Origin of the sequence: Empedobacter sedimenti (assembly GCF_030005555.1) — a bacterium.
Taxonomy (GTDB): domain Bacteria; phylum Bacteroidota; class Bacteroidia; order Flavobacteriales; family Weeksellaceae; genus Empedobacter; species Empedobacter sedimenti.
Genome location: NZ_JASCQG010000011.1, coordinates 115,344 through 158,895, shown reverse-complemented (window position 1 = coordinate 158,895; position 43,552 = coordinate 115,344). Strand labels below are relative to the sequence as shown.

The window sequence follows — 43,552 nt, the reverse complement described above, 5'->3', positions numbered from 1 at the left end:
AGAGCGGGAAACGAGACTCGAACTCGCAACATTCAGCTTGGAAGGCTGACGCTCTACCAATTGAGCTATTCCCGCGTTTGTGAGTGCAAATATAGACCACCTTTTTTAAATACAAAACTTTTACTTGATAATTTTTTAATGTTTTTTTGACACGAATAGCTAAGTTTCTCAACTTAAAAAAATTAACACAAAATAAAATTTTAAACTTTATTTATTCAAACATGAAATCAATTCAGAAATTAATCTAAAATCAGTGAGTTTTTCCAAATTTCAGTCAATCTATCTATAGAAAATTGTGCATTTGCTGGACTTGTACTTGGTAAAGAAATATAAATTATAGTTGATTTTTGTTCAAAATAACGTTTAAAAAGTTGTTCTGCTTTCTTTCCATTAAAAATTATTTGACGAATTGAAGGATTTTTTTGGAGCATTTCTTCTATTTTATTTGGAACAACATCTTTCATATCGACATCCATGCTTCCTTTTCTCATTGCCGAATAAGCAACATCCCAAAGTGCTATATGATTATTCTTAATCAAGTTTTCCCTTACTTGATAATCATTAGAAAATTCTTCATCTAAAATTGTAAACATTATTTTCCAAAAACGATTTCTTGGATGACCATAATATTGATTCATTTCTAAGGACAAATCACCAGGCAAAGAGCCAAGAATTAAAATCCTTGGCTCTTGTGCTATAATGGGTGAAAATGATTGTTTAATCATTTATTATTTACTTTCTTGCATATAAACTTCTTCGTAAGGCTGAATTAAAACCCAACCGCTACCCGAAAATTTCATTTGAAACTCTTCGCCACTTCCTCGTCCTAAAAGACTTTTGAACGAAACGTTTGATTTAAGCTCTGGAGATAGATTACCAGACCACGCAACAGTTGCATTAGGATCTGTAAATACTGGGTTTTCTGGCGTTACCAACAATGTCAATGGATCGCCGTGTGTAGAAATTGCTACCATTCCAGAACCTGATAACTTCACTTGAAATAATCCGCCAGCCATCATTCCTGCAATACTTTTCAGCATCGTAATATCACTTTTTAATGACTGATCGTGTGCCAAAACATCATTTCCGTTTACACAAATCGCTTCATTATTCATTTGCAAAATCTGAACTTTCTTTCCTGAATCCGCAACATACAAACGTCCAGAACCTTCGGCTTTCATTAATTTTGCACCTTCGCCAGACAACGTTTTCTTTAGAAATTTACCTAATCCACCCGAAAGCATTCCTTCGCGTTCAAAATTGATATTTCCCGTATAAGCCACCATGCTACCAGCTTTTGTCCAAACAGCTTGGTTTTTCAAATTAATTTCTAACATTTGAGGTTTTTCTAACTCAAAATAATCATGTTCAGCATCATTTTGCTTAGTTTTTTCGATAAACTGACTGATTGTATATTCACTCATCTTTTAGGTTTTTAAAGTTGTTTTAAAGATAAACTTTTTTGCATAAAAAAAGTGTTACATAATCGTAACACTTTAAAATTTATATTAATTAATCTTTTATATAATTTGTTCAGAAACCTCCTCCCACTCTAGCATTTTATTATCCAAATCATTTTTTAGTTTTGTATAATCGTCTAATTCTTTTTGTGTTTGAGAACCTGAATGCAACTTATTTTCTAAATCAGAAATCTTTGTTTCGAAATCAGAAATCTCTGATTCTATACGAGATAATTTATTTTTTAAACGTTTCTGCTCTTTCTCTTCCTCAAAAGATAAAACTCTTTTCGCTTGTTCAATTTTAACTTCAATTGGTTTTTCTTCTTTTGGTGCAGCTAAATTAACTTTCTCAACATCACGGAAACTTCCCGCTTTAATCTGCGCTAAATAATCGTCAATACCTGAAAGATATTCTTTTACTTGACCATTACGGAAATCGAAAACTTTGTCTACTAAACCTTCTAAAAATTCACGGTCGTGAGAAACTAAAATCAAAGTTCCTGTATATTTTTGTAAAGCTTTTTTCAACAATTCTTTTGATACAATATCCAAGTGATTGGTCGGCTCATCCATGATTAATACATTGAACGGACGCAATAATAATTTACATAAAGCCAAACGATTACGCTCTCCTCCCGAAAGAACCGAAACTTTCTTCTCCGAAGCTTCACCACCAAACATAAAAGCTCCTAAATAATCGCGAACATGTTTACGCGTTTCTTCTGTTGCAGAATTTTCTGCTTCTTCTAAAACCGTTAATTTATCATTTAAAACATGTGCTTGATTTTGAGCAAAATATCCGATTTCTACATTATGCCCGTGTTTTATTTTCCCAGAATGTTCTTGTTCATTGATAATCGCACGCGATAATGTCGTTTTTCCTTGACCATTTTGACCAACAAATGCTACTTTTTCACCACGATTTACATAAAACGAAACGTGATCAAAAACTTGGTGATCGCCAAAAGCAACTCCTACATCATCTAACTCGAAAATAATTTTACCAGGCTGAATTGCATCCACAAAACGGATATTCATCTTCGTTACATCATCATTTTCGATTTCGATGCGTTCTATTTTATCTAATTTTTTGATTAATGATTGCGCCATCGAAGCTTTGTTGGCTTTTGCACGGAATTTAGAAATCAAATCTTCCGTGTGCTTAATCATTTGCTCCTGATTTTTCTGTGCTTGTTCTAATTTCTCACGACGATCTTCACGCAATTCCAAATAACGCGTATAATTCGCCTTAAAATCTGATATATGACGATTCGCAATTTCGATGGTACGATTGGTTACATTATCCAAAAATTGACGGTCGTGCGAAACTAACACAACAGCACCTGGATAATCTTTTAAGAAATCTTCTAACCAAACAATCGAATCGATATCCAAGTGATTGGTAGGCTCATCTAAAAGCATTACATCATGTTTTTGCAACAATAGTTTAGCCAATTCAATTCGCATTCTCCAACCTCCCGAAAATTCTTCTGTTGGACGGTGAAAATCTGAATTTTTAAATCCTAACCCCATTAAGATTTGCTCTATTTCAGCATCTTTTGTATAACCTCCTAAAAGACCAAAACGCTCTGTAAAATGCGAAATATCTTCTATTAATTTTCCATATTCGTCTGATTCGTAATCCGTTCTTTCAGCTAACTCTTTGTTTACAAAATCAATACGATTCTGAATCTCAACTAATTGCTCAAAAGCCGAATCCGCTTCTTGCCAAACTGTTCTTCCTTGTACAAAATCAATATCTTGCGATAAATATCCGATTGTAACGTCACCTTCGTAAACAACTTCACCTTCTGAAGATTGCTGACTTTTGGCTAAAATTTTAAGCAAAGTAGATTTTCCTGCTCCATTTTTCCCTACCAAACCAACACGGTTTCCTTTGTTGATGCGGAACGAAACGTTTTCGAATAAATATCTACCCGCAAAATAAACTCCTAAATTTTGTACTAATAACATTTTGCAAAAATACAATGTTTTTTGTTAGATGAAAACTTAACACTTTAAGGTTTTGTAAGATAACTGAAAAAAGTAAAAATAAATTCTAATAATGATGTATATTTAACTAAAAATAAAGAAGTTATTATGAAAAAATATATTGCATTATTCTCTTTAGTTATGATTGCGACGTTATCATTTTCTCAAAATTACACTTTAAAAATTGATTCTTTGAATAGTAAACAAACAACTAATTTTAATCAATTTAATCGTTTTGTTTATAAAACAAGTCTTGAAAAAGATTTAAAACTAATTCCTTCTAACAGAAAAATAGATATAAATAATCCAAATTTTGGAAAAGTGAATTATGATATTTCTAACCCAAATAAATCGACTGATTTACCAAACTTTTTCATTCATGGCGTTTCTAACTTAATTGCGAGTTTACTGAAATAAATTAATTATTAACCTTGATTTTGTAACTCAAAAAATACAACGCAAAACTAATTAAAATCGAAAAAGTTGCTGGCACAAAATAAGCCAATGCAAGATTTTTGGTTGCAATAAAATTAATTGGAAGATTGATTAACCTGAATTGAAAAATTAAAAAACATAATACCACTATTGATACAGCTATTTTCCAATCGTAATTGCGTTTATGGTTGATAACAGAACATAAAACATACGCTAAGACAATACCAACAAAACTCAAAATTGTTTTCATTGTAGCTAAATTTTTCAGTTTTTGGCTGATTCCGAATTCATCACTTTTTCTGACCAAAAAAGCAAAATTATCTTTTCCCATTGAATGAATTAATTCAATCAAATCTAATTCAGCCAAAACGTAAAATTGTTGAATTCCTAAAAATAACAAAACGCTTGCTACGAGCTGAATCGCGAATATTTTTATATTAAAATTTTTCATTCAAAATTGGTTTAAAATCGATCATAGAAACGTGCAATATCTGCTTCTTTATCGATTGGTTGATTATTCTCTAAAAATTCGTACAAATCATCTACCATCACAGGCGCCAACATTGTTCCACGCGTTCCCATTCCATTTAGACAAATCAATTGTTGATGCGTTGGATGCGCTCCAATAATCGGACGACGATCGACTACCGTTGGACGAATAGAAGCATGTTGTTCTACAACTTCAAAATCATCTTTGAAAAAATTCTGAACACCTTCAACCAAATACTTTTTAGCTTCTTCAGTGTTTTCATAATTCACATGATCGCGATCGTAAGTTGCGCCTACAAAATATTGATTATTTTCTAAAGGCATCAAAAATTCTTTTCCTTTAACAACAGCTTCTGGTAAATTAGCTTCAGTTTTTATTTTCAACACTTCGCCTTTTACTCCAATTACAGGTAAATTTTTGAAATAAGGATTACTCAAAATATTATAACCTTCGGCAAAAATTACTTTCGTTGCTTCGACATTTTTATAGCTCGTTTGATTATCTGCTAATTTTAATTCTGCGAAATCAAAAGTTTCATCTAAAAAAGAATCATTTTCGACCAAATAATCTTTAAAATCAGTCAAAAGATTCGTCAAATCTACACGACCTGTATGCAAAACCTCGCCAGATCCAATAGGAGAATTAATCGAAGAAAAAACATTCAATTGTTCTGTATCAGTTGCTAAATAATCAATCAAATCTGGATGAGTTGTCGCTTTTTTCAACCATGTTTTTTTCTCTTGTTCGTCATTAAAAATTCTAAAAACTGGAAAATTGTAGATATATTTTTTGTTTAATAATTCTTCAAATTCACCAAAAACTTCACGCAAACGATTAATTTGATGCGTTGCATTCCAAACAATTGAAAAACGTTTTAGCACAACTGGATTAAAAATTCCTGCAGCAATCGCTGAAGCTTTATGAAAATGATCATCAATAACGACAAAAGATTTCTTTTCTTGTAATAATTTCATTGCCATACAACTCCCTGCTACACCTTGACCAACGATTATATAATCTATTTTTTTCAACTTCAAAATTTGATACAAAGGTAATTAATGTTTCGGTTTTCGTTATCTTTATGAAACAAAATCAATCTTATGCAACTTCTCTTTTCAATACTTTCTTGCCTACTGATTATTTCAGTTTTAATTCCATTCATTAAACATACACATTGGAGTATTCGTGTTTTTGACTATCCCCGATTTCAGAAACTTATTTTAATTATTGCAACTAGTATTTTATTCATTTTTACACCTAAAACCTCGCTTACAATTGGTTTGTTTATTGGTTTAATACTCGCTTCTATTTATCTACTTTGGGTTATTTTACCATATTCACCATTTGGAAAAAAAATGATTGAACAAGTATCCTTAAAACCAAATGAAAAACCTTTGGATTTACTAGTTTATAATGTTTTACAAGACAATACGAAGTACCAAAACTTGGTTGAGTTAATTAAGAAAAAAAATCCTGACATTGTTTTTTTATTGGAAACGAACAAAGAATGGATGGAACAAATAAAAAGTGCTACAGATAATTTTGAGTACAAAATTGAAGTTCCTTTAGAAAACACATATGGCTTATTGTTTTATTCTAAATTACCTATAAAATACCAAGAGATTAATTATTTAATCAGTACCGAAATTCCTTCTATCATTGCTGATATCGAATATAATAATCAAATTGTGCGATTGTATGGTTTACATCCAACACCACCTGTTCCGCAAGAAAATGAAGAAAGCACAGAACGTGATGCGGAAATTTTGATGATTGGTAAACAAGCAAAAGAATACGGAAAGTCGTGTATTGTTTTTGGTGATTTGAATGACGTTGCTTGGAGCAGGACAACTCGTTTGTTCTTAAAGACATCGCAAATGTTAGATCCTCGTCGTGGTCGTGGAATGTATAGTACTTTTCATGCGCATCACTGGTTTTTACGTTGGCCATTGGATCATTATTTTTTAAGCTCTCAATTTAGATTAGTAGAAATGAAAAGGGAACCCAATATTGGATCTGATCATTTTCCGATTAGTATAAAGTTAGTCCTAAGAAGTGATGATGCTTCGGGAGAAATGAAATTAGATGCTGAAGAAAAAATTGAAGTAGAAGAAAAAATTGAAGAAGGAATTGAAAAAGGTGATGCGAATTAGATTTTAGATTTTAGATTTTAGATTTTAGATTTTAGATTTTAGATTTTAGATTTTAGATTTTAGATTTTAGATTTTAGATTTTAGATTTTAGATTTTAGATTTTAGAAAGTTAAATTCTTATAAATACATAAACAAAAAAAATCCAGTCAATTGACTGGATTTTTTGTATTGTCTTATGATTAGTAATTCCACATATCAGCTTCTGACTGAATGATAGAGTTTCTAATTTTGTGATGTTCTTCTAACTGACCTTTTGAATCATTTGGAATATAATCCTCGATCATCTTCGTACCATACATTGTCTGCGCTTTGTAAATAACAGAACTAAATCTGCGAGCATTTAACATCTCATCATACGTAATAGCAGAATTAGAATTACTTGGATTAAATACTGTTGCATTAACTAAAACGTTACGAGCATCTGGATACCAAATCCAGAATAAATCTACAAATGTTCCGTCAGCAAACTCAGTTCCTAAAGATTGCGCATCAGGTCCCATAATTGCCAATCCTAATAAACGATATTTCAACTCTCCTAAACGACGATCAATGTACCAAAGACCTTTCGTTTTAAGCATTTTGATATCTGCAGATTTAACTTTGTAATTAAAGATAGCTGCTTCATCAGGTTTCTCTCCAGCAGCAACCATATCGTAATAATATTGTTGCGTATCTTTTTTCTCATTACGAGCCATAATCTGTTCAAAACTCATTTTCGTCTGAAAATATTCGTCATCATAGACTTCTTTAATCTTTTTACTACGAACTCCTTCAACTAATACATCGTATAAAGATTTTGAACTTTGAACTAATTCATCACCTGCTAAATAATAAGGCTGATTAAGACGTTCATTCAAATCAATTACTTCCCATACAACTTTCGACCATAAAACATCTTTATCTTCGATAAAACCATATTTCATAGGATCTTGAGCCGTACTGATTGTATCTCCAGCTTCATCAACTCTTGTTTTATTTTCGCGCTCTTTTCTTAACTGTTCCGGAGAAACAGCGTTAAGAACATTTTGCGCCATTGTAAGAGTTGAGAAAAAACTCATTAAACCAAACAAAAGATACTTCATATTTTAAATTTTTACTTTTTAAATTATTGTACTTGAATCGCGATAGATGATGCTTCTCCAGTTGCTCCTGAATTAGTACGATACTTAATATCGAATACACCAATGATATCACCTTTTTTCGCTTTAGATATTGCTCCAGCTGCTCCAGACATTTTACTTCCAGAAACACGAACTGTTGCTTGACCAGGTACACGTACATTAAATGACGTTACTTCTCCAGATACTGGGAATAAGAAATCTGGCCAATCTACACGAATTGTTTGAGCTGCAATTCCATTATCTGGAATAGCTGGACTCGTTTTACCTAAAATTACACCACGAGCTGGTGGAACTGGTTTTACGCGGAATGTTTCGCGAACTGATAATGTTTTACCTGAACTTGCTCTTGCAGATGCAGTAAACACAACTTCGCTTCCTCCTCCTGCTGTATAATTCCATTTATTTGCTCCTGCTCCAGAAACTGATCCCGAAGAAGCATTTAAACTAACTGGTCCGTTTGCTCCATTAATCGTTGCCGAAATTGGATTAGATACTCCACGGTAAACTACACGTAAATTATCTGCAACAATAGATCCTCCTGTTGGATCTTTTTCAATGATCTCAGCAGCTTTTTTATCCAAAGTTTGTGCCACAACTTGGTAAGTTGACGGTGCAATATTTACTGTTTTCGTTTGTCCGTTTGATACATAAGTAATACTACCTGTTAATTGGTGCATACCTACTGATGATGTATTCAATTTGATTGAAGCTTTACCATCAACAACAGAAGCAGAACCAACACTTGTAGAAACAGAACCTTTGATTGAATTATCGTAAGCTCCTAAAACTACATTAAGTACAGCTTCGTCACCAACTTTCACAACACCTGGTGATAAGAATAAACCTTGGAAAGCATCCAACTCAATTTTTTCTTCTAATTTACCAGATAATAATGCTCTTACTAAGTTACCTTCTTCTGTACGCGCATCCATTTGCATTTTAGATAAATTCGTTAACGATGCAACCATTGGTTGATCATAGAATTTCTCTTGCATCCAGCTTTGATTTTTCGATTTTGGAGTTGTTCCAAAGAATTCGTTGATACGAGCTTCAGCATTTTTAGCATCTGGGCTTTGTTTTGCAAAAGTCATTAAGAAATTTCTGAAACCATCAATTTTACTTGTAAACTCTTGCGCTTTATCATTTCCTTGATCACCACCTTTTCCTTTAAAAAATAAAGAAACAACTGGCTCAGTATTAGATAATGCATTGTAGTCTGTATCTTCTGATCCAGAAACAAAATCAGCACCAGCTAATTCTTTTTTCAATCCATCAATATAAGCAACAAAATCATTTGTTTGCTTTTTAACTTCTGCAGCATCTGCTTGAGTTTTTGCATAAGTTGGATCATCCTTCGCTTTAAGATCAATTTGACCATAGAAGGTATCGTTATTTGTTTTTGTTAAAGTCGTTGTCGACTCTAGCGATGTATTTATCGTTTCGAAAGATCTCAATACCTCACGATCCACGTTCAAAGCCATCATTGCAATGAACACGAGATACATCAGGTTGATCATCTTCTGACGTCCGGTTAGTCTACCACCTCCTGCCATAATAATTTATAGAATTAATGAATAATTAGTTTAATTTATCGGTTGCAATGATTAGTTATTTTTCATTGCAGAAAGCATACCTCCGTATACTTTGTTTAATGCATTAATGTTAGCAGAAAGTTCTTGCATTTCTTTCAAGAATTGCTCTGAACTACCTGAAGATTTTTGCATTTCTTCGATAAATTGTTTATTTAATTCTACTTGTTTTTGGCTATTTACGATTTGCTCAGCATATACAGCGTTTAATTGACTGATGTTTGTAGATGCTTTTGCTATTTCGTTACTATATTGTTCTGTAGAAGCTACAGCAGTTGTTGTTGTATTTAATTCGTTAACAGCTGAACCAAATTTATCTAAAGAACCACGTAATCTTTCGAAAACCTCTTTGTCTAATTTAGCATCTGCTAAAACTTTGTCTAATTCGGCAGTTAAATTGTTTCCTGCAGTTGCAACAGCAGCAGTTTTTCTTTGAACTGGTTCTCCACTTAATAATTCTGGGTACGCTTTTTCCCATTCATAACTTCCTTCTGGTTTGTCGAAGAATGCTGAGTATAAGAAAACGAATGCCTCAGCTACTAAACCAATTGTTAAGATTAAGTTAGCCGAAATCGGTCCTAAATTAGTGTGCGTAATTTTACATAATGCCCCGATAATTACTACTGCGGCAAAGAAATTATACAAAAAATTTGTAAGACGTTCTTGTTTTGAAGCTTGTACTGCCATATGAGTGCTTTTTAATTTATTGTTTTAAATAGTTTATTTGGTTTTTCTAAAATTTACTTTTGATCCTTCTGGGAAAGATTGTACTGTACGGAATCCGATGAAACTTCTTGCCGAATCTTTGTTTTCCCAGTCACGAGATGATACCATTAATAAGTATCCTACATCTTTCCAAGATCCTCCGCGTACACTTCTGTTTGTTTCTCCAGACATTGTAATTGATGGATTTAAAGAAGATGACATTGTGTAAGATGATCTGTTGTATGGAGAACTTGTCCATTCAGCAACATTTCCTGCCATATCGTATAATCCGTATCCGTTAGCTTTAAACGTTTTTACTGGAGCAGTATACATATAACCTGTTTTCTTACCATCGTTGATTTCTAAATAATCACCACGTTTTGGTTTGAAGTTCGCTAAATAACAACCTCTATCATCTGTTAAATAAGGTCCTCCCCATGGATAAGGTGCATTTTCTAAACCTCCTTTAGCCGCATATTCCCACTCAATTTCTGTTGGTAAACGGTAGCTAATTACTTTAACTTGACTTCCTCTTTTCTTTTTACTTGCTAATGCTGTATTGTGGTATCTAGTACGGAAATCACAAAACGCTGTCGCTTGATTCCAATTAACACCAACAACAGGGTAATCTGCATAAGCTTTGTGCCAGAAATAATCTTGATGCATAGGATCGTTGTAAGAATAATTAAAATCTCTTACCCAAACTGTTGTATCTGGATAAATATTTAAATTAAATTCTTTACGAAAATCTACACGAAAAGTACCACGTTTCTTAGCAGCAGCTGTTTGGTCAACTGTTACATAAGAGTAGTTTAATTTACGTGTGTCAATACGTCTTTCTCCATTCATACGCTCTTCTGGTGGGTAATACATACCTTCCATCACTTCTGCGTAATCAACATCTGGATACTTATATTTATCCCACTCTAAACGTTGTTTCCAGTTTAACTTTTTACTATCTAAAGACTGTCCGTCTCTTCCTGTATTACTATTTTTAATGTACTCATCATATGGAGTTCCTTGTCCGTTTTGTGAACCAGAAACGAATGCATAATCTCCTATACCTCCAGCTCCGTTATTAGGATTCAAAGGATCAAAACCTAATGATTCTGCTTTATTAGCTAAAGCAGTACGAGCGATAGAATCTTTTACATAATTCACAAAAATCTGGTATTCAGAGTTTGTGATTTCTGTATCGTCCATATAGAAACCTGTAACAGTTACTGTTTTTACAGGAGCATCATTTGTTTTTGTAAAATCGTAATCGGTTTGTCCTAAAACAAACGATCCACTTGGAATCGGAACCATTCCTTTTGGACGAACTGGCGTCCAGGCTGAAGATGCTTTCGAAACTATCTGTCCATCATTTCTATCACTACTCCCTCTGTTTTTCAACATTTTACATGAAGATAAAGAAAGAGATAGCAACAATGCACTTACCAAAATTCTATTCATTCTGTTATAGATTTATTTTTTATACAGGTTTTATACTTTAGTTTTCAACTAATAAGCCTACAAATTAAGGCAATTTATTAATTGGTTTTTTAATTGTTTATTCTTTTTTTAATAAAATTTTTTAAAATATTTCCACCATCTATTCGGTATTTCACCATCAAGCGCTTGCTGATAATCTTTTTCCGAACACGAAATTATTTCTATTTTTCGCTCATTATCAATGGTATTATCTACTTCGATCCACCATTGATTGGTGTAAACATTTCTATAAAAAATATAATTATTCCCTTCTGTAGGAACAAAAATTTTATCAAAATATTGTGTATCGTCAAAACTTTTTATTTCTGGACGATGATTTTTTCCATCTATAAAGTACCAAATCATCTGTGCTACAAGAAGATGATCTAACTTTTTATAACTTTCGATATAATCACAAACGTAAAGCGATGTCAATTTATTGCTAAATCCTAAATATCTAGTCAACGCACAAATTTCACGAGAAGTAAATCCATTTGGCGTCATATTTTTAGATGAAGAAAAATCTGATCCTTGAATAGACGAAAGGTTGATCAAAGCCGCATTTGCGTCTCTTGAAAAAGGTTCAATTTCTTTAACAGACTCCGCTATAACTCCCAAGCGAACAGATTCAAAATTTAATTGATTGATTAAATCTAGTTTTTCTTGAGCGACAAAATAAGTCTGAAAACCGATATTAGTATAATCTAGCAAATTAAAAGGCTCGTTCGAAATAATTTTTGTCAAATAATTTCCATCCGTTGTTTGCTCTTCGTCTTTACCTAATCGTAATTTATGATCTACAGACAAATAATATACTTTACTCACTACCTCATCATAAGCACGATATTGTTGATAACCCAAACTTGGCGAACCTCCTAGAATTACCACAATATAACCATCACGAATCAATCCGTTTGTAACTTCTCTAAAAACCGATTCTGTTTCGTGTTTGTCATCATAATAATGAATATCACCAAAATCATACAAATCCAAAGTCCAATCCCCCATTTGTAACTCGTACAACTGTGTTCTGATTAAACTAAATTCTGCATCTTCAATCAAATCTTTTTGTTTTGATCGTGATTCTGTAACTCCTATAATGGCAATTTTATCAGTTGCATTCTCTTCAATTTCTAAAATATTTTCTTGAAATTTTAGTGATGCACCTAACGAAAAAGAATTACAAGATCTTGCAAAATCTTGTAATTCTTCAGAAACGGGTGTTAAAAAGTCTTTGTACATTACTTTTTAGTCGTTGTTTTTTTAGTCGTTATTTTCTTTGCAGTTGTTTTTTTAGCAGGAGCTTTCTTCGCTGCAGTTTTCTTAACTGGCTTAGCTGCTTCTATCAATTTTTCAACTTCTGCTAAAGTTAATGCTTCTGGATTCGTTTCTTTTGATAATTCAACTTTTATTTTCCCTTGAATTAAATTGAAACGTCCCCAACGAGCTTTTTCTAAACGAATTTCTTGTTCTGGCCATTCGCGCACAACACGTTCAGATTCTTTACGTTTTTTATCTTCAATTAACTCGATGATATCTGCTTGTGATAAATGATCGAAATCGTATTTTTTAGGAACATTGATAAACCATTCACTCCACTTGATAAATGGTCCGAAACGTCCTTTTCCTTTTGTTACATCGTGTCCTTCGTATTGAGCAATCGGCGCATCAGCTTTTAACTTTTCTTCGATTAACTCTACTGCACGATCAAATGATAAATCCATTGGATCTTCCTCTTTCGGAATCGAAATATATTTATCATCAAATTTTACATAAGGTCCGAAGCGTCCAATATTCACCTCCACTTCGTGCGCTTTATACTCGCCTAAAGTTTTTGGTAATTCGAACAATTTCATTGCTTCCTCTAAGGTAATACTGTGAATTGATTGATGCTTTTGAAGACTTGCAAAACGTGGTTTCTCCTCATCTTCTGCTTCTCCAATCTGAATCATTGGTCCAAAACGACCAATACGTGCATGTACTTTTTTACCTGATATAGGATCAATTCCCAATTCGCGTTCACCAGTTGCACGATCAGCATTTTCCTGAACATCTTCTACAGTATGATGAAACTTCGTATAAAAATCATCAATCATATTTGTCCAATTGATTTTACCTTCCGCAATCTCATCAAAACTTGTTTCAACGCGAGCTGTAAAATCATAATCCATCACATTTGTAAAATAATCAACCAAGAAATCGTTTACAACGATACCAATATCTGTTGGCATTAATTTGCGGCGATCAGCTCCAAAAATTTCTTTTAGTTCTGCTTTTTTAATTTGATTATCAACTAACGTTAAGGTATTATATTTTCGTTCTTGACCATCTAATTCACCAACTTCTACATAACCTCTGTTTTGGATTGTAGAGATTGTTGGCGCATAAGTAGACGGACGACCAATTCCTAACTCTTCTAATTTTTTCACCAAAGAAGCTTCTGTATAACGTGCTGCCGCTCTAGAAAAACGTTCAGTCCCGTTTATCTCATCTGCTTTTAACTGCTCATTAACTTTCACACTTGGCAATAAAACTTTATCATCGTCAACATCTTCGTCATCATGCGATTCTTGATATACTTTTAAGAAACCATCAAAGACAATCACTTCTCCTTTCGCTTGAAAAATAAACTTGTTTTTGTTGTTATCAATATCAATGATAGTTCGCTCTAATTCTGCATTTGACATTTGAGAAGCAACTGTACGTTTCCAAATTAATTCGTACAATTTTCGCATTGAATCGTCTGCATTAATCGAATGATTTTCGAAATGCGTTGGACGAATTGCTTCGTGGGCTTCTTGCGCAGATGAATTTTTATTTTTGTACTTTCTTATCTCAACGTATTTATTCCCGTAAGCAGATTCAATCTCAGATTTAACGGCTGCTAATGCGTCATCAGACAAATTCACACTATCCGTTCTCATATACGTGATATGTCCAGATTCGTACAATTGTTGTGCGACACGCATTGTTCTCGATACGGAGAAACCTAATTTGCGAGACGCTTCTTGTTGTAAAGTTGACGTTGTAAATGGTGCAGAAGGTGTACGTTTAGCAGGTTTCTTTTGTAAATCATTTACTTTAAACTCTGCTCCAATACAAGTTTCTAAGAAATCTTCAGCTTCTTTTAAAGTCGAAAACTCTTTTGTCAAACCAGCTTTTAATGTTCTTCCTTCGTTCGTTTCAAAAATTGCAATGAATTTATATGATGAAACTGGAACAAAGTTTTGAATTTCTTTTTCACGTTCAACAATTAATCGAACAGAAACTGATTGAACACGACCAGCTGAAAGTCCTGGTTTAATTTTTTTCCATAAAATTGGTGACATTTCGAAACCAACTAAACGGTCTAAAACGCGACGTGCTTGTTGCGCATCAACCAAATTAATATCTATTTGACGAGGATTTTCTACGGCACGTTGAATTGCTTTTTTTGTAATCTCATTAAAAACGATACGTTTTGTATCTTTTTTCTTTAGATCTAATACATTATATAAATGCCAAGAAATCGCCTCACCTTCGCGGTCCTCATCGGATGCTAACCAAATTGTTTCTGCTTTTGAAGACAATTTCTTTAACTTACTAACAACCTCTTTTTTATCTGGTGTAACTTCGTAAATTGGTTTGAAATGATTCTCAATTTCAATACCCATTCCCTTTTTTGGTAAATCGACTACGTGACCAAAACTTGACTCCACGATAAAGTCATCACCTAAAAACCCTTGAATGGTTTTTGCTTTTGCTGGGGACTCAACAATTACGAGATTCTTCGACATTTTATTTTCTTAAAATTTTCTGCAAAATTAATAACAAAAAAATGAAGCAGCCAAAAATGATTTTCAACTGCTTCATAAATTTCTTTATTTCATGTAAGGATTATCCTTGTAAATATCTGTTCCGATTTGGTCTATTTCTGTTTGTTGATTATCAAAACCAATAACTTCTTTGTATAAACAATACAATGCAATATAAACTAATGGTATTGCAACAATCAATCCAACGATACAAGCTAAAAATCCCAAAACAATTACGCAAAATGTTAATAATCCGAAGACAAAAATACTTCCAAAATTTTTGAAAGAGACACTAATACTTGAAGTAATAGCTTCTCCTACGGTTGCCTTTGCAAACAACACAAACGGGACTGATAAAACAGTTGCTAATTGAAATACTATACCAGGAATAAAACATAAAACGAATCCTATACTTGCTACTATTTGAATTACTAAATAAGTCAAAAATATATTCATGAAATTTCCATTAGAATAATGTTCAAAAATATCATTCATTCCTACTGTTTCACTTTTTTCAAATTTACGAGCCATTGTCACAATACTAAATAATATTGGAGCAGCCATTGCATAAACTACAATACTCACTAAATTAGATACAAAAAACAATGGTGCTGTAAAAGTTTCGATATAATAATCTTCTAAATCATTCACATCAGAAATAGCCACTTCAGCTGGAGCATAAATAAGTTGCGAAACAAAAGACATAATCAAAACAACTACACCATACAATAACAACGCTACAATAGAATAAGCTGCTATACCCGAAAATATTTCCCAAGCACGACTAAACAAGGCACCAATTTCAATTTTAAAACCTTGTTGTTTAATTTCTTCTACACGTTGTTTTACATAATTATCCATAGTTTTTTATTTTTAGATTTCTTCAAATCTACAAAATGTTAATAAAATGCAAAAGAAAAATTTACTGCCAATATGTCACATAGATTTATTATTTTTGCACGATAAAATATCCATTTTAGAATGCATACAGAAGAAAAAAATATAGATGAAGCAAGACAAGGAGAGGCTTTGATGACTGCTCCTACTCGTAATGCAACAAAGAAATTATTCTTAGAAAGTTACGGATGTCAAATGAATTTCTCGGATAGTGAAATTGTTGCATCTATTCTAAATAACGAAGGTTACCAAACCACTCAAAAAGTTGACGAAGCAGATTTAATTCTTTTAAATACTTGTTCTATTCGTGAAAAAGCTGAACAAACAGTTCGTAAACGCTTAGGAACATTAAACGCGATCAAAAAACAAAATCCAAGTCTTAAAATTGGTGTTTTAGGTTGTATGGCGGAACGTTTGAAACATAAGTTTCTTGAAGAAGAACATTTAGTTGATATCGTTGTTGGACCAGATGCTTACCGCGATTTACCAAACTTAATCAACGATGTAGAAGATGGTCGAGATGCTGTTAATGTACAATTATCAAAAGAAGAAACGTATGCCGAAATTTCTCCTGTTCGTTTAGGTGGAAATGGCGTTACAGCTTTCGTTACGATTACTCGTGGTTGCGATAACATGTGTACATTCTGTGTTGTACCTTTTACACGTGGTCGTGAGCGTTCTCGTGATCCACATTCTATCTTGAATGAATGTAAAGAATTAGCAGAATCTGGTTATAAAGAAATTACACTTTTAGGTCAAAATGTCGATTCATATTTATGGTATGGTGGAGGACCAAAAAAAGATTTCAAAAATGCAACTGATATTCAGAAAGCAACTGCTGTAGATTTTGCGCAATTATTAGACATGGTTGCTACGCAATTTCCTAATATTCGTTTACGTTTCTCAACTTCTAATCCACAAGATATGGAAGAAGGCGTTTTAGAAATGATGGCGAAACACAAAAATATTTGTAAATACATTCACTTACCTGTTCAATCGGGTTCTACGACTGTTTTAGAACGTATGAATCGTCAACATACTCGTGAAGAATATTTCGAATTAATTGATAAAATTCGTCGTATCGTTCCAGATTGTGCTTTATCTCACGATATGATTGCAGGTTTCTGCGGTGAAACAGAAGAAGAACACAAAGACACGCTATCATTAATGGAATATGTGAAATATGATTTCGGTTATATGTTCGCTTATTCAGAACGTCCTGGAACACCAGCGCACAAAAAAATGCCAGACGATGTTTTACCAGAAGATAAAAAACGTCGTTTACAAGAAATCATCGAAATGCAACAAAAACATTCTGCAGATCGTATGAATAGTTATGTTGGTAAAACTCATGAAGTTTTGATTGAAGGAAACTCTAAACGTGACGAAAATTTCTGGTACGGACGTAATACACAAAATGCAGTTTTAGTTTTCCCTAAAGTGGAAGGAACTAAAGTTGGTGATTTTGTAAACGTAAAAGCAAATAGCTGTACAACGGCTACTTTGATTGGTGAAATGGTAGAAGGATAATTTATCCTTTTTTTCAACAATCAATCTATCAATTGTATACTAAAAATAAAATTCGTCAATTCGAGTGATTTTTATGAATGAAATGATTAAAAATTGTATCGAGAATAGAATTTTAATAGTTTAAAACCTTTTTCTCGATACAAAATTATAAAGAATTTCACTCGAAATGACGGTTTTAATAAGACAATAATTGAAATTTGATAGATCATTTTTCGAAAACCTAAAAAATTAAAAAATGGATTCTTTACAAACTATCAAACAACGTTTTGGAATCATTGGAAATAATGTAGCCTTGAATCGTGCTTTAGAAAAGGCGATTCAGGTTGCACCTACCGACATTTCTGTTCTTGTTATTGGAGAAAGTGGTGTTGGTAAAGAATTTATTCCGAAAATTATTCACAATCAATCGGCGCGCAAACACAACAATTATATTGCGGTAAACTGTGGTGCAATTCCAGAAGGAACTATAGATTCTGAATTATTTGGACACGAAAAAGGTGCTTTTACAGGCGCAACACAAACACGTAAAGGTTATTTTGAAGTAGCCGATGGTGGAACAATTTTTCTAGACGAAGTTGGTGAATTACCTTTATCAACACAAGTTCGTTTGTTGCGTATTCTCGAATCTGGCGAATTTATGAAAGTAGGTTCTTCTGAGCTTCAAAAAACAAATGTACGTGTTGTAGCAGCAACTAACGTTAAATTGATGGAAGCTGTAGAAAAAGGACAGTTTCGTGAAGATTTATATTATCGATTAAACACAATTCAAATTGATATTCCACCTTTGCGCGAACGTAAAGAAGATATTAATTTATTGTTCAGAAAATTTGCTTCAGATTTTGCAAATAAATATAGAATGCCTCATATAGAGCTTTCGCCAGATGCTCAAAATTACATTGCAAATTATCCTTGGCCTGGAAATGTACGCCAACTAAGAAATTTTGCAGAGCAAGTTTCGGTTGTGGAAAAAGACCGCGTGATTTCGTTAGAAAAAATCATGGAATTGTTACCTAATAATTCGACGATGTTAACGATTACAAAAAAATCAAAAGACGGAAGTTCTTCAGATTTTATGGAACGTGAATTATTGTTCAAGGTTTTATTGGATATGAAAAAAGATTTGAACGATTTACGTGCGTTAACTTTAGATTTGATCAAACACAAAGATGTTGATGATTTTAATGGAAATACACAAGAATTAATTCAGCGTGTTTATCAAGAACAAGAATCTCCAAAAGAAGATTTTATCCAAAATCAATATAATTTGGTTCCGGCAAATTCTAATCCTATTGCTCCGATTACTCCAAGTTATCAACAACCGCAATACGATTATTCGAACGATGTATATGACGTAAGTCCAATCGAAGAGCCAGAATCGCTTTCTTTACAAGATAATGAAAAGGAAATGATTAAATTGGCGTTAGAAAAACATCGTGGAAAACGTAAAATGGCAGCAGACGAATTAGGAATTTCTGAGCGTACATTGTACCGAAAAATTAAACAATATCATTTGTAACATGAAACGAATCTTATTTATTACACTTTCTATTGTAACCTTGTTTTCGTTATCAGGTTGCGGAATGAAATATACTCTTTCGGGAGCTGCTATTCAACCAGAATGGAACACAATTTATGTTGCAACATTCCCTAATTATGCACCTCAACAAAATCCGACTTTAAGCCAAGATTTAACAATTGCTATTCAAGATATTTTCAGAAATAGAACGAAACTGAAGTTAAATTCAAACGAAAACTCAGATTTAATTATCGAAGGTGAAATTACTGGATACGACGTAGTACCACAAGCAATTCAGTCAGATGATATTGCTGCAGAAAACCGTTTAACAATTTATGTAAAAGTGCGTTACATCAATAACAAAGATGAAACAAAAAGTTATGAACGTACATTTTCTGCCTTCCAATCTTTTAATGGAAATGCAATGTTAAGCGCTGTAGAATCTAGTATTGTCCCTAAAATTATCGAAGATATTCGTGACCAAGTTTTTGCATCAATCGCAATGGATTGGTAAAAAATTAAACTTATATTTGAACGATGACGAGAATTGAGTATTTAGTAGCACATCCGTACGAAGTTGAAAAATCGGATATTCCACTTCTTAAAAAAGAGGTTGAAAAATATCCGTATTTCTACACTTTGCGTGCATTGTTACTTTATGGTTTGAAAAAAGAAAATCATCCTTCGTTTGAGGATTATTTGAACAAAACGTCTATACATAGCAGTAATCGTGCAGATTTGTATCATTACATCAATTCTGATAAACTTCCGGAACCTGAAAGTTTGATTGAAGAACCTCAGCCAGAAATTGAAACTATTGAGCAAGTAAATACAGAGGAAATTATAGCCAATGATTTTTCTGATGAAACGGTTTTAGAAGATATACAAACTGAAGAAAATTTAGTAGCAATAGAAACAAATTCATTAGATTCTGAAATCAATATAGAGCAAATCATTCCGCAAGAAACAGAAAAAGAAGCTGTTTCTACCGAAGAAACTATTGAAATCAACACAAACTCAGAAACAGACGAAAATGAAGATATTGTGGACGAAATGATCGAAAATGATACAGAAGAATCTGAACTGAGAACTGATCATGTTGTAGATATTATTTCGGATGACGAATTGAACGAAGTTGCTGAAATCACAAATGAAGTGGTAGAAGCCTCTAGTATTGAGATAAAAGAAGCTTCGGTTTTAGATATCGAAAATGCTATTTTACAAACTTCTTCTATAGAGATTAAAACAAAAGATCCGATTGAAGAAAAAGTTGAATTGATTTCTGAGAAGATTGAAATTGTAGAAAAGAGCGAAGAAAAAATAACTGAACAAGAAACGGAAAACGTTTCTATCGATAATACATTTTCTTTTTCTGATTGGTTGAAGAAAGTTCCATCGCAATCAAAAGATGAAAAAACGATTGCCGAAGAGCAAGAAACAGCGGAAAGGGAAATAAAATATAAATTGATTGACGATTTTCTTGAAAAAAATCCGAAAATCGTTCCGATGAAAAAAACGGATATTACTCCAGTCAGCACACCATCAAATTTCGTTCAGAATACGGAAGAATATTCGGATTTGATGACCGAAACTTTGGCTCAAATTTATATTGAGCAAAAAAAATATGATAAGGCAATTAAAGCTTATAAGATATTAATTTTGAAATATCCAGAAAAAAATAGTTTATTTGCAAATCGAATTAAAGAAATTGAAAATTTAAAAAACTCTAAATAATAAAATGGGACTATTTCAGTTTTTCATGGTAATTATCATGATTTTAAGTGTAATGTTAGTGTTAATTGTATTATCACAAAATCCTAAAGGAGGAGGATTATCTTCTACTTTCGGAGGTGGTGGTGGAAGCCAAATGTTTGGAGTACAAAGAACTAACAAGTTTTTAGATAATACTACTTGGGGTTTATTTATTGCTATTATTGTTTTAATTATTGGAGCTAGTGTATCTCACGAAAATCCTAATGCATTAAAACCAGTAAAAACGAATGTAACGGCACCTGCTAATAATTTACCTGCTCAACCTGCACAAAGTGGAGCAAGTCAAAATCAATTACCAGCACAGCCTACGCAACCAGCGAAGTAATTCATTATTTAACATATAAAGCCTCACGATTTGTGAGGCTTTTTTTGTTTGAGTAATTTTTTTAAGTAATTTTATATCAAATCAACCTTAATATGAAGTTTATTTATACAACTATTATTATAGTTACAATTTTCTTATCAAGTTGTTCAGCACAGAAAAACCTTACTAAGGTTAACCAAAACGATTATCAAATTGTAACAAATTTTGTTGTAAAGTATAATGGATTGTCAACTCATTTTATGATTAATGATACACAATTAAAGAATTTTTATAAAACCTTAAAAAAAGAATATCAAAAATCTCCTCCACGAGTTGTGATCGATTATACAAAACATCATGTAGCGTTGGTTAATTATAAACATATCAACTCTTATAATATCGATTCTATTTCAGGCAAAAAGAATGCTTATTATCTTCATTTATCACAAATAAATAATATAGATTATAAAAAAGATTCATCAAATTTATTAATGATGATTGTACCTAAAAAAATTACAAGTGTTGTTGTTTATAAAAAATAATCAATGAAAAAACTACACTACATTTCTTTCGTTATTGCACTATTATTTTCGCAAAACGTTTTTTCTCAACAAAATTTTTGGAGAACAGCTTCTGCAAAAAAAAATGTAACGAACGAGGATTTAGTTAAACGAGCACATACACCAACAAAATCAATTAAGCTTGATTTTTTGTATGATAATTTTGTCAATTATTTAACAAATATTTCTCAAAAAAGTTCAGAAACCTTAATCAAGTTCCCGAATAATAAAGGTGAATTTAGCAACTATCGAATTGTAGAAAATTCGAGTTTATCACCAGAATTACAACAAAAATATCCATCAATAAAATCTTATGTTGGATACAATGTTGATCAACCATCAGAGATTATTAATTTCAGTTTTTCTCCTCAATTTGGATTATATGGTTCCATCACGAATGGAGAAAAAACAACATTGATTGATCCTTATCAGAAAGATAAATTATCATACATTATTTATAATAAAAATGATTTGGTCAAATCAAAAGATTACAATTGTCTTCTTGATGTTACTGAGTCTGGTCTTGGTGTTGATAACTTAAAATTAGATCGTGTAAAATCTGCCAGAAATCAGGCAAATGATGGTAAATTATTAAAATTTAGACTAGCTGTTACAACAACAACGGAATATTCTAATTATGTCATACAACAAGCTAATGTAACCAACGGAACAGAAGCTGAGAAAAAAGCAGCAATTTTGGCTGCTGTTAACATCTCCATTTCAAGAATTAATGGAATTCTGAAAAATGATTTAGGTGTCGTTTTAGAACTAATTCCTACAACTGATCAATTATTTTTCATCAACTCTGATACATTTGAGGTGACAGATTCTTATCAAATGATTGATGAAAATGTTTTGGTAACAAATACTATAATTGGAGCTACAAACTACGATATTGGCCATTTATTTTTTCAGGTAAATACTGCTAAAAATTCAAACGGATTAGCAAATACACCTGCTGTTTGTTTGGATAATTACAAAGCTGGTGGTGTAACAGGAACTATAATACCTGTTGGTGATGCATTTGATATAGATTTTACGGCACACGAAATTGGTCATCAATTAGGTGCCCATCATACACATAACAATAATTGTAACAGAACATATGCTACTTCGGTAGAACCAGGTAGTGGTTCTACTATTATGGCTTATACAGGAATTTGTCCTCCAAATGTCCAGAAAAATAGTAACGATTATTTTCACACAAAAAGTATCGAAGAAATTAATTCAACATTAAATTCAATTTCTTGTGGGCAAATAATTTCTACATCTAATACTGCTCCTGTTATTACTGTAAATTTAAAGCCAAGTTATACAATTCCTACTTCTACATCATTTGCGTTAGAGACTACTGCAACAGACAAAGAAAATGACCAAATAACATATAATTGGGAACAAATGAATAACGAAGTTTCTGAAACTTCTATTAGTTCGCTTCCTCCAGTTTCATCTAATTTACAAGGTCCAAATTTTAGATCTTTTCCTCCTCAAAAAGTTGGAATCCGTTATTTTCCTCGTTTAGAAAAGATTTTAGTAAATCAAATCATTTTCGAAACAAATCCATATTTATCATCACCATCTCAGTATGAACAAAATAATTGGGAAATTATACCTTCTGTAGCTAGAACAATGAAATTTGCTGTTACTGTTCGCGATAACAATACACAAACGGGACAAACAGCGAGACAAGATGTTAACATAAGTTTTGTAAACACTGGGGCTTCTTTTAGTGTTACATCGCAAACAATGAATGAGTTTTGGAAGCAAAACAATCCTGCTACTATCAAATGGAATGTTGCCGGAACTACTGCAAATGGTATCGACACGCCAAATGTCAAAATCCTTTTATCAACAAATGGAGGACTTAGTTTTGACAAAGTTTTGGCAGAATCAGTTCCCAACACTGGTAGTTACACATTTTCTGTTCCAGCAGGTTTAGGTAATACTAGCCAAGCCAGAATTATGATTAAAGCAATTGATAATGTTTTCTTAGCTGTAAACTCAGCAAACTTTACAATAGAAAGTACATTAGGTACTATTGAAGAAAATCAAAAAGAGACATTCACTATTTCTCCCAATCCATCAAAAGGAATTATTACAATAGACTTAGCTGAATCTGCTAATAATGCTCAATTGAAAGTAGTTGATATAGTTGGTAGAACTGTTTATACATCAAAATTAAATGCTTCGAAATCTCAACAAATTAATTTAAGCCATTTAATAAATGGTGTTTACATCATTTCATTAGAAACGAACAAGCAAACATTCACAAAAAAAATGATTATCAAAAAATAATTATTCAGAATAAATTACTTTAAATGCCAAGTTGTCTGACAGCTTGGCATTTTTATTTTTTCTCATTACAATTAACTTATCCATAATGGCAGAAATTGGCTATTGGCACGTTTTTCGTTGAATTGAAATCATCAATTTTAGAAAAATAAAAAATACAAATATGTCACAATTAAACATTAAACCATTAGCAGATAGAGTAGTTATTGAACCAGCTCCTGCAGAAACTAAAACAGCTTCAGGAATTATCATCCCAGATTCAGCAAAAGAAAAACCACAAGAAGGAATCGTTGTAGCAGTTGGTAATGGTAAAAAAGACGAACCAATGACAGTTGCAGTTGGAGACAAAGTTCTTTACGGTAAATATTCAGGAACTGAATTAAAATTAGAAGGTAAAGATTACTTAATCATGCGTGAAGCTGATATTTTGGCAATCATCTAAAAATGTAAAATGTCTAATTGTACAAAGTAAAATGTATTATTAGATTTTTAATTTATTCAACATAAACAAAACCAAGTACTTTGTACTTTTTACATCGTACATAATACAATAAATAAAAATGGCAAAAGATATTAAATTCGATATTGAATCAAGAGACGCTTTAAAAAGAGGTGTTGATGCATTAGCAAATGCAGTTAAAGTAACATTAGGACCAAAAGGTCGTAACGTAGTTTTAGAAAAATCTTTCGGTGCTCCTCACGTAACAAAAGATGGAGTTTCTGTAGCAAAAGAAATTGAATTGGAAGATCCAATCGAAAATTTAGGTGCGCAAATGGTGAAAGAAGTTGCTTCTAAAACAAACGACGTTGCGGGTGACGGTACAACTACTGCAACAGTTTTAGCGCAAGCTATCGTTCGCGAAGGGTTGAAAAACGTTGCTGCTGGTGCAAATCCAATGGATTTGAAACGTGGTATTGATAAAGCTGTTACTGGAATCGTTGCTAACTTAAGAGAGCAATCTCAAGAAGTTGGTGATTCATCAGAAAAAATCAAACAAGTTGCTTCTATCTCTGCAAATAACGATGATACTATTGGATCATTAATCGCCGAAGCTTTTTCTAAAGTTGGAAAAGAAGGAGTAATTACTGTTGAAGAAGCAAAAGGAACAGAAACTTACGTTGACGTTGTGGAAGGAATGCAATTCGATCGTGGATATCAATCTCCTTACTTCGTAACAAATGCAGATAAAATGATTGCTGAATTAGAGAATCCTTACATCTTATTATGCGAGAAAAAAATCTCTAACTTACAAGAAATCTTACCTTTATTAGAGCCAGTTGCTCAATCAGGACGTCCATTCTTAATTATTTCTGAAGAAGTTGAAGGTCAAGCTTTAGCTACTTTAGTAGTGAACCGTTTAAGAGGTTCTTTAAAAATTGCTGCTGTTAAAGCACCAGGATTTGGAGATCGCAGAAAAGCAATGTTACAAGATATTGCAATCTTAACAGGTGGTACAGTTATTTCTGAAGAGCAAGGAATTACGTTAGAAACTGCTACATTAGAAATGTTAGGTACTGCAGAAAGAGTAGTTATCGACAAAGACAATACAACTGTAGTAAACGGTGCTGGTGATGCAGAACAAATCAAATCTCGTGTTAACCAAATCAAAGCGCAAGTAGAAACAACTACTTCTGACTATGACCGCGAAAAACTACAAGAGCGTTTAGCTAAATTAGCTGGAGGTGTTGCTGTATTATACGTTGGTGCTGCTTCTGAGGTTGAAATGAAAGAGATCAAAGACCGTGTTGACGATGCTTTACATGCAACTCGCGCTGCTGTAGAAGAAGGTATCGTTGCTGGTGGTGGTGTTGCTTTTGTTAGAGCTTTATCTAACTTAACAATTGACACAACAAATGCTGACGAAGCGACAGGTGTTAAAATCGTAACTCGTGCTATCGAAGAACCATTACGCCAAATCGTTCATAACGCTGGTGGTGAAGGTTCTGTAGTTGTTGCAAAAGTAAAAGAAGGAAATGGAGATTTCGGATACAATGCAAAAACTGACGAATATGTAAACATGATTGAAGCTGGAGTTATTGATCCAACTAAAGTTGCTCGTGTTGCATTAGAAAACGCTGCTTCTGTTGCAGGTATGTTAATTACAACTGAAGCGGTTGTTACAGAAATTAAAAAAGATGAGCCAGCTATGCCTCCAATGGGAGGTGGAATGCCAGGAATGATGTAATCATCAACTCATAACAATATACAATAGAAAAAGCCATTCAGAAATCTGAATGGCTTTTTCATTAAGTCATAAATAATAAAAAACTATATAATCGTCGATTTTCCCATCAATACATTTTCAAAATTGAAATATGCATGATGATCATGATCGCTCAATAATATCTTCGCAATATAATTTGCTACAACAGATGTCGAATAATCGCTCGTTTCATCTAAATCTGAAGTTACAATCAAATTATTAATCGCATTTTCCACCGCGTTTTCAATCGCTTTTGCCCCTTCTTCTAATCCCAAATAACGCAACATCATTGCAGCACTTAAAATAGAAGCCATCGGATTCGCAATTCCTTTTCCTTTTGCCTGTGGATACGAACCATGAATAGGCTCGAACAATGCATTCTCTGTACCAATAGAAGCCGAAGGCAACAACCCTATACTTCCACCAATTACACTTCCTTCGTCCGAAATAATATCACCAAACATATTCTCTGTCAAAATCACATCAAATTGTTTTGGATTGATGATTAATTGCATCGCTGCGTTATCAACAAACAAGAAATCTAATTCAACTTCTGGATATTCTTGGCTAATATCCATCGCAACTTTTCGCCACAAACGAGACGTATCCAAAACGTTTGCTTTATCTACCAACGTTACTTTTTTGCGACGATTCATTGCTTCCTGAAAAGCTAAATGTGTAATTTGCTCAATGTCTTTTCTCGCATATGCACATGTATCATACGCATGTGAACCATCTTGCGCCGTAAATTTTTCTCCGAAATAAATTCCATTAATCAATTCACGAAAAATAACCATATCCGTTCCTTCAATATGAGAGCGCTTTAACGGACTTTTCCCCAACAAAGATTCGTAAGCCTTGATCGGACGAATATTTGCAAATAACCCAAGTTCCTTTCTCAGTCTTAACAAACCTTGTTCGGGGCGAACTTTAGCGTTCGGATTATTGTCATATTTAGGATCACCAATCGATCCAAATAAAACAGCATCTGCATCTTTACATAGTTGCAATGTATTATCTGGCAGAGGAGCTCCAGTTTCATCAATTGCAATAGCACCGATTAGTGCTTCTTTAAATTCAAAATTATATTTAAATAATTGTTCTACAATCTTTAATATTTTTACCGTTTCCGAAACCACTTCTGGTCCAATTCCATCACCAGAAAGTACAGCTATTTTATGTGTTTTCATTTAATATTAGTTTAAGTTTTGTTCGTAGGCTTCAATTTTGTCTTTCTGACTAATTAAAAAATCGATATCATCATATCCATTTAATAAACAGATCTTTTTATACGAATCAACTTCAAAGTTGATGGTTTGATCTTTAATTTTTAAGGTTTGATTTTCTAAATTAACTTCAAATTCAGTTAAAGGATTTTGATCAATTGTTTCAAAGATTTGATTTAAAATTTCATCTGAAACAACGATTGGTAAAATCCCGTTATTCAATGCATTTCCTTTGAAAATATCTGCAAAATAACTACTAATCACCACATCAAATCCGTAATCTTTGATTGCCCAAGCAGCATGTTCTCGACTACTTCCGCAACCAAAATTTTTACCTGCAACTAATATTTTTCCAGCATATTTTGAATCATTAAGCGGGAAATTTTCAATTGATTGATTATCTTGATTAAATCGCCAATCTCTGAATAAATTATCTCCAAAACCTTCTCTACTAATCGCTTTCAAGAAACGAGCTGGAATAATTTGATCGGTATCTATATTTTCTATTTTAATCGGAACAGCCGATGATTTTAGTTGATTGATTGAATCCATTTTAAGTAAATTTTAATTGATATCAACAATTTTTCCGTGAATTGCTGCAGCAGCAGCAATCAAAGGACTTGCTAATAATGTACGAGAATTTGGACCTTGACGACCTTCAAAATTTCTATTCGAAGTCGAAACACAATATTTTCCTTCCGGAACTTTATCGTCATTCATCGCCAAACAAGCCGAACAACCTGGTTCGCGCAATTTGAATCCAGAAGCTTCAAAAATTTTATCCAAACCTTCTTCTATCGCTTGCTTTTCTACTTGTTTCGATCCCGGAACAATCCACGCAGTTACATTTTCGTTGCGCTGTTTTCCTTTCACATAATTCGCTACTTCACGCAAATCTTCGATTCTCGCATTGGTACAACTTCCGATAAACACATAATCAATTGGATGATTGATGATTGATTGATTATCTTGGAATCCCATATATTTCAACGCTTTTTCAAAGGATTCTTTTTCATTATCGCTTAACGAATCTTTAGAAGGAATGATATCTTTCACCGAAATTCCCATTCCCGGATTCGTCCCAAACGTAATCATTGGATAAATATCCGCCGCATCAAATTCTATTTCTTCATCAAAAATTGCATCAGCATCACTTGGTAAAGTTTTCCAATACGCTACTTTTTGATTCCACTCTTCACCTTTCGGCGCAAATGGTTTATCTTTTAAATAAGCAAAAGTCGTTTCATCAGGTGCAATCATTCCGCCACGAGCGCCCATTTCAATCGACATATTACAAACTGTCATTCGACCTTCCATCGACATATTCTCGAAAACATCTCCAGCATATTCACAGAAAAAACCTGTTCCTGCATTTGTTCCAACTTTAGAAATGATATATAAAATCACGTCTTTTGGTTGAACATTTGGATTCAGTTTTCCATTCACTTTGATTCGCATCGATTTTGGTTTATTCATCAACAAACATTGACTTGCAAAAACCTGCGCAACTTGACTTGTTCCAATTCCGAAAGCAATCGCTCCAAAAGCACCATGCGTAGACGTATGACTATCACCACAAACCATACTCATTCCCGGTTGTGTAACGCCCAATTCTGGCGCAATAATGTGAACAATTCCTTGATAAGGATGACCTAAGCCATAAAATGTTATATTATTTTTTTCACAATTAATTGCTAATTGCTCTAATTGTTGTTTTGATAATGGATCACGAACCGGCTGATCTTGATTAATCGTTGGCACATTGTGATCCGCAGTAGCAACAATTTGATCTGGACGAAAAATTGGAATATTTCTCTCTTCTAATTCTGCAAAAGCTTGTGGACTTGTTACTTCGTGAATTAAATGTTTATCAATGTAAATCACTTGTGGCCCATTTTCTACTTGGCTAACAACATGGGCATCCCACACTTTATCAAATAATGTTCTCATGCAAATTTTCTTTGAGTTGTTTGGTTAAACTGATGCATTAGTCCAAGTAAATCTTCGCGAACAACTTCTTTCTTCGAATCTGCGATTTCTAAAAATTGTTCATATAAAATATCTAATTCATTTTTAGAAGTATCAAAACCAATATCTTTTAGACGATAAGCCAAAGCCGAACGCCCGCTACGAGCTGTCAAAATTATTGATGACTCATTAACTCCAACATCTGCTGGATTGATAATTTCGTAGGTTTCACGATTCTTAATCACACCATCTTGATGAATTCCAGAACTGTGTGCAAACGCATTCGATCCAACAATTGCTTTGTTTGGTTGTACCATCATTCCCATTGTTTCAGAAGTCAATTGACTTAATTCTGTTAACATTTGAGCATTAATATCTGTATAGAAATTCAATTCTTTGTGTTGTTTAAAAATCATCACGATTTCTTCTAAAGCTGTATTACCAGCGCGCTCACCAATTCCGTTAATCGTACATTCTATTTGGCGTGCTCCAATTATTGCTCCTGCAACTGCATTCGCTGTCGCAAGTCCTAAATCGTTATGATTGTGGCAAGAAATAATCACATTATCAATTCCTTGAACATGATCTTTTAAATACTTAATTTTATTTCCGTATTCAAAAGGTAAACAATAACCCGTTGTATCTGGAATATTAAGAACCGTCGCACCAGCTTTTATCACTTCTTCACAAACTTGAGCAAGAAAAGCATTATCCGTTCTTCCTGCATCTTCAGCATAAAACTCAACATCATCTACAAACGTTTTTGCATAAGCAACCGCTTCAACGGCACGTTCGATAATCGCTTCGCGATTCGAATTAAATTTGTGAATAATATGAGAATCCGAAGTTCCAATTCCAGTATGGATTCTTGGTTTTTCCGCATATTGCAAAGCTTTAGCTGCAGATTCTATATCTTTTTTGTTTGCACGAGTAAGACCGCAAACTGTGGCATTTTTCACTAATTTCGAGATTGCATTTACAGCTTCGAAATCTCCAGGACTAGAAATTGGAAAACCAGCCTCTATAATATCAACTCCTAAATCATCCAATCGAGCTGCAATTTCTAATTTCTGTTTTTTATTTAACTTGCATCCCGGAACTTGTTCTCCATCTCTCAGTGTCGTATCAAAAATTTGAATCTTTTCAGCGCTCATTGCAATTAGTTTTATTTGTTATTGTGATGTAAAATTAAAATTGTGTTAACTTTAATTTTCTTTAATGCAGCATGTTTTACAATTCTTAAAAGAAATTTAAATCACATAAAATATTATTTATAAATAACTTACACCTAATTTTATTACAATGTCAAATTACAACAAAGACGCCCTTTTTAGTTTAATAAAGTCGCTAAATCGTTCCGAAAAACGTCAATTTAAGCTTTATGTAAATCGTTTGCAGATAAATGCAGATGCTAAATTTTTGTTATTATTTGAAGCGTTGGATAAGTTAGAAGAATATGATGAAACCGCTATTTTAAAGAAAAAAATTACAACGAAACAGCAATTATCAAATCTAAAAGCACATTTGTACAAACAGATTTTGTTTAGTTTGAGAATGAATCCTTCGCAACAAAATTCGCGCATGCAAATACGTGAACAATTTGATTTTGCAACTATTTTATATCAAAAAGGTTTGCATAAACAAAGTCTAAAAATGTTAGATAAAGCCAAAACACAAGCCTTGGATTTTGACGAAAAAGCCATTGCTTATGATATTTTAGAACTCGAAAAAATTATCGAATCGCAATTTATTACACGAAGTATTTCTGGTCGTGCAGATCAATTGATTGAACAATCGGAGGAGTTAAGTTTGCAGAATTTACAAGCGAGTAAATTGTCTAATTTATCGCTGAAATTGTATAGTATTTTGCTCGAAAATGGATATGCAAAAGATGAAGAAGAAATTAAGAAAATTCAGAATTTCTTTGATTCAGAAACAAAAAATATCGATTTTAAGAAATTAAAATTCAAAGAAAAGTTATGGTTTTATAAAGCAAATGTTTGGTTATCGATGTTGACTCAAAACCTACATTCTGCTTACGAATTTTCGAAAAAATGGGTTGAATTATTTTACGAGAAAAAAGAACGAATTCTTAGTCATCCCGTTTGGTTTATCAAAGGAAATTCGTATTTATTAAAGATTTTATACCTGAAAAAAAATTCAGAAGAATTCAAATTTTGGTTTGATAAATTGGAATCTGTTTACGAGATTTTGCCTCAAAATGATAATGTTGAAGCGCTTTGGTTTATCAATAAATTTAATAGTAAACTAAATTATTTTTTCATTAATCCGAAAGAAAATATTAGTCCATTTTTGATTAAAGATATTTTACGCGAAATAAAATTGCATCAACATAAAATCGATAATCATCATATTTTGGTGCTTTATCTAAAAATTGCTGCATATTATTTTTTGAACAAAGATTGGGATAATTCGTTCGAATATTGTCAAAAAATAATCAATAGTGAATCGACAATACAGGAAGACTTATATTTCTATACACTAGTTCTGATTATGATGAATTTGTACGATTCTGGGAACGATCAAGAATTGGATACATATTCGTACAAAACACATCAATTTTGCAAAAAAATGAAAAATAGTAACATTATTACACGAAAAATAAGTTTGTTTTTTATTGAATTGAATGATTTGTATCCGCACGAAAAAGTAAAAGCTTTTCGAGAATTAGATGATTTTTTGAAAGATTCGGACAATCAAAATTTGTTACGCAGAAACTCTAATTACATCAATCTTAGACGTTGGATGGAAGATAAAATTTAATTACATTTGGAAAAACCTATTACCTAATTTTATGAAAATAACACAAATTGTGTACGATAATAAAGCAAACCAAGGTTTGCGTTTCTTGAATTTTATTATTGATTATTTATTCATTGCAATTATTTCTTATTTTTTAGTAGTCATAATTTTTTTAATCAAATTTATAATCACTCAAGATCTTTCAATCGTTAATAACTTAAGTAAATCAGTAGTAGAAAATCAATTAATAATACGAAGTTTATATCAAGTATATTATTTTATTATCATCTTTTTTATTGAATTTTTAACCAAAGGTCGCTCATTAGGAAAGCTTATTACAGGAACAAAAGTTGTGATGATTGACGGCTCTATACCTACTACAAAAAATTATTTTTATAGAAATTTATGTCGTATGATTCCTCTTGATCAACTTACTTTTTTAGGAGAGAACGGTTGGCATGATAAGTTTTCAAAAACTAGAGTTGTAAATAAAAAGAATTTTGAAGCTGATTTATCACAAGAGAATAATGTTAAAAATCTTGGAAAACCCGAAGTTAAATTGTGAATAAAATTTAATGTTTATCATATATTTACACCTCATTAACACTAAACATTATGTATCAAGATTACAAAGTTGGCGAACACAAAGCCAATAAAGGAATACGCTTAGCAAATTATTTAATCGACGCTATTGTCTATTTAATATGCACTTTTATAGTTGGAGTTTTACTTGGACTATTGTCAATGGCTTTAAGTTTTGAATTACCTGAAAATGATTTATTTTATAACATATTTGCTTTGTTAGTTTTAATCATTTACTACTTCTTGATTGAGTCTATATCAAAAGGAAGATCATTAGGTAAATTAATTACAGGAACAAAAGTTGTCATGATTGATGGTACAGATCCTACTGCAAAAGATTATTTTACGAGAAGTCTTTGCAGAGTAATTCCATTTGAACCTATCTCATTTTTAGGAGAAAATGGTTGGCACGACAGTATTTCAAAAACTACAGTTGTAAATAAAAAAGCATTTGAAGCAGATTTATCACAACAAGACAGCATTGAAAGTCTTGGTACTACTGAGATTGAATAATTGTCTATAAAATAATTTCAATTCAAATTATCTCAAAAAAATAATTTATGTAAAAAATCATTGTTTTTTCTGCGTATTATTTCGCAAAAAAGGCTATTTATTAATACCTTTGCAATGTAATTATATTTTTGAAAAATGGAAAAACAACCTCAAGAGGTAGTATTGATTGGTGCTGGGATAATGAGTGCTACATTAAGCATACTTCTTAAAAAAATAAATCCGGCAATTAAGATTTCTGTTTTCGAAAAATTAGATAAAATTGGATTTGAAAGTTCTGATGCTTTTAATAATGCTGGTACGGGTCACTCTGCTTTTTGTGAATTGAATTATACACCAATTGACAAAGATGGAGTTGTTAACATTGATAAAGCAATTAATATTGCAAAACAATTCGAAACTTCAAAAGAGTTTTGGTCTTACTTAGTTGAAAATAATTACGTTTCTTCTCCAGAAAAATTTTTACGTCCAACCCCTCATATGTCTTTTGTATGGGGAGATGAAGATGTAAATTTCTTGAAAAAACGTTACGAAAAACTATCACAACATCCTTTATTCAAGGATATGGAATATTCGGAAGATTTTGCAAAAATCAAAGAATGGGCTCCTTTAATTGTAAATGGTAGAAACGAATCTGAAAAGGTTGCTGCTACGCATATGAATTTGGGTACAGATGTTAATTTTGGAGAATTAACACGTCAAATTTTTCAAGGTTTACAAAACAAAAACGAAATCACACTTGAAACAGAACACGAAGTAAAAGACTTAACACGTCTTAGCAACGGAAAATGGGCTGTTAAAGTAAAAGATTTAAAATCTGGTAACAATAAAGCAATAAACGCTGACTTCGTATTTATCGGAGCTGGTGGGGGAGCAATCTTATTATTACAAAAATCTGGAATTCCAGAATCAAAAAAATTTGGAGGATTCCCAGTTGGTGGTCAATGGTTGATTTGTCAAAACGAAGAAGTTATCAAAGATCATCACGCAAAAGTATATGGAAAAGCAAAAATTGGTGCACCACCAATGTCTGTTCCTCACTTAGATACACGTGTAATTGATGGTAAACAATCCTTATTATTTGGACCATTTGCTACATTCTCAACAAAATTCTTGAAATACGGATCTAACTGCGATTTATTTAAATCTGTAAATTTAGGTAACGTAGGATTTTTGATGAATTGTGGGTTAAATAATATGGATTTAACTAAATATTTGATTGAACAAGTCATGTTATCTAAAGCTAAAAAGGTTGAATCTTTACAAGAATACTTCCCAGAAGCTAAGATTGACGATTGGTTTGAGCAAACTGCTGGTCAACGTGTACAAGTAATTGAACAACAAGACGGAAAAGGAACTTTAAAATTTGGTACCGAAATCGTTGCATCAGAAGATGGATCAATTTCTGCATTGTTAGGAGCTTCACCAGGAGCATCTACATCTGTTAGTGCAATGATTAACATCTTGAAAAAATGTTTCCCAGAAATGATGAAAGAAGAATGGACTCCCGCAATCAAGGAAATGATTCCTTCTTACGGAGAAGATTTAGCTCAAGCTGATTTAGTAGAAGCTTCTCGCGCAAGAACAACTAAAGTGCTTAAAATTTTAGATTAAAATTTATTCTAATCATTATATAAAATCCTGATAATTTAGTTTATCAGGATTTTTTATGAAATATAAACTTAAAAACAAAAAAGGTTTAAAATATTAAATCACCTTTCGTCGCCAAATTATTTATAAGAGTCTTTAAATCTTCTAGTATTCTTAAACAATCTCTTACTTTTTACTTCTAAAGGTTCTCCGTTCAAGAATATTTCGTAATCAGAATTATCGGGTGCGACTTTAAATTCCATTTTGGCATTTGAACCTGCTTTCTTAAAAGCCTCACTCATTTGATCAAAATCAAAAAATACGCGTCCTTCATATTGTTCACCTTTACCAGTTGTAAAATAAAATGTTAATTCTCTTGGTACAGCACGTTCGCGCATATTGCTTCCTTTTAACCAAGAAAATAACACCTTTTCTCGTTCGCCATTATAATACTTATTTGTAGTAAAACCTAAGAAACGAAAATCTTTGTGAGTTGAAGTTGCAATGGGTTCCTAAGTATATTTTTGGCGATAAGAAAGCCAAAGATCAGGTGAAGCATCTGCTATAAACTGAGAAGCTTTTACTTCTTTTCTGTTCATACTCCATGTTTTAAAAAGTTTTTCTTCGTATTCTTTATCATTTATAACGACTTCTGCTTGATATTGTCCTATTTCTATCTGTTGTATACCAAAACGTAACCAAACAACGACTACTCCTTTTGGAGCAAAACCAAAAACTAAATCAGACATCTTTCGATAATTATTACATTTTGCTTCTTCTTCCAATACATCTACATATTCTTTTCCTTTGTAACAAGATTCATCATCAGAATTAGCATAAGCTCTACGTGTTAATTCCGTCACTCTTTCGATAGGGAAATCAGCTTTCAAATGATAGAAGGTATCCTCATAATTAGAAAAATAAACAATATCTGCGCCTATTGGTGTTCCTACACGTTCTGTAAACATTTTACCAGACATTCCCCAACTTCCAGAACTATTACCATAGGGTAAACTAGCATTGGTGTCTTCTAACGTAATAATTTTATCTACTACAGGATCAATTGTATATTTATTATCTGGATGTGAAATTTCTATGTTATAAACAGGCATATAGGTTCTTTTTTTTTCTTGACAACTTACCAATTGAAAGATTAGAATAGAAAACAAAAAATAAACACAGCGGCACATAGTAAATTATTTATAAGAGTCTTTAAAAATCATATCATTCTTAAACAATCTCTTACTTTTTACTTCAAGAGGTTCACCGTTCAGAAATATTTCGTAATCAGAATTATCGGGTGCGACTTTAAATTCCATTTTAGCATTTGGACCTGCTTTCTTAAAAGCCCCACTCATTTGATCAAAATCAAAAAACACGCGTCCTTCATACTGTTCGTTTTTAGCTGTTGTAAAATAAAATGTCAATTCTCTTGGTACAGCGCGTTCGCGCATATTATTTCCTGACAACCAAGGTTGGAACATCATTTCTCGTTCTCCATTGTAATATCTATTTATAACTCCTAAAAATCGAAAATCTTTGTTGGGTGATGTTGCAATAGGTTGCCAACTGTATTTTTTACGATAATTTAACCACAATTCTGGTGAAGCATCTGGTATAAATTGAGCTTCTTTTACTTCTTGCCTGTTCATACTCCATGTTTTGAAAAGCTTTTCCTCATATTGTTTATCATCTTTAACAACTTCTGCTTGATATTGACCTATTTCTATTTGTTGTACACCATAGCGTATCCAAACTACAACAATACCTTTTGGTGCAAAACCAAAGACTAAATCAGACATTTCATAATATCCATCAAACTCTTCTTTATCATCTAATGTAATGTATTCTTTTCCTTTAAAATTTTCTTCGTCATCATCATCTGCATAAGCTCTTTGTGCCATGTCTTTCATTAACTCTACAGGGAAATTTGCTTTTAAATGATAAAAAGTATCTTCAGCGGTAGAAAAATAAACAATATCAGCGCCTATCGGTGTACCATATTGTTCAGTAAAAGTTTTTCCTGAATATCCCCACTCACCCGAGCTACTCCCGTATGGTAGACTGGCATTAGTACCTTCTAATGTGATGATTTTATCTTCTACAGGTTCAATTCTATATTTTTTATCAGGGTGTGAAATTTCAACGTTATAAACAGGCATATTTGTTTTTTTTGTTTGACAACTTACCAATTGAAAAATTGATAAGATGAAAAGTAAATATATTTTTTTTATCATAATTATCCTTGTAATATGTAACGTTTTCGTTTATCAAAAGAGGTTACCTCATCCGTATTAGGTCCCATTCCTATTTTATCAGAAACAGACCAATGCAAATATTTGTTTCTTAGGTTCTTTAAGACATCTATCGGGAGGTCACTTAGATACGAAATTTGTTTTATGTCTTTTATATATTGTGCTGTATTAACCGTATTACCAGAATTATACTCTTTTACATATTTTTCTCTTATTTGATTGCATTTGTTCATATAAAATGCCAAATGGGTGTAAACTGTTTTTATTTCTTCATTATTTATTTTTTCTTTATTAGTTAGAATAACATCGTCATATATTACTTCAAATTGCTTGGAATAATGAAACATTTGCTGAAGAGGTATTTTATCGTATTGGTTAGATAATTTTCGTGTACCTCTTAGTTCATAGGTATCCATTTTTTTTAAGATCATTTTTTCTAATAAATTTACTTCTAATTCACCTTTAGTATACCACCCTTCATCTTCTAGTATTTTTTTAAATTTCTCACATTCGCTTTTGTATCCTTTATAAATCTGTCGATCTTCTCTTTCTCCATCAATGTAAGAACCTCCAATATCCGAATGTACACCTGGTAAGGTAAATTCTAATCCATTAAGGCCTGTACTATTGATATTTGTTAAACTAAAATTTTCTCGAAACTCATCATCAGAAGCAATCTGCAATGTAAAATAAGCTTGTTTTATGGCATCTAAGTTTAACTGTTTTGCATCATCATCTACAATATCAACTCCCAAAATTGAGGTACCTCTGTGATTTAGACCAAAAGATGCAACAGTATCATACAAACCAACAAAATTGAAAACTATTTTTTTTATTGAGACATCTTCTTTTATTAAACATGCACCGAAATAACCATAAGCGTCTAAAATAGCTTGTTGTTCTTCTGAAAGATTATTTAATTGAATTATTAATTTAGGTGCTTTTTCTTTAGTAGATATATCATAATAAGCAGGAGGATATACTGTTATACTACCATTGTTTTTGTAAATATATGGGGTAGCGGATAATACAACGTGAACAAAATGCCGAGCAGCTGTAGCCCCTCTACTAAAGCCATATACATTAATTTTTAGGACATTAATTTTTCTTTTCTCAAATTTTCTCTTCAATGTCCTAGCACTTTCAATACATCCCTTGGTTACTTTAGCTTGTACACCTCTATCTCCTTCACCTAGTCCACCACCAATATTATTCGGAACCGCAGAAATAAAAGGCATTGTATCACTTTTACCATCTACTGTTCCTATACCTTCTATATATACAACCGCTTGTTTATCAGCATTGGGATCTATGGCATCGTAACCTCTCGCAATATTTGTAAAATCGTTCATATAACTATCATCATCTTTATTTGATTTTTTGTTATACTCTGTATTATTTGTCAAACGAGATTCAGTATTGGTTTTGTTATTTGAAGTACCATCAAAAAATACATTAAGACTGACATCTATTGTATCATTGGGAGTATCATTTTCATCAATTGTATCTGGATTAGAATAAATAACACCAGTATTCACTCCCTTTTGTTGAACTTCTTGGGTTGAATTATTAACAATATTATCTTTAGAAAATGTTTTATAATCTCCTTTAATATCATATTTCACTTTACCTTCTACAAAATATTGTATACTCATACACTAATAATTTTTAGATTTCTCTCCACTATTATTCTGTACTTCTTTTTCAGAATGTTGTGCAACAATTCCTTGGCTACTTACTTCAACTCCTTGTAAAGTTGTTAACTTATGTTGTTTTTCCCCATAAGTTTCCATATCACCTTTCACATAATGTGTTAATGAACCTGTAACGTTTGTGAAGAAATTTCCAACTACACCTACATTTTTTAATGCTCCTACATTTTCAGTATAATTTAAGGTTACAGATTCCGTCTTGTTCATTCCAATAGTTGTAGACTGATTCATTCCTACATTTGTTGTCATATTTTGTCCGACGGATATATTAAGATTAGCACCTGCGTTAAAATTAATATCATTAGGCGCAGTCACAGTGATATTTCCAGCTCCATCCATAAACCAAGTATTTCCACTTGGATCTAAAATAGTCACACTTTTTTCGTTGTCATTCATCAAAACTTTGATACCGCTTTTCGTTTGGATAGAACGCATATGGTTATTCGCACCACCACCTAATCCGACTTGACCGTGGAACATTCCGCCCATCACAAAAGGTCTGTCAGGATGATTGTGTACAAAACCAACCATCACTTGATCGCCAACTTCTGGAATGGCAACATAACCTCTGTTTTGAGTCACTTGATCTGTTCCTCCAGCGTCTGGCGACATCATTCTTATAAAGTTTGTTGTATCATGTAATTGCCAATCAAATTTCACCGTAACTCGTCCTTGTCCTTTTGGGTCTCTGTTCGAAATTACCGTGGCGATTTGTGGTTGTGCAATAGGGGTTTTGAATTTAGGTTTTGGTAAAAACCCGGTGTCCGAAGCTATCGCTGTAAATCGTCCCGAATAATGCCCCAATGTATCTACATCGTGCTCTACATCCGTAATCATCAAGCGTGTAAAGTATGATGTTTGATTGCTATCTGGTTTTCTCATTTCGAGATCGACCACACATCCAGGGTATAAAAATGGAATAGTTGTTGAGCCATTTACTGTAAAAACTTCAACTCCATTAAAACCTGCTTCACTCTGTTGCGAATTCACCACATCCAAGTCTGTATTGGCTTTGATTGGTGCAACTTGTAAAGCTTTTGTTTTATAAATCGTTTGGTTATTTTGGTAAGACGTTTTCGCTAAATCTCCTCGGTGTTTAAGCGGTGTTTCGCCAGAAGTCAACTTAGCATTATCGCTACTATTGTAACCATAAAACTCTGGTTTTGTATGAACTGCCTTTAATTCTATATTGACATCGTTCACATTTCGTCCATAAACCAATTTAATTGGCTTGTTTTGAGCTGGTAATTTCCCAAAATGCAACACCTCTCCATCGTAATAAAATTGTTCGCCATAAGCCGTCGCCATTCTCGCCAAATAATTGTAATGCGTCTCGTTATATTGCGTGCTGTACAAAATATCCGAAGCGTCATTGGCATCAACTCTGACATCAAATTTGGTTTCGCCCAAACCTTCTTTTATCAGCTGATTTGCGATAATACTCATGTTCACCGATTTTTCGCCACCAAAACTTTGCGTATGTGGAGCGCCATCCAGCAAAATAGTTGGACTAAAACCTGAAAGTACAATATTGCCAAGATTTCCACTTTCTTGCAAAAATCCGACTTTGGTAATCACGCCAACAAACGTTCTTTCCGGACTATCTTCAATATCCTTATAACGCAAAACAACAGTCAAACGTTTTCCTAAAAATTTATTCGAAGATTCTAGTGTGTGATTTTCAGCATTTCCGAGTGTATCATGATCCAAAATAAGTTCGAAATCGTGATGTTTAGACGTATGTTGATTTAATTTGAAGTGTTTATAATGCGAAATTATTTGACCATCAATCACTAAAGTTAATTTAGCTAAACGATTGATACCAAAAACTTCGCTCGCTTGTATCGACAATGCGCTATTGTCGGGCTTATAATTTGTAGTCATAGGTTAGTAGTTTGTAGTGTTTATAAATTTACATTAAATTGTTGTAATCTAATCTATTTGGCAACTAAAATTCATAAAAAAACTCCTGATGCTCGCTAAAAAAGCATCTGCATCAAGAGTTTTATGATAGGTTAAAGGTTCGTTAAATGTATACTTTGATTATCTAGCAGTTGGCCAAACACCGTCGTAAGCAGCTGTTCCGTAATCAATTTTTTCTGCACTCACTACAAATGAAATTAACATGTTGTTGTCGTTTAATGCGTCAAACTCTAATTCGTGTTGAATAACGTAACCGTTTTCCCACTTCAAGTTGATTAAAACACCTTCTTCGTGCGCTTTGTTGAATGTAATATCACCAACAGTTGGTTTGTATTTTCCGTTTAATAAACTTTCTAAAATCGTAGAACTTTCAGTTGCTTCGATTGTAACTTTGATTAAAGCGTTAGATGGATCTGATGCAACACGTCCTGAAACGTCTGTTGTTCTAGAAACTTGATAATTTAATTTGATGATTTTTTGATCTTCACCTCCGTTGAACTTTAAAAGTCCTCTTGAATTACTTGCCATAGTTGTAAATTTTAAGATTGATTATTTTTAATTCTTTTCTACTGCTAAATTATAAGAGAGAATTTTAATTATTCATTTTTAACCATTTACAATCGAATATGTAGTAGTTCTACGATACTTGCATAACATAGTAGCCCTGTTTAAAGAAAAAAGTAAAGTTTAGTGAATTTTTATACAATAAATAATAGTGATTATTTTATTTGTTTGAGACAAATTACTTAAAACAAAAAAAGGTTTAAGAACTTAATCTTAAACCTTTTTGACTTTTTCCGAACATTTTAGTCTTTCTTGTCTTCGCTTTTGATAATTTCGTATTCAACTTGCATCACACCTGTATTTGTGTGACCAATTTCGCTGAATGCAGCTTGACTTAAGTCTAAAACTCTAGATTTAGCGTATGGACCTCTGTCGTTGATTTCTACAACCACAGATTTACCATTTCTGATATTCGTAACTTTTACTTTCGTACCAAATGGTAAAGACTTATGGGCAGCAGTTAGTTCGTGTTTGTCATACCTTTCACCACTTGCTGTCTTGCGTCCGTGGAATTTGTCTCCATACCAAGAGACAACTCCTGTTGAGATCTTAGAAGCTGTGCGCTCCATAATTTCATCAACCATTTTTTCATTTTCAATTGATAGTGTATCTTTTTTAATTGTATCACCATCAACTTCATTACTAAATCTTTTCTCCGATACTGGCATGATAGTTGAACCATCTTTTCCAGAATCCTTAAAAATTTTACCATCAGCATTTGCTATTGGAAAAATCATTAACATTGCAATAAACGCCGTAATGCTTTTCGTCATCCTTTAGATATTTCTGATTATGTGGCAAATTTAAGGCTATCTACCTCGGGTTATTTAGAATAATTCTACCTAAATGATTTTCAATCTATTTATCGTTTCAACACACCAATTTCAGTAGCTTATAGCGATTTGTTAATTAATTGTTAAAATAAAGTCAATTTATTAATTTTTTTGTGAAATATTCATTTAAATCGGATATATAATTTAAAATCATTATTTTAACTGTTTTAAAAATATTTAGATTATTATTCAAATAAGAAATAAAAAAGGTAAAACTATATAAGTTTTACCTTTTCTTAATTTTTAAATAACTAAAAATCAATTATAAGCTTGCTAAAATATCTTTCACTTTAGCCGAAATTAACTTTCCTTCAGCTTTACCAGCTAATTTGGAAGAAGCAGCTCCCATTACTTTTCCCATATCCTTAGGAGAAGTAGCACCTACTTCTGCAACAATTTCTTTAATTGCCTCTGTTAACTCTTCATCGGTTAATTGTGCAGGTAAAAATTGTTGAATAACTTCTGCTTGCGCTAATTCTTTTTCTGCTAATTCTGGACGTGCATTTGCTTCAAATTGTTCAGCAGCCTCTTTACGTTGCTTTACTAACTTTTGTAATAATGCAATTTCTTGATCTTCTGATAATTCTCCATTAGCACTTCCTGATGTTTTTGCTAATAATAATTCTGATTTTACAGCTCTTAAAGCTTCTAAAGCAATTGTATTTTTGGCTTTCATAGCCTCTTTCAATTGCCCCATTATTTGAGTTTCTAAATTCATAATTTGAACTTTTGGTTCTACAAATTTAAGACAAAAAAAGGCTCATCGCAAAAGCAATGAACCTTTTCTATAATAAGAATATAATTACGAGTGATTACAATTAATCTACATTATCATGTAAAAAATTGTTTGGACGAATTTGCGTATCGTTGTTACGATTTGTACCTACAGAAAAATCTGAGTTTTGATTATCGTTACGATCAGCTAAATTAAGTCCTTGACGTTTGTAAGCAGGAATTGCTTCATATTCGTCAACTTGAGAATTAGTCATCGTGTTATTGAATTTAAAATTAAATTGTTTTAGACGATTTCTTCTTTCCTCAATAACATTATTTAAATCTGCATCTATAGATTGTTGAATTGGTTGACTAAATGGATCTACCGCTACTTCTACTGATTGAGCTTGAGGCTCAATTGCATTTGTATATTGAGATGATTGAGTAGGCTCAATATTAAACGTTTCTGCTTTTGGAGCTTGATAACCTGAATAATTATTCTGAGGATAATTAGATTGCTCAGAAGCTACAGGATTTGAATACGAATTATATGATTGATTATTCGTTGGAGCATTATTTGTTGGCTCTTGCGGACGATTAAAATCAGATTTTAGTCGAGGTTCA

General features: G+C 32.5%; 40 protein-coding genes and 1 tRNA gene (1 of these 41 running past the window's edge). 15 read left to right on the top strand and 26 right to left on the bottom strand.

Going from position 1 to position 43,552, the window contains the following annotated elements:
• Nucleotides 1-2: 2 nt before the first annotated feature.
• The 4 genes from QHG34_RS11685 to QHG34_RS11670 all read right to left on the bottom strand — a co-directional run bounded on the left by QHG34_RS11685 (nucleotide 3) and on the right by QHG34_RS11670 (nucleotide 3,434).
• Nucleotides 3-75, bottom strand: a tRNA-Gly gene (locus tag QHG34_RS11685).
• A gap of 164 nt (nucleotides 76-239) precedes the next feature.
• The gene (locus tag QHG34_RS11680) at nucleotides 240-725 is read right to left on the bottom strand and encodes a DNA-deoxyinosine glycosylase (protein WP_282630390.1); all 486 of its coding nucleotides are present in this window, start codon (nucleotides 723-725) and stop codon (nucleotides 240-242) included.
• A gap of 3 nt (nucleotides 726-728) precedes the next feature.
• Nucleotides 729-1,424 (bottom strand): AIM24 family protein, encoded by a 696-nt coding sequence (locus tag QHG34_RS11675; protein WP_282630389.1) that lies wholly within the window; start codon nucleotides 1,422-1,424, stop codon nucleotides 729-731.
• 96 nt (nucleotides 1,425-1,520) lie between these two features.
• Nucleotides 1,521-3,434: an ABC-F family ATP-binding cassette domain-containing protein gene (locus QHG34_RS11670; RefSeq protein ID WP_282630388.1), complete on the bottom strand. Its 1,914-nt coding sequence runs from the start codon at nucleotides 3,432-3,434 to the stop codon at nucleotides 1,521-1,523.
• A 126-nt stretch (nucleotides 3,435-3,560) separates the two neighbouring features.
• Here QHG34_RS11670 and QHG34_RS11665 point away from each other — a divergent pair, with 126 nt between their 5' ends.
• Nucleotides 3,561-3,869, top strand: coding sequence for a hypothetical protein (locus QHG34_RS11665; protein WP_282630387.1), 309 nt, complete (start codon nucleotides 3,561-3,563; stop codon nucleotides 3,867-3,869).
• A gap of 1 nt (nucleotide 3,870) precedes the next feature.
• Here QHG34_RS11665 and QHG34_RS11660 read toward each other — a convergent pair whose 3' ends face one another.
• Both QHG34_RS11660 and QHG34_RS11655 read right to left on the bottom strand, forming a co-directional pair.
• Nucleotides 3,871-4,338: a hypothetical protein gene (locus QHG34_RS11660; RefSeq protein ID WP_282630386.1), complete on the bottom strand. Its 468-nt coding sequence runs from the start codon at nucleotides 4,336-4,338 to the stop codon at nucleotides 3,871-3,873.
• An 11-nt stretch (nucleotides 4,339-4,349) separates the two neighbouring features.
• Nucleotides 4,350-5,408: an NAD(P)/FAD-dependent oxidoreductase gene (locus tag QHG34_RS11655; RefSeq protein WP_282630385.1), complete on the bottom strand. Its 1,059-nt coding sequence runs from the start codon at nucleotides 5,406-5,408 to the stop codon at nucleotides 4,350-4,352.
• Between the two features lie 69 nt (nucleotides 5,409-5,477).
• Between QHG34_RS11655 and QHG34_RS11650 the strand changes: the two genes are divergently transcribed.
• On the top strand, nucleotides 5,478-6,530 hold the full coding sequence (locus tag QHG34_RS11650; protein WP_282630384.1) for an endonuclease/exonuclease/phosphatase family protein: 1,053 nt from the start codon (nucleotides 5,478-5,480) through the stop codon (nucleotides 6,528-6,530).
• Nucleotides 6,531-6,709: 179 nt separating this feature from the next.
• On the opposite strand, the gene porN is transcribed toward QHG34_RS11650, so the two are convergent.
• The 7 genes from porN to QHG34_RS11615 form a co-directional block, all read right to left on the bottom strand.
• Nucleotides 6,710-7,612: a type IX secretion system ring subunit PorN/GldN gene (porN, locus tag QHG34_RS11645; RefSeq protein ID WP_282630383.1), complete on the bottom strand. Its 903-nt coding sequence runs from the start codon at nucleotides 7,610-7,612 to the stop codon at nucleotides 6,710-6,712.
• Nucleotides 7,613-7,635: 23 nt separating this feature from the next.
• Nucleotides 7,636-9,204, bottom strand: a complete 1,569-nt coding sequence (gene porM, locus QHG34_RS11640; RefSeq protein ID WP_282630382.1) for a type IX secretion system motor protein PorM/GldM — start codon at nucleotides 9,202-9,204, stop codon at nucleotides 7,636-7,638.
• A 51-nt stretch (nucleotides 9,205-9,255) separates the two neighbouring features.
• A complete protein-coding gene (gene porL / locus QHG34_RS11635; protein ID WP_282630381.1) occupies nucleotides 9,256-9,927 on the bottom strand; it encodes a type IX secretion system motor protein PorL/GldL in 672 nt (223 codons plus the stop codon).
• A 33-nt stretch (nucleotides 9,928-9,960) separates the two neighbouring features.
• On the bottom strand, nucleotides 9,961-11,400 hold the full coding sequence (porK, locus tag QHG34_RS11630) for a T9SS ring complex lipoprotein PorK/GldK (protein WP_282630380.1): 1,440 nt from the start codon (nucleotides 11,398-11,400) through the stop codon (nucleotides 9,961-9,963).
• Nucleotides 11,401-11,508: 108 nt separating this feature from the next.
• The gene (locus QHG34_RS11625; protein WP_282630379.1) at nucleotides 11,509-12,660 is read right to left on the bottom strand and encodes an arginase family protein; all 1,152 of its coding nucleotides are present in this window, start codon (nucleotides 12,658-12,660) and stop codon (nucleotides 11,509-11,511) included.
• Nucleotides 12,660-15,194: a type I DNA topoisomerase gene (topA, locus tag QHG34_RS11620; RefSeq protein WP_282630378.1), complete on the bottom strand. Its 2,535-nt coding sequence runs from the start codon at nucleotides 15,192-15,194 to the stop codon at nucleotides 12,660-12,662. The genes QHG34_RS11625 and topA overlap by 1 nt, the downstream gene beginning before the upstream one ends.
• A gap of 84 nt (nucleotides 15,195-15,278) precedes the next feature.
• On the bottom strand, nucleotides 15,279-16,073 hold the full coding sequence (locus QHG34_RS11615; RefSeq protein ID WP_282630377.1) for a DUF2189 domain-containing protein: 795 nt from the start codon (nucleotides 16,071-16,073) through the stop codon (nucleotides 15,279-15,281).
• A 120-nt stretch (nucleotides 16,074-16,193) separates the two neighbouring features.
• On the opposite strand from QHG34_RS11615, the gene miaB reads away from it, so the two are divergent.
• The 9 genes from miaB to groL all read left to right on the top strand — a co-directional run bounded on the left by miaB (nucleotide 16,194) and on the right by groL (nucleotide 26,270).
• The gene (gene miaB / locus QHG34_RS11610) at nucleotides 16,194-17,639 is read left to right on the top strand and encodes a tRNA (N6-isopentenyl adenosine(37)-C2)-methylthiotransferase MiaB (RefSeq protein ID WP_282630376.1); all 1,446 of its coding nucleotides are present in this window, start codon (nucleotides 16,194-16,196) and stop codon (nucleotides 17,637-17,639) included.
• Nucleotides 17,640-17,874: 235 nt separating this feature from the next.
• On the top strand, nucleotides 17,875-19,155 hold the full coding sequence (locus QHG34_RS11605) for a sigma 54-interacting transcriptional regulator (protein ID WP_282630375.1): 1,281 nt from the start codon (nucleotides 17,875-17,877) through the stop codon (nucleotides 19,153-19,155).
• Nucleotide 19,156: 1 nt separating this feature from the next.
• On the top strand, nucleotides 19,157-19,669 hold the full coding sequence (locus QHG34_RS11600; protein ID WP_282630374.1) for an LptE family protein: 513 nt from the start codon (nucleotides 19,157-19,159) through the stop codon (nucleotides 19,667-19,669).
• A 23-nt stretch (nucleotides 19,670-19,692) separates the two neighbouring features.
• Nucleotides 19,693-20,889, top strand: a complete 1,197-nt coding sequence (locus tag QHG34_RS11595) for a tetratricopeptide repeat protein (RefSeq protein ID WP_282630372.1) — start codon at nucleotides 19,693-19,695, stop codon at nucleotides 20,887-20,889.
• A 4-nt stretch (nucleotides 20,890-20,893) separates the two neighbouring features.
• Complete coding sequence (gene secG, locus QHG34_RS11590; protein WP_282630370.1) at nucleotides 20,894-21,253, top strand: preprotein translocase subunit SecG; 360 nt, start codon at nucleotides 20,894-20,896, stop codon at nucleotides 21,251-21,253.
• 92 nt (nucleotides 21,254-21,345) lie between these two features.
• Complete coding sequence (locus QHG34_RS11585) at nucleotides 21,346-21,774, top strand: hypothetical protein (protein WP_282630369.1); 429 nt, start codon at nucleotides 21,346-21,348, stop codon at nucleotides 21,772-21,774.
• Between the two features lie 3 nt (nucleotides 21,775-21,777).
• The gene (locus tag QHG34_RS11580; RefSeq protein WP_282630368.1) at nucleotides 21,778-24,087 is read left to right on the top strand and encodes a zinc-dependent metalloprotease; all 2,310 of its coding nucleotides are present in this window, start codon (nucleotides 21,778-21,780) and stop codon (nucleotides 24,085-24,087) included.
• Nucleotides 24,088-24,247: 160 nt separating this feature from the next.
• Complete coding sequence (locus QHG34_RS11575; protein ID WP_019975019.1) at nucleotides 24,248-24,526, top strand: co-chaperone GroES; 279 nt, start codon at nucleotides 24,248-24,250, stop codon at nucleotides 24,524-24,526.
• Between the two features lie 118 nt (nucleotides 24,527-24,644).
• Nucleotides 24,645-26,270, top strand: a complete 1,626-nt coding sequence (gene groL, locus QHG34_RS11570; protein WP_282630366.1) for a chaperonin GroEL — start codon at nucleotides 24,645-24,647, stop codon at nucleotides 26,268-26,270.
• A gap of 83 nt (nucleotides 26,271-26,353) precedes the next feature.
• Here groL and leuB read toward each other — a convergent pair whose 3' ends face one another.
• From leuB to QHG34_RS11550, 4 genes are read right to left on the bottom strand one after another with little or no spacing between them, the layout of a single operon-like run.
• The gene (leuB, locus tag QHG34_RS11565) at nucleotides 26,354-27,478 is read right to left on the bottom strand and encodes a 3-isopropylmalate dehydrogenase (RefSeq protein ID WP_282630365.1); all 1,125 of its coding nucleotides are present in this window, start codon (nucleotides 27,476-27,478) and stop codon (nucleotides 26,354-26,356) included.
• Between the two features lie 6 nt (nucleotides 27,479-27,484).
• Entirely contained in the window at nucleotides 27,485-28,066 is a 582-nt protein-coding gene (leuD, locus tag QHG34_RS11560; protein ID WP_282630364.1) for a 3-isopropylmalate dehydratase small subunit, read from the bottom strand.
• Between the two features lie 12 nt (nucleotides 28,067-28,078).
• Nucleotides 28,079-29,464, bottom strand: a complete 1,386-nt coding sequence (leuC, locus tag QHG34_RS11555; protein WP_282630363.1) for a 3-isopropylmalate dehydratase large subunit — start codon at nucleotides 29,462-29,464, stop codon at nucleotides 28,079-28,081.
• The gene (locus QHG34_RS11550; protein ID WP_282630361.1) at nucleotides 29,461-30,636 is read right to left on the bottom strand and encodes a 2-isopropylmalate synthase; all 1,176 of its coding nucleotides are present in this window, start codon (nucleotides 30,634-30,636) and stop codon (nucleotides 29,461-29,463) included. The genes leuC and QHG34_RS11550 overlap by 4 nt, the downstream gene beginning before the upstream one ends.
• 148 nt (nucleotides 30,637-30,784) lie before the next feature.
• Between QHG34_RS11550 and QHG34_RS11545 the strand changes: the two genes are divergently transcribed.
• The 4 genes from QHG34_RS11545 to mqo all read left to right on the top strand — a co-directional run bounded on the left by QHG34_RS11545 (nucleotide 30,785) and on the right by mqo (nucleotide 34,951).
• Entirely contained in the window at nucleotides 30,785-32,266 is a 1,482-nt protein-coding gene (locus tag QHG34_RS11545) for a hypothetical protein (protein ID WP_282630360.1), read from the top strand.
• A 31-nt stretch (nucleotides 32,267-32,297) separates the two neighbouring features.
• Nucleotides 32,298-32,810, top strand: a complete 513-nt coding sequence (locus QHG34_RS11540; RefSeq protein WP_282630359.1) for an RDD family protein — start codon at nucleotides 32,298-32,300, stop codon at nucleotides 32,808-32,810.
• A gap of 50 nt (nucleotides 32,811-32,860) precedes the next feature.
• Nucleotides 32,861-33,340 carry an RDD family protein gene (locus tag QHG34_RS11535; RefSeq protein ID WP_282630358.1) on the top strand — a complete coding sequence of 160 codons (480 nt, stop codon included), beginning with the start codon at nucleotides 32,861-32,863 and terminating at the stop codon, nucleotides 33,338-33,340.
• A 135-nt stretch (nucleotides 33,341-33,475) separates the two neighbouring features.
• Entirely contained in the window at nucleotides 33,476-34,951 is a 1,476-nt protein-coding gene (gene mqo / locus QHG34_RS11530; protein WP_282630357.1) for a malate dehydrogenase (quinone), read from the top strand.
• Nucleotides 34,952-35,067: 116 nt separating this feature from the next.
• Here mqo and QHG34_RS11525 read toward each other — a convergent pair whose 3' ends face one another.
• From QHG34_RS11525 to ftsZ, 9 genes are all read right to left on the bottom strand, one after another.
• Nucleotides 35,068-35,355, bottom strand: a complete 288-nt coding sequence (locus QHG34_RS11525) for a hypothetical protein (RefSeq protein WP_282630356.1) — start codon at nucleotides 35,353-35,355, stop codon at nucleotides 35,068-35,070.
• Between the two features lie 84 nt (nucleotides 35,356-35,439).
• The gene (locus tag QHG34_RS11520) at nucleotides 35,440-36,039 is read right to left on the bottom strand and encodes a DUF2931 family protein (protein ID WP_282630354.1); all 600 of its coding nucleotides are present in this window, start codon (nucleotides 36,037-36,039) and stop codon (nucleotides 35,440-35,442) included.
• A gap of 84 nt (nucleotides 36,040-36,123) precedes the next feature.
• Nucleotides 36,124-37,089, bottom strand: a complete 966-nt coding sequence (locus QHG34_RS11515; RefSeq protein WP_282630353.1) for a DUF2931 family protein — start codon at nucleotides 37,087-37,089, stop codon at nucleotides 36,124-36,126.
• Between the two features lie 77 nt (nucleotides 37,090-37,166).
• Complete coding sequence (locus tag QHG34_RS11510) at nucleotides 37,167-38,837, bottom strand: phospholipase effector Tle1 domain-containing protein (RefSeq protein WP_282630352.1); 1,671 nt, start codon at nucleotides 38,835-38,837, stop codon at nucleotides 37,167-37,169.
• 3 nt (nucleotides 38,838-38,840) lie between these two features.
• A complete protein-coding gene (locus QHG34_RS11505; protein WP_282630351.1) occupies nucleotides 38,841-40,778 on the bottom strand; it encodes a type VI secretion system Vgr family protein in 1,938 nt (645 codons plus the stop codon).
• Between the two features lie 159 nt (nucleotides 40,779-40,937).
• Nucleotides 40,938-41,345 carry a type VI secretion system tube protein TssD gene (gene tssD / locus QHG34_RS11500; protein WP_282630350.1) on the bottom strand — a complete coding sequence of 136 codons (408 nt, stop codon included), beginning with the start codon at nucleotides 41,343-41,345 and terminating at the stop codon, nucleotides 40,938-40,940.
• 278 nt (nucleotides 41,346-41,623) lie between these two features.
• Nucleotides 41,624-42,154, bottom strand: a complete 531-nt coding sequence (locus tag QHG34_RS11495) for a septal ring lytic transglycosylase RlpA family protein (RefSeq protein WP_282630349.1) — start codon at nucleotides 42,152-42,154, stop codon at nucleotides 41,624-41,626.
• A 322-nt stretch (nucleotides 42,155-42,476) separates the two neighbouring features.
• The gene (locus QHG34_RS11490) at nucleotides 42,477-42,932 is read right to left on the bottom strand and encodes a GatB/YqeY domain-containing protein (protein ID WP_282630348.1); all 456 of its coding nucleotides are present in this window, start codon (nucleotides 42,930-42,932) and stop codon (nucleotides 42,477-42,479) included.
• 100 nt (nucleotides 42,933-43,032) lie between these two features.
• Nucleotides 43,033-43,552, bottom strand: partial view of a cell division protein FtsZ gene (gene ftsZ / locus QHG34_RS11485; protein ID WP_282630391.1) — the 3' end only. 1,307 nt of this gene lie beyond the right edge of the window; the window shows 520 of its 1,827 coding nt (coding positions 1,308-1,827); its start codon lies beyond the right edge, outside the window — the gene reads right to left on this strand; the stop codon is at nucleotides 43,033-43,035.

Bases quoted from the DNA above. Each gene is read 5' to 3' on its own strand.
- QHG34_RS11680 (WP_282630390.1), bottom strand. From the start codon at position 725: ATGATTAAACAATCATTTTCACCCATTATAGCACAAGAGCCAAGGATT.
- QHG34_RS11675 (WP_282630389.1), bottom strand. From the start codon at position 1,424: ATGAGTGAATATACAATCAGTCAGTTTATCGAAAAAACTAAGCAAAAT.
- QHG34_RS11670 (WP_282630388.1), bottom strand. From the start codon at position 3,434: ATGTTATTAGTACAAAATTTAGGAGTTTATTTTGCGGGTAGATATTTA.
- QHG34_RS11665 (WP_282630387.1), top strand. From the start codon at position 3,561: ATGAAAAAATATATTGCATTATTCTCTTTAGTTATGATTGCGACGTTA.
- QHG34_RS11660 (WP_282630386.1), bottom strand. From the start codon at position 4,338: ATGAAAAATTTTAATATAAAAATATTCGCGATTCAGCTCGTAGCAAGC.
- QHG34_RS11650 (WP_282630384.1), top strand. From the start codon at position 5,478: ATGCAACTTCTCTTTTCAATACTTTCTTGCCTACTGATTATTTCAGTT.
- porN (WP_282630383.1), bottom strand. From the start codon at position 7,612: ATGAAGTATCTTTTGTTTGGTTTAATGAGTTTTTTCTCAACTCTTACA.
- porM (WP_282630382.1), bottom strand. From the start codon at position 9,204: ATGGCAGGAGGTGGTAGACTAACCGGACGTCAGAAGATGATCAACCTG.
- porL (WP_282630381.1), bottom strand. From the start codon at position 9,927: ATGGCAGTACAAGCTTCAAAACAAGAACGTCTTACAAATTTTTTGTAT.
- porK (WP_282630380.1), bottom strand. From the start codon at position 11,400: ATGAATAGAATTTTGGTAAGTGCATTGTTGCTATCTCTTTCTTTATCT.
- QHG34_RS11625 (WP_282630379.1), bottom strand. From the start codon at position 12,660: ATGTACAAAGACTTTTTAACACCCGTTTCTGAAGAATTACAAGATTTT.
- topA (WP_282630378.1), bottom strand. From the start codon at position 15,194: ATGTCGAAGAATCTCGTAATTGTTGAGTCCCCAGCAAAAGCAAAAACC.
- QHG34_RS11615 (WP_282630377.1), bottom strand. From the start codon at position 16,073: ATGGATAATTATGTAAAACAACGTGTAGAAGAAATTAAACAACAAGGT.
- miaB (WP_282630376.1), top strand. From the start codon at position 16,194: ATGCATACAGAAGAAAAAAATATAGATGAAGCAAGACAAGGAGAGGCT.
- QHG34_RS11605 (WP_282630375.1), top strand. From the start codon at position 17,875: ATGGATTCTTTACAAACTATCAAACAACGTTTTGGAATCATTGGAAAT.
- QHG34_RS11600 (WP_282630374.1), top strand. From the start codon at position 19,157: ATGAAACGAATCTTATTTATTACACTTTCTATTGTAACCTTGTTTTCG.
- QHG34_RS11595 (WP_282630372.1), top strand. From the start codon at position 19,693: ATGACGAGAATTGAGTATTTAGTAGCACATCCGTACGAAGTTGAAAAA.
- secG (WP_282630370.1), top strand. From the start codon at position 20,894: ATGGGACTATTTCAGTTTTTCATGGTAATTATCATGATTTTAAGTGTA.
- QHG34_RS11585 (WP_282630369.1), top strand. From the start codon at position 21,346: ATGAAGTTTATTTATACAACTATTATTATAGTTACAATTTTCTTATCA.
- QHG34_RS11580 (WP_282630368.1), top strand. From the start codon at position 21,778: ATGAAAAAACTACACTACATTTCTTTCGTTATTGCACTATTATTTTCG.
- QHG34_RS11575 (WP_019975019.1), top strand. From the start codon at position 24,248: ATGTCACAATTAAACATTAAACCATTAGCAGATAGAGTAGTTATTGAA.
- groL (WP_282630366.1), top strand. From the start codon at position 24,645: ATGGCAAAAGATATTAAATTCGATATTGAATCAAGAGACGCTTTAAAA.
- leuB (WP_282630365.1), bottom strand. From the start codon at position 27,478: ATGAAAACACATAAAATAGCTGTACTTTCTGGTGATGGAATTGGACCA.
- leuD (WP_282630364.1), bottom strand. From the start codon at position 28,066: ATGGATTCAATCAATCAACTAAAATCATCGGCTGTTCCGATTAAAATA.
- leuC (WP_282630363.1), bottom strand. From the start codon at position 29,464: ATGAGAACATTATTTGATAAAGTGTGGGATGCCCATGTTGTTAGCCAA.
- QHG34_RS11550 (WP_282630361.1), bottom strand. From the start codon at position 30,636: ATGAGCGCTGAAAAGATTCAAATTTTTGATACGACACTGAGAGATGGA.
- QHG34_RS11545 (WP_282630360.1), top strand. From the start codon at position 30,785: ATGTCAAATTACAACAAAGACGCCCTTTTTAGTTTAATAAAGTCGCTA.
- QHG34_RS11540 (WP_282630359.1), top strand. From the start codon at position 32,298: ATGAAAATAACACAAATTGTGTACGATAATAAAGCAAACCAAGGTTTG.
- QHG34_RS11535 (WP_282630358.1), top strand. From the start codon at position 32,861: ATGTATCAAGATTACAAAGTTGGCGAACACAAAGCCAATAAAGGAATA.
- mqo (WP_282630357.1), top strand. From the start codon at position 33,476: ATGGAAAAACAACCTCAAGAGGTAGTATTGATTGGTGCTGGGATAATG.
- QHG34_RS11520 (WP_282630354.1), bottom strand. From the start codon at position 36,039: ATGCCTGTTTATAACATAGAAATTTCACATCCAGATAATAAATATACA.
- QHG34_RS11515 (WP_282630353.1), bottom strand. From the start codon at position 37,089: ATGCCTGTTTATAACGTTGAAATTTCACACCCTGATAAAAAATATAGA.
- QHG34_RS11510 (WP_282630352.1), bottom strand. From the start codon at position 38,837: ATGAGTATACAATATTTTGTAGAAGGTAAAGTGAAATATGATATTAAA.
- QHG34_RS11505 (WP_282630351.1), bottom strand. From the start codon at position 40,778: ATGACTACAAATTATAAGCCCGACAATAGCGCATTGTCGATACAAGCG.
- tssD (WP_282630350.1), bottom strand. From the start codon at position 41,345: ATGGCAAGTAATTCAAGAGGACTTTTAAAGTTCAACGGAGGTGAAGAT.
- QHG34_RS11495 (WP_282630349.1), bottom strand. From the start codon at position 42,154: ATGACGAAAAGCATTACGGCGTTTATTGCAATGTTAATGATTTTTCCA.
- QHG34_RS11490 (WP_282630348.1), bottom strand. From the start codon at position 42,932: ATGAATTTAGAAACTCAAATAATGGGGCAATTGAAAGAGGCTATGAAA.